Genomic DNA, 57,671 nt, shown 5'->3' on the forward strand with positions numbered 1-57,671 from the left:
TCGGTGTCCCGTATAGGAGTCACCACCATCGATACCGTAATTGGGTAACCATCTTTTCGAATATAGGTCCATTCTCTTTGTTCGGAGCCTTCGATGAAAGCTTTGTGAATAAAAGTTTTGAAGCCTCCAATGGGAGTGTGGTATTGTTGCGAAAGTTCGTCGGCCCTTTGAGACAATTCTACCACATTCGGCATGAGAATAGAAGTAGTTTTACCAATTAATTCGTCAGCAGAGTAGCCCAGCATTTGTTCGGCACCACTATTGAAAACCGTAATAATTCCGTGTGCATCGGTGGCGATGATAGCTACTTCCGATGCAGACTGTAATACGTCGTTTAGAAGTTTTCGGGAGCGTTCGGTTTCGAGTTGAGCTTTCTTTTCGGCATCAATATCTTGAAAAGTACCATAAAGCCTGCGGCATTTACCATTGATGAGTTGGGCATTACCAAGAGCTCTCACCCAGCGTTCGTTACCTTTGGCGGTTACGATTTGTAGTTCTATGCTCCAAGGTTCACCTGTCTCAATGCTTCTATTTACTGCTTCTTGTATGGCTTTACGGTTTTTGCCTTCTTTATAAAAATTAATTCCTTTCTCTAAATCAGGCTCGAAGTCGGCCGGTACTTCATGAATTTCTTTGGTAACCGCCGTCCAAATCACCTTATTGTTTATTAAATCTACTTCCCAGCCGCCTACACTCGCGATTTGGTTGGTTTGTTCGAGGAGTTCTTTTGTTTGTTTTAAATCGTTTTCTAACTGATGTCGAGTCGTAATATCTAGCGCATTTCCGATTACATAATCTTCTCCCTCTAGACTCTTTTCACGGATGTTGTTAAACATCCAGATACGCGGCGAGCCATCACGATGCAGCGTGTGCATGAGGCCACTTGATTTTCCTTTTTGTTTGATTTCGGACAAGTAGGCTCGGAGGCCTTCATGCAATGGTACTGGAACTATATCAAACAAGCTCATGTGGGTTACTTCTTCGGCTCTATATCCCAAAATACTTGCGCCTGCTTCGTTGACCGTAAGGAAGTTTCCCTGCATGTCATGCGTACACATCAAGCCCTGAGAATTTTCAAAAAAGGCTCTTAATCTATCTTCGCTGATTTTGAGTTTAAGCTCTTTTTCTTTTTCAGTAGAGATATCTCTCGCAATCGCAAATATGCTTCCTGTAGCAGGCTCGGGCGAAGCTGTCCATTGTAGGTATTTGTAGTGACCATCTTTGGTATTGAAGCGATGCGTGAAATTGATAGTATTGGCACCTGATGCTAGCTTAGAAATTTCTAGTTGGCTTTTTTCAACATCTTCAGAATAAATAAGGTCGAAAAAAGAGGTGTTTAAAAGCTTAGACTCATCCCATCCCAACACTGCTGTGAAAGCAGGGTTGACTCTCTTGAAGTAGCCGTCGGTGCCGGCCACACAAATCAAGTCGTTGGAAGAATCAAAGAGTTGTTCAAAATGTTTTTGTTCTTCTTTCTGCCGGCGTTCGACAATCAAAGAAATCGCTACCTCCCCAAGTAGCTTCAGAGCTCGTTGTTGAGAATCGGTGAGTTTACTAGGAGTATCATCCAAAACGCACAACGTCCCTAAAGCATATCCATTGGGGTCAATAAGCGGATAACCGGCATAAAATCGAATATTAGGATCGGAAGTAACAAGCGTGTTTTCTTTAAAACGAGGGTCTTGGGTAGCATCTTCGATTTGAAAAATGGAGCTATCCTCAATGGCATGATGGCAGAAGGCAAGGCTTCGAGAAGTTTCCGCCTGATTGAGTCCTACTTTAGACTTAAACCATTGTCTATCTTCATCAATCAACGAAACAAGTGACATGGAAGTACCGCATATCAAAGAAGCTAGCTCCGTAAGGCGGTCAAAATCTTCTTCGGGTAGCGTATCTAATATCTGATAGTATTTGAGAGCTTTAAGTCTATCCTTTTCGTTGTGTACTAAAGGGCGATTTTTCATTTATTTGGAAAATAATCTCAACAGTTAGGTGTAATCAACAGGCTATTAAAAAGGGTAATAATTAGATTCTAGGTGTTTTTAGGTATAGTTATATATACTATAAAGTTAATAACATTCTAAAAAAATGAAAAGTTGCGAAGCGAGGGTTTTCTTATGATTTGTGTTAGTGGTTGATAATCAAAGTGTAAAGTCCTTTTATGTGCAATAATAAGTGCACAAAAAAAGCACTTGATACTTCCAAGTGCCTTTGTTTGTCCTCACAAAAGGCCAAATTTAGCTTTGTATCTTGGCAAATTCTTTGGCCAAATTGCCCGCTACTATCTCAATGTCATACAATTCCCACACCATTTTTTTTGCGTTTTTTTTGAGTGTATCGCAGTAAGAAGGATTTTGAAGCATTTGTACTAATCCCTCCAAGACACCTTCTACAGTAAGAGGTACTTCATGGGCGGCATGGTACTGAGCAACGGTACCATCGAAGCCGATACGATTGGAAACAAGGGCAGGAACACCCGCAGTCATGGCTTCTAAAGCAGCAATCGAAAAACCTTCCGAATAAGAAGTTAAAGCAAAAATATCAGCATCGGCTAAGGCGGCTTTTTTGAGTTCGCCGGTGAGCATTCCTACCATTATCATTTTATGAGCAAGATGATGGTCGCTAATGAACCGCTCCGTAAGAGCTTGGTATCCATCATCTGGCCCCGCCAAAACAAGGAGCGTATCATCGTACTGTTGGGCATATTTTTGAAAAGCCGGCAGTAGCAAATCAAGTCCTTTTTTGATGTTGAGGCGTCCCATAAACAAAACGATTTTTTTGTCGGTAGGCAAGCCAAATTTTTGTCTAAAAGTGCCTTTGGGAGGGAGAGTAGCAAGCTCATCTAGCTGCATACCATTAGGAATAATAGCGACATTGGGATGCTGAAAACCCAGATATTGACGTAAGTCGTTTAGCTCATCATGGTTGTTTATTTGAATGAGGTTTGCTTTTTTGAGAAATCGTTTTTGGAATAAGACAGAGAATATTTTCTTTTTCCAATATCCATGATGAAGCGCCCAATGATCAAGCAAACCATGAATAGTGACGGCTTTGGGAGTATTATTTTTGAATAAAAACGGCGCCACACTCCCAAAATGCCAGATACCATGACAATGCACTACGTCGTATTCATGGATGTGTTTTTTTAGAAAATCCCACAACTCCAACGAAAATTCAGGAAAAAAACGACTGATAGGAGTCGTACGCTTACATACAATTACCCGTGCGCCGTCAGGGGCAGGGTATATTTTATCTTCAGGCGATGCAGGACTCAAAATGTCTACTTGATGACCTAGTTTCAAAACCACCGTAGTATGATCATAAATGATACGAGCTGGCCCACCAATCGCCCAAGTGTAGGCACAAATATTTAGGATTTTCATGCGGCAAAATAACCACATTGAAGCATACAACACAATAGATAAAGCGCCGCTAAATAATTTGGCACATTATTTGAAATACCCCTTTTGTATGTTTTTTTTCTTATTGGTTATATATGCGAAAGCTTCTATTAATCTCTTTTTTATTGATTTTTGGGCAGATACAAGCTCAAAATGTAAGTTTATTAGGGATATCTCCGAGCTACTCACAGGCTGGAAAGCTTGCTGGCAAATTGGGATATAACTTTAATGTCACTTCGGTGGTAAATGCAGTTAGTCAAACAGTCGAACAAAAGTTTTTCCCCTCGGGGCATACGCATTTTCTTTTGCATGGATTGCTAGTATATCAGCTAAATAAAAAATGGAGCGTAGCAGGCGGCTATGCTTTTGGGAGACATAATATTTTTGGACTTCGCGAAAATGAGCATCGGTTGGTGGGGCAAGCTATTTACCAACATAAACTGGGTAATTTTGTCATCACACACCGTGGTCGTTATGAATGGCGTCAACCTACCAACTTACAGACGAAAGTAGTATCTGATGCCAACATTGGGCGCTATCAAGTTTGGGCAACTTACCCTCTTTACGATACTGAGAAGCAAAAAAAAGGATTTTATTTGTCGGCTTCAAATGAAGCCTTTTTATATTTCAAAGGCGCGACCAATGGTCCCGTAAGCTCGCGAAATGGCTCTATATTGTCAGAAAATTGGATGCACATAGGAGGAGGCTATAATGCTGGAAAAGCACGTGTTGAATTGGGATATTGTTTTCAAGCATTGGTACGTAATAAAGCGCAGGATTATCGCTTTTTCAATCTCTTACAAATCAATATTTATCATACGATTCATTGGCATGACGTGCAGTATTGGTGGTATATGTAATTCTTATGGCATGAAAATTGTCTAAATTTTTAATGTAGAATTTTAAAGTTTTAAATACCTTTGGGTTAAAATTAAAATTTTTCTTGAAAAAATTAACTGCTATCGGCCTTTTTGTCTTGCTGCTCTACAATATGTTTGGGCTGACGGTGGCAGTTTTGTTTTTTGAAAATGACTTTCAAACGGCTTCTCCTATTGCTGAAAACGATAAATGGCAAACCGTAAAAATGCACTTGCCTAATCTTCCTTACAATGAGGTTTGGGAAAATGCCGACGGTCAAGAAGGATTGATTAGAAGCGGGGATGATTTTTATAATATTACCCATCAGCGTCACGAAAATGATACGCTATATGTGACTCTTAAAACCAACCAACACGCCCGTGATCGATTTTTTGAGCTTGCCAATATGATTCAAGAAATCACCGATCCCCACTCCGACCCTGCTGATACCCCCTTTGGAAGGGCAGTGAAGTTACTGAGTGATTTAACAAAAGTATATCTTCCCAATTCCGTTCTAGAATGGCCTCTTGGATTTGATGCTGGGGTTTTAACGCAACACTTGTTTGCAACCCCTAGCTATACGTTACTTCAAGCGTTTCAATTGTTACATTCTCCCCCTCCTGAGTTAGCATAATGATGCTTTAGGCTCATTCTTCCAGAATGATAATGTCATGTCTCAAGGCAGACAGAGCTTATTTCATTAATCGAAGCTAACAATGATGAAAACACTGTTAGGGGTATTGATGCTGTTTTTTGTGGTGGTGTTTATTTCCCGTGATACTCATGCCTTTAAAAAAACAAATCCCTTTCCCCCTTATAATTGCCAAGAAATGCACCATTGGTGCAGTATGAGTGCTAAAAATGGTAAAGACCTTGTCGTGGCGGTAAAAGAAATACCTCCCGTAGGATGTGCCATACCTATGCCTATACTAAGTGCTTATGCAAAATAGAATCTCCAAGTTTAAGGATTTAATCCATTTGTACTCAAAAAGTTAGAAACTTGGAAAGTCCTATTTGATTTTGCCCAATCACTTATCTCGGCCTAAAAAATAGCGTGTTTTTTTATGAAAAGCTTTGGTTGAATTTATTCTATTTTTCAACCCAGACTCGTAGGAATACCCTATATGAGTCCCCAAGCTATTATTAAATGAAACGTATTATCTACTCTTTGATAGGGCTATTATTAGCCAATGAAGGGTTTTCGCAAGGATGTGTGGCGGTTCGTCATATGAGCTGTACGGCTACCAATGCGCTTACCTCTTCCGAATATTTCAAACAAAAAAATGGACAGTGGCAGGTCAGTATGGGCTATCGCTATTTTCGGTCGTTTCGGCATTTTAGAGGTGATGTCGAAGAGCATGAGCGATTGGAACAAAACACTGAGGTGATCAATTTATCACATGCTTTAGATTTGGGGATTAGCTACCAACCCAATGCTCGCTTAGCTTTTGGTATCAACTTACCCATTCAATACAACGACCGCTCATCCTTGTATGAGCATTATGGAAATGCAGTCTCTGCTAATCCTGACCAAAAACGTTTTCATACTTATTCTAAAGGAATTGGAGATATGCGTTTGACGGCCACCTATTGGATGCTTAACCCCTACAAACTTCCTAAATTTAATTTTGCGTTGGGAGCAGGTGTGAAATTGCCTACTGGAAACCCAGGCGTAACGGATGATTTTCATAAGTTGAATAAAGAAAAACAAGATTATGTGGTCAACAAGCCCGTTGATCAATCTATCCAACTAGGCGATGGAGGCGTAGGCGTAAGTATAGAACTTCAAGGATATGGGCAAATTACCAAAACCTTGACGGCTTATTTTAATGGATATTACTTATTCAATCCCAAAGAAACCAACAATGTACTTCGCAACCCTGAAGCTACTACCATCGATTTAGTGACGGGATACTTCTCAGTAGCGGATCAATTTGCCGGGCGCTTAGGATTGAGTCAAAGTATTGGTAAAGGCTTAGCTATTATGCTAGGGGGGCGCGTAGAAGGTGTTCCGGCGATTGATGCGATTGGAGGGAGCAAAGGCTTCCGTCGGCCAGGGTACATCGTATCGGCAGAGCCAGGAATAGCTTATATGAAAGGGAAATTTTCGGCAGCAGTCAATGTGCCTTATGCTTTGTATCGTAATCGTATCAAGAGCTATTCTGACCGTCTCGACCCGCTTGGGGTTCGTCATGGCGATGCTGCGTTTGCCGACTATTCTGTATCAATAAATATCAGTCGATGGTTTTGACGTATATATGGAGCGTTATTTCGTTTCTCATACCTTCATCCTTAAAAAATACATTTCAAATAACCTATGAAAAATCTATATATATTGGTGCTGTCAGCACTTATATTGGGCTACACTACAGCCTATGCTCAGATGCCCAATGACGCCATTTATATGCCTAAAGGCGTAGTGTGCGTAGGCACGATGTACACGCACAGTAGTTGGAAAGAATACTGGGAAAATACCCTTAAGCGTGAAAACCTGAATATCGGGACTCATACGACCCAAAGCGTAATGGTAATGCCCGCAATAGGAATTACCAATCGATTCAATGTCATTTTGAGTTTGCCTTATGTATGGACTAAAACCAGCGCAGGGAATCTTATGGGTCAAAAAGGTTTTCAGGATTTGGGAGGCTGGCTCAAAGTAAAAGCGGTGGATTGGAAAGGCTTTTCACTCAATGGCTTAGTGGGCATTTCACTACCTGTTAGCAAGTATGTCCCAGATTTTTTACCAATGTCGATAGGGCTACAATGTCGCACGGCTTCAGGGCGGGTCTTGGCCAATTATACCCATCCCAAAACGGGTATCTATGTTACGGCGCACGGTACTTATATGTGGCGCAGTAATATCAGCGTGGATAGAGATGCGTATCAGGCTGATGATAAAGTATACAATACCAACGAAGTGCGAGTTCCGAACGCTTATGATATGGGTGCTAGAGTGGGAATTTTGAAAAAACAATGGCAAACCGAAATTTGGGCAGAGCGCAATTCGTGTGTTAATGGCGACAATATTCGCCGCAATGATATGCCTTTTCCCACCAATAATATGCAGGCTACTATGGTGGGTTGGTATGGTAAGTTTCAACCTAAAGCGCTTGGTGTCAATGCCCGTATAGGGTATGTAACAAATGGCCTCAATATGGGACAAAGTACTAGCTATACAGTAGGGGTACTTTATATGTTTGGTGTAAAAAAATAACTTTTAATTTGACTAACTGATGAAACCCTATTCAACTTTTATAAAATATAGCACAGCTTTACTCACGCTTGCAGTGATAGTAATAGCTTGTAATAAAGACCTTGAAGAGCCCCAAAGAGTGGGATATACACCTGTGGCGGTAGATGAAAAAGCAGGCACTTGGAAAACCTATGTTTTGGCTTCGAGTGATGAAATCGAAGTTGCAGCACCTCTGGCAGTGACCTCATCAGAATATACCGCTGAGCTATCTGCACTAAAGGGATTGGCTTCTAATCTAAGCCAAGAACAAAAAGAAGCAGTGGTATATTGGGGAGCGGGAGCGGCGTATCGGTGGAATGAAATCGCCCGTGAGCTTTGCGCTCGTTACAACATTCCTCCCGCTTCAAATGCCGAAGGAAAATATCCTTTGCCAGATGCCGCCAATCCGTTGGCCGATCCTAAGTTTCCTTTTGCTAATCCTCCCTATGCTTCACGCGCTTTGGCGTATTTGTCGGTGGCGCAGTATGATGCGTTAGTTTCGGCGTGGCATTATAAATATAAATACAAACGCTCTGCTCCTTCAAAAGTAGATACGAGTATTCCGGTGGCGTTACCAGTTTCAGCTTTGCCGGCTTATCCTTCAGAAGATGCCGTGGTTGCAGCGGCGTCGGTCACCATTTTAAAAGCCATGTTTCCTGGCGAAGTACCTTATTTGGATGCAAAAATGAAAGAACATTTGGCGAGCCGTCAGTGGGCTGGTATGAATGTCACGAGCGATTTGACGGCAGGAACCTCGTTGGGAAATGCCGTAGCAGCAAAGGTAATGGGTAAAGCCCGCAACGACGGCATGGGAGCTTCCAACAATCAAACATTGGTGGCAGCGATGATAGAATCAGCCAAAACGAGAGGTATCAAAGACCCTTGGATAAGCCAAGAGGCTCCTTTACGTCCGCCTATGTTGCCCAATTTTGGTGCTGTTCAGACTTGGAATTTTGACAAGGCGACTATGGTTAAAATTCGTCCTGCTATTCCGTATGTAGTAGGTTCGGCCGAATGGCAAAAGGATATGGATGAACTAAAACAAATCCAGAATAAACAAACCCGCGAACAAGCCCGTATTGCCAATTATTGGGCTGATGGGGCAGGTAGCTATACGCCACCAGGGCATTGGCACCGCGCGGCTGCCAATGCTGCTCACGAAGCACGTTTTAGTGAAGTACGTATGGCGCGTACATTAGCCCTTGTGGGTACTGCCGAAATGGATGCTGGAATTGCTTGCTGGGATGCCAAGTATTTTTATTATACGCCTCGTCCTCAGCAGTTTGGTTTGAAAACTTCCGTGGGCTTGCCCAATTTTCCTTCCTATACATCGGGGCATTCTACGTTTTCGGCAGCAGCGGCTACTGTGCTAGGGTATCTATTTCCTGAGCAAGCAGCTAAGTTTGATGCACAAGCTTTAGAGGCATCTGTGTCACGTATCTATGGTTTGATTCACTATCGGGTAGATTGTGAAATGGGGCTAAAACATGGAGAAGTCATTGGCGAATATGCCATTGCACGTGGCAAAGCAGATGGCTCTGGTTTGTAAGAAACTACCATCCTAAATCATTTGTAACTACTTATCCTTAGGCAGTAAGCTTTAAGCAGTAGGCATTTTTTGCGATGTTTTTAGGAAGAATCGTTGCGTATAAAAAAACATTTTTAACAATACGCTTTAGGCTGTAAGCTATAAGCGTATTGTTAAGTAGTCACAATAATTTTTAATAACATAAGTGTTTGTTTAGCTATGTTCAGAAGGTTGGGAAGGTATAACCTTCTCAACCCTGAACATAGGACAATCAAGCCATTAAAGGGGTTTTAGGTCAAATTCATTATTCATGAAATATATCTTTTCAACACTTCTATTATTCGGAAGTATACATTTTATTTTTGCTCAAGATGGCCCTAAGCAAGAAGTTGCTCAACAACTTACCAACTGGCATAATGGCCTAGTAAAAGGAGATTTAGAGGGTGTAATGGCTCAGTATGCGAGCGATGCCGTTTTTTTTCCAACTTTTATCAATCAAGCGCTGACAGCCGATGAGCGAAAAACCTTTTTACAAACGCTCATTGCCAAAAAACCAGTAGCGACCTTAAATAATGACCAACGAATTCGGATTTTTGGTGATGTGGCTACGTGTTCAGGCTCTTGGGTATTTGATGTCAATGGAGCTGATGGGCAACGCGAAAAAAAGCCTGTTCGTTATCTGTTTGTTTTTGAAAAACGCGCCGGTAAATGGCTTATTATTGAACAACATGTTTCGGCTTTTCCCGAAAAAAAATAAACCCTATACTTGAAGAGACTGGTTTCGATATTGCTATTTAGCTTGTTGCTCTACAACATGGTAGGCTATTCGATAGTCTATTGGTTGGGGGGAAATGTGGCTTTGCATAAGCAAGAAATTCAGTCTGATTCTACTTTGAATGAAGAGTACATCACGGTAAAAGTGCCGGTAGCATTGCCATATCAGACAAATTGGACGGCGCCTCAACCCGTACAAGGGAGTATTCAAGTAGGGGAGGAGTTTTTTGAGATGGTAGAGCAAATCATGCTTAATGATACCCTTTATATTACTTGTAAGTCTGACCACCATGCGCGCAAAAACTTTTTTGCATTAGCCCAACACATTGATAATCACATCAAAGATTACAATGGTAGTACTCATGATTCTTCTAAAAATAAAACTTTAAGTATTCTCAAAGAATATGTGTCGTTTGGGCGGCTGCATGTATTCTTTTGGGTAGAATGGCTTCCCGACACCACACCATCGATTAGCATCACTTATACGCTTCTTTTAAGGGCATTGCCTCTTTTTTCTCCTCCTCCCGAAGAGGTTGATTTTTAGGTTTTTATGGTAGTTGCTCTATTTGTGAGAGTAGCTAAGATTTTTATTAAAATACTTATAAATCAACCATTTGTTGTATGCCACACATACCACTACCTGAGCATTTGCCTGGTATTACGGGCTTGCTCGAATACCGTTTGGACACGGCTATGCCGATTCGTGATTTAACGCAGATTTTGTTGCGGGGCGAATCCTCTTTGACCGAAGGTGAAAGAGAGTTGATTGCGACGATTGTGTCTTCACGAAACTGCACCAACTTTTGTGAAGCTGCTCACACAAAGGCCGCTGATTTGCTTTTGGGTGAGTCCGAAACGGCTCGGCTTGTCAAGTTGGATTTTGAATCGGCTCCAGTGTCTGATAAAATGAAAGCCTTGCTCAATATCGCGGCACTCACTCAAAAAAGTGGCAAAGCGGTATCGGGAGAGGCTATCGAAAGAGCCAAAAAAGCGGGCGCCTCCGATCTCGAAATCCATGATACTGTGCTGATTGCGGCCTTGTTTTGTCTTTACAACAAATACGTGGATGGACTTGCTACCGTCGCACCTGCTGATCCGGCATTTTATCAGACTTTGGGGGAGAGAATCGTAGCTCGTGGCTATATGCGACCTCCGGGAGGTTATTCAAAGCCAGCGTAGATAATCAAAAATTCATACGGGAGTATGACTCATTGCTCTTGAGAGGGGCATTAAAGATTGGCATTTATTATGAAAAAACATATACTTTTTTGGGTATGTACCATAGCAATATGGGCGACAGATACCTTACATGCACAACAGGTGCAGTTGAGAGGGGCTATTATTGACTCTGATACTCAGCGCCCTTTGGTGGGCGTTTCGATTGCTGTCAAGGGGAAAGTGGCAGGTACTGTCACTGATTTAAAAGGCAATTTTGAACTAGCTAGCTCTTTACCTACTACTTTAATCATTTCAATGGTGGGATATGAACGACAAGAAATCAATGTACAAAAAAGTGAACCATTGACCATTTCTTTGAAAGAAAGTGCTTCAGACATCGACCAAGTCGTGGTTTCGGCTTCGCGGATTGAGGAAAACATCTTGCGTTCGGCCGTAACAGTCGAAAAAATGGACATTCGTTCTATTCAAAATAGCCCTTCTCCCAATTTTTATGATGCTATCAATAATCTGAAAGGAGTGGATATGGTAACAAGTAGCTTGACGTATAAACAAATCAATGCTCGCGGTTTTAATACAACGGGCAATAGCCGTTTTCTTCAGTTGGTTGATAATGTGGATAATCAATCGGCTGGTTTGGGTTTTGCAATGGGAAACTTGTTTGGGCCTCATGATTTAGATGTGGAAAGCGTGGAGTTGATTCCGGGTGCGGCCTCAGCTTTGTATGGTCCTATTGCTTTCAATGGGATGTTGAGCATGAAAACCAAAAACCCTTTTCAATATCAAGGCCTAAGTTTACAAACTAAAGTGGGTTTAAACCATATTGCTGACGGCCCAGGGCTTGGAGCAAAACCGATGGGAGATTTTGCGATTCGTTATGCCAAAGCGTTTAATAATAAATTTGCTTTTAAAGTAAATGCTTCGTATTTGACCGGAACCGACTGGTATGCCAATGATTATACGGATATCGACCCTAATACCCCCGCTGCCAGTCGAGGACCTAACAATCCTGGAAAAAATTCATTGAATATTTATGGCGATGAGGTAGCTCGGACTTTTGATAAAATAGGGCGCGTATCACGGACAGGCTATGAAGAAAAAGACCTCACCAATTACGGTGTGTATAGCTTTAAGCTTAATGGAGCCCTTCATTATCGTATCAAAGACAACTTGGAGGTTATTTATGCTATTAATCGTTTGCAAGGGACAGCCCAATATACCGGAAGCGGGCGCTTCGTAATCAATGATTTTGTGCTGACGCAGCATCGGGCAGAATTAAAAGGGAGCCATTTTTTTCTTAGAGCTTATTCCAATGCAGAAAACTCGCATAATTCTTACAATACCCGTTCGCTCGGTCAGCAAATCAACCGCACATGGGTACGCGATTTAAACGGAAACGTAGTAACCCCCGACAAAGCCGACGCTACTTGGTTTGAACGTTATGAGGCCGCTTACAACGGAAATATTAATGGCGTAACTGGTCAAAACCATTTGTCTGCCCGCACTTTTGCTGACCAAGGGCGCTTGCTTTCAGGCTCTGCTGAATTTGAGTCAGCGAAGGAAAAACTCATTAAAACCTACGGTATTCAAGGGGCGGGTGTGTTGAGTAGATGTGGGCTGCGACATATAGAAGGGATGTATGATTTTACGCCTCATTTTTCTATTTTCTCATTGCAAGTAGGGGCCAATTATCGTCAGTATAAGTTAGATACAGGGGGTAGCTTATTTGATGATAAAGACAAAAACCTGACCAATACCGAATATGGAGTCTATGCCCAAGCGTCTAAGTCGTTGTTGAAAAATCATCTTAAAATCACGCTTTCAGGAAGATACGACAAAAACGAAAATTTTGAGGGTCGTTTTACTCCGCGTGCTTCCGCTGTCTTTTCAGCAAACGACAATCATCATTTCAGAGCCTCTTACCAAACGGGCTTTCGTAATCCTACCATTGGAGATCAGTACATCAAACTGAATGTTGGGCCTATCATTATCTTAGGAGGTGTACCTGTGAATGCCGCAGGTATGAATGCCTACGAAAATTCATTTACGGCTGCTTCGGTGGGGGCATTTGCGGGAGCCGCAGGGGCTCAATTAGGTCAGGGGGTACCTTTTCCTACGGCAGTTGCCAATCACAAAGACAAGTTGGTGAAATCCAATGTACCTTACATAAAAGCTGAAAAAGTAAAAAGTGTGGAGGTTGGTTACAAGGGATTGCTTACTCCGCAATTGATGCTTGATGTGGGTTATTATTACAGCCAATACACTGATTTTATTATCAATACTGTTGTGATTCGGACTGAAAGTACAGTGACTCTACCCGATGGAAGTATCAACCCCGCAGCGGCAGGAGATATTTTGAGTGGAAAAACCCAAGCATTTCAGCTTTATACCAATGCCACTGATGAAGTTTCTATTCAAGGGGTAAGTGCTGGTTTAGGATATTCGCTGCCCAATAATTATCGTCTAGCTGCCAATACTACTTGGACTGCTTTTAACTTGGGCAATGCCAATCCGAGCAATATTCCCCCTTTCAATACTCCTTCTTGGAAGACCAACCTGACTTTTGGTAATGCTAAACTTACCAATAAGCTTGGTTTTAATGTAGCATGGCATTGGCAAAGTGCATTTGATTGGTACGGAACATTTACCGAAAATCGCCCTGGGCGAATCAATGCCTATAGCCTACTAGATGCTCAAGTCAGCTACAAGCTTCCCGCTTTGAAGACCGTTGTAAAACTCGGTGCTTCCAATCTCACCAATACCTACATCATGCAAGCCTATGGTTCGCCAGCGGTAGGAGGGTTGTATTATGTGAGTCTCAACTTTGATGAACTATTTCGATAAATCGACCGCCTTATGAAAGCTTTGGAAATCAACACAACTACCTCTCAAAGTATTTCCAGTAGAGGCCTAGTGTTTGGGCTTTGTATGCTGAGTTACTGGTTTGGAGGGTCAGTCGCCACGCTGATGTCGGTCTATTTGCCAGTGGCTATTCCTGAGCTGTTAGGAGAAAAGCACATCACAGAAGCAAGTATGGGTGAAATTGGAGCATATATAGGAGCTGCTTTTTTGTATGGTTGGGGAGTAGGAGGATTGATGTTTGGAGTGGTCAGTGACCGTATAGGGCGAGTCAAATCTTTGACGCTTGCTACAGGTTTGTACGGTATAGCTACCTTGCTTACGGTATTTGTTTCTCATTGGTACATGCTGATAGGATGCCGATTTGTAGCCGGAATGGGTATTGGGGGAGTATTGTTGATTTCGACGGTGTATCTATCGGAAATCTGGCCTGTACGTACCCGCCCCGTTATTTTGGGGATTTTGGCAGTGGCATTCCCGATAGGGATTGTCACTACTGGCGGTATTAATATACTCTTTGCGCACTGGAGAGATGCTTTTTGGGTGGGTCTCATTCCTGTCACGACGGCCTTGATTATGAGCAAATGGCTCCCTGAATCAGAAGCTTGGAAAACTGCTCAAGCGACAGATGTTACCCATAGAACGCATCTGTGGGAGGCGTCCAACCGTCCCAATCTCCTCACTGGTACTATTATTTTTGGGGCGGTATTGATTGGTCTGTGGGGGATATTTTCTTGGGTGCCCACGTGGGTGCAATCATTGCTTCCACAAGGCCACAGCGGACAACAGGAGCGGGGAATTACGATGATGTTGCTGGGATTGGGAGGTATTGGCGGAGGAGCTATATCTGGTTTTTTAATAAAAGCACTTGGGGTGCGGAAGTGTCTCATTTTTACCTTTTTGGGCTGCTCTTTAATCTCATTTTTGTTGTTTTTAACCAATACTACTTTTAGTCCTATCATCTACTTTGAAATGGGGCTTTTGGCTTTGTTTTTTGGGATAAGTCAAGGCACACTTTCGAGTTATATTCCTCAATTATTTCCAACGGTTATCAGAGCTACTGCTACGGGCTTTTGCTTCAACATTGGACGTTTCTTTACGGCGACCTCCGTGTTTTTTGTGGGGGCAATGGTTGCTTTCTTTGGAGGGCTAAGCCATGCTCTGTTGACTTTTTCGGTGGCCTTTTTGGTGGCTTTGGTAGCAGCATTTATCAGTAAAAAAAGCTGATAAATAGAGGTTTTAGGTATCGATTCATAACCCATACACATTCAAATTTTGTAAAAATATGCCACATATTACACTTCCTGAAGGTTTTCCGGGTATTAGAAGTTTAGCAGCTTATCGCCCTGATACGGGGGCGGCACTGTATGCTTTAGCAGAGGCTCTTTTGCGTGGTACCGAATCATCGTTTAGTCAAGCGGAAGCAGAATTGATTGCGGCTTTTATTTCTGCTCAAAACGAATGTACTTTTTGTACTTGTAGTCATGCCGCAGCAGCGAGGTATTTGTTTAATCAAGATAAATCAATTGTAGATGCGGTGATTGAAAATTATGAAACAGCTCCGATTTCGGAAAAAATGAAGGCGCTTTTGGGCATTGCCAAGTGTGTGCAGCAAGATGCCCGTACCGTAACGGACGAATTGGTGGCCAATGCACGCTTATTAGGTGCCACCGACCGCCAAATTCATGATACAGTCTTGATTGCCGCCACTTTTTGTATGTTCAATCGCTACGTGGATGGCTTGGCCACGGTTACACCTCTAGGACTTGAAGCCTATGAACCAATGGGCGAACGGATGGCTACGTTGGGGTATATTCCTCCCAAACCAATGGGTCAATAGTTGCTGAAAACTAATATTTAATTCAAAACCAATCAAATAATGAATATAATCGTCACAGAACCTATTGGGAGTATTCCTCGGCCTGCTTATTTACAGCAAGCCATGGCGGCTTTTGGAAAAGGTGAAATAGAAGGCAATGAGTTGACAAGACTCTTTGAGAAAGCTACTCAAGAAACCATCAAAGAATTGGAAGCAACAGGCTCACCAGTGATTTCTGATGGTGAACAGTCAAAACCCAGTTTTGCTACTTATCCTATTCATGGTTCTCAACAACTAGCGCCTGAAGGCGTAATCATCCCATTTGCGGATGGGCATACACGTCAGTTACCTAAGCTGGTTTCAGGACCTTTTCATTATCAAACTTACGCAGAGAGTTATCTGAAAACAGCCCAAAAATATACGAGTTTGCCCGTCAAACAAGCTGTTATTTCGGCTTCTGCTATGAGTTTGTTGTATCCTCAAGAAGGAATTGAGGGGTATTCGCAAGAGCAATTTATCAATGATTTGCTGGCAGAAGCAGAAGCAGATATCCGTCGTTGCCTCAACCAAGGAGCGTACAATGTCCAAATTGATTTTACAGAAGCACGGTTGGCGCTGAAACTTGATCCAAGTAAACAGCTATTACGAATGTTTATTGACCTAAACAACAAAGTACTGGAGCGGTTTACGGCAGCGGAGCGCAGTCGGATAGGTATCCATACGTGTCCGGGAGGAGATCATGATTCGACCCATAGTGCAGATATTCCTTATACTGATTTACTTCCGCTTTTCTTTCAATTGAATGTTGGTAATTTTTACTTGGAATACGCGGCAGAACAAGATAAAAAATCAGTTCTAACATCTATTCGTGACAATATACAGCCTAATCAACGAGTATTTCTGGGTGTCACCAATGTCCTAGATCCACGTGTTGAGACCCCCGAAGAAGTCAGTGAGTTGTTGCTGGAAGCTGCGGATTATATTTCGGTGGGTCAGTTGGGTTCTACTGATGATTGTGGATTTTCTCCTTTTGCGGATGATGTTTCGACCGCTCGTGAGATTGCTTTTGCCAAAATCCGAGCACGGGTCGAGGGGACGAAGCTAGCTGAGAAAAAAATTAATTAAGGTTTTTATTTTAGTTAAACGAGCTAATCAAATGCCACATATATCATTGCCCGAAGGGATGCCCGGCATACTAGGCCCTATGAATTTTAGTCCTCAAACTGCCGATCCCATGAATGCCTTGGCCAATGCGCTATTGCAAACCGACGACGGATTGAGCAGGGGAGAAAGAGAGCTAATCGCGACCTATGTTTCATCTGAAAATGACTGTTTTTTTTGCCAGACCATTCATGGGGCCGTGGCTAGTCATTATTTGGGAGATACAGATTGGTCTTTTGTGAAGGCGGTCAAATGTGATTTTGAGCAAACTACACTCTCTGATAAGATGAAGGCTTTGCTTTCAATTGCTGGGAGTGTCCAACAAGGAGGAAAAAATGTAACTACTGAACAAGTAGAGGCAGCGAAAAAACAGGGTGCTACCGACAAAGACATTCATGATACGGTCTTGATTGCGGCAGCATTTTGTATGTTTAATCGCTACGTGGATGGTCTAGCGACTATTGCTCCTACAGAAGAAAATGTGTACCGATTGCGCGCATTGCGGATTGCCGACAATGGATATTCGGCATCCGCACCCTACGTGCCTGTTACATCATAGGTTGAATGAATGGACAAAACCCCCAGCATATTGCTGGGGGTTTTCTAAAAATGATTTTAAATGTGCCTAAAAAACGATGAATTATGAGAGTAATTTTTTATATCGGTATTATAGGTTTGGTGCTGTTTGAAATAGCCAATGTTTATTTCATCATGCCCATGCCTGGTAGTCAACGTATAAATAGCATCGACATTGCTTATTTTTTGCACACTTGGCGTTGGGCTTTTCGGGCTATTTTTGGGATTATGATTTTGGCGGGGGCTTTGTCTTTGTTTCAGACTAAATCATCAAAAATCGCCAAATGGATAGCAGGTAGTGTGGTGGTAGGGGCTTTGGTATTGGCCTATGTGGCTAATTTCGTCATGGCTGCCGACTCCATGTTTTATCAACCTTCCACTTTAATTTTAAAGAATGCTGCCGAAAACAAAGTTGACCCAAAAAGATTGGTAATTGGTGTTGAAATCAATGGACAAGCACGGGCTTATCCGATTCAATACATTGGCTACCATCATCAAGTTAGGGATACTTTGGGGGGGAAGCCTATCATTGTGACTTACTGTACCGTCTGCCGTACAGGGAGGGTTTTTGAACCAATCGTCAATGGAAAAGTAGAACAGTTTCGATTGGTAGGAATGGATCATTTCAATGCTATGTTTGAAGATAATACTACAGGTAGCTGGTGGAGACAAGCCAATGGTGAGGCAATCGCTGGTAAACTTAAAGGTCAGACTTTACCCGAGTTAGATGTAGTTCAAGTGGCTCTTGCACAGTGGTTTACTTATCATCCTCGAAGTTTAGTGATGCAGCCTGATACAAAATTTCAGGAAAAGTATGATTCGATGAGTACTTACGAATCAGGTAAAAAGAAATCGGCTCTTACTCGTCGCGATACTGCCTCATGGAAAGAAAAATCTTGGATAGTAGGGATAGAAGTAAGCAGTGGCACCAAAGCCTATGACTGGAATGATTTGCAACAAGCCAAAGTAATCAACGACATGATTGGCTATTTGCCTATTACGCTCATTTTGGCTTCCGACAAGCAGAGTTTTGTAGCCTTACGCCGTGCTACACCTGGACAAAAACTTGTCCTTCAAAATGATACTCTCATTGATGGAGGAGGAATTAAATATAGCCTCCTTGGAGAATCTCTCCAACCGATGCACCCCGACTTATTAAGGGTGAACGCATATCAGGAATATTGGCACAGTTGGCGTACTTTTCACCCTGATACGCAGCAGTATAAATAATTTTGGCACGATAATTGTTAAACAATAAGTAATCTCCTGTTTTGCAGCAGGATAAGTATCTAACTCATGAAAAGAATCTACACTCTTATTGGGATGTTAATAGCATTCCATGGTACAAATGCTCAAACCGTGAAAAGTGATTCGGCACGTGTTCTCAAGGAAGTTGAAATCATTGGTGCTCGTCAACGAATTCAAATCGAACGCTTGCCAGATGTTCAGGGTACGTACCTCAACGCAGGTAAGAAAAACGAAGTGATACAATTTGGAGGTATTAATGCAAATATTGCTGAACGTACTCCCCGACAAATGTTTGCAAAAATACCCGGAGTATTTGTATATGATATGGATGGCTCAGGCAACCAAATCAATTTCTCTACGCGTGGCCTTGATCCGCACCGTAGTTGGGAATTTAATATGCGTTATAACGGAGTCATTGGAAATACCGATATGTATGGCTATCCCGCAAGTCACTACAATCCTCCCGCAGAGTCGTTTGAACGGGTAGAAATTGTACGTGGCACTGGCTCATTGCAGTACGGTGCTCAGTTTGGAGGAATGATTAATTATGTATCCAAGCAGGCCGATACTACCAAAAGATTTGGGTTTGAAAGTATTAATTCGGCGGGGTCATTTGGCCTATTTAGCTCTTATAATGCTATAGGTGGAAAAGTCGGAAAATTGACTTATTACGCTTATTATCATCGTCGAAACTCCAACGGGTATCGTAAAGATAGTCGGTCAGAAGCTCAGGCGCAGTTGGTGAGGTTGCAGTATGATTTTTCGTCGAAGCTTTCGCTTAAAGCAGAAGTAGGGCATACCGATTACGTATATCAAATTCCGGGTCCTCTCACCGATAGTATGTTTGCCGCCAATCCTCAGATGTCCACACGGTCGCGAAATTATTATCAGCCCGATATTTATTTGCCTTCGCTGACGCTTGATTGGCAGCTTAGCCCTCGTACACGTTTGTTGTGGACAAATTCTATGGTGTTAGGTTTCCGAAACAGTGTCATGATTGATGCCTTTGCAACAGTAAAAGACGCTATCGACCCTGCTACTGGTGATTATAAAAATCGTCAGGTAGATATTGATAAGTTCAATAGTTTCACTTCGGAGTTGCGGTTATCGCATCAATATCAGTTGGGAGCTATGAGTAGTACGGTGGTGGGAGGCATACAAATCATGAGCAACGACCTCAATCGCCGGCAAATAGGCAAAGGAACCACAGGGAGTGATTATGATTTGACCCTTGTCGTGCCTAATGATTGGGGTCGTGATATGCACTTCCGCACCAAAAACGTAGCTATTTTTGTTGAAAACTTGCTCTATATCACACCAAAATGGTCAATTTCACCGGGATTTCGGGTGGAAAGCGGTCAAACCGACTTCTCAGGATACATACGCTATCTAAAGCCTGAAGTGGTTCCTAATAGCATTCCGCACCGATTCCCGTTGTTTGGGATGAGTACTCAGTATCAATTAAATCCCCAAAATCGGATTTATGGCGGATTTTCACAGGCTTATCGTCCCGTGATTTTGAAAGATATTGTGCCGGCGTCAGTCTTGGAGCGTGCCGACAAAAACCTCAAAGACGCCAATGGGTATAATGCTGAAATTGGGTTAAGTGGGCGCATGGGGCGTTTGCATTATGATATAAGTGCGTTTTTGCTCCAATACAACAACCGACTCGGTAGCCTCATCCTAAATGACCCTGACGGGACGTCTTATATTTTCCGTACCAATATTGGCGATAGCCGTACCAAAGGCCTGGAAATGTATATTGAATATGAGTTTATTCATAATAACAAAACCCGCTTGTCTGCCTTTACTTCTACGGCGTTGATGGATGCCCGGTATATAAATGGAAAAATAAGTAATGGTAAAGAAAATCAGGATGTGAGTGGTAATTCGGTAGAATCTGTACCAAGATGGACGAGTCGTAACGGGATTGAATTCAACCATCGTTGGCTAAGTAGTACTTTGCTTGTGAGTTATGTGGATAAGACATTTGCAGATGCTTTCAACACTGTTCAGCCTACTGCCAATGGGGCTAGGGGCGTGGTACCGAGCTATACATTAGTAGACCTTAACACTACTTTTTATCTTACTAGTCGATATACCTTACGATTGGGAATCAATAATATGCTCAATAAAAGCTATTTTACAAAACGTCCTACATTCTATCCTGGGCCGGGTATTTGGCCTTCTGATGGGCGCAGTATCGTAGCTACAGTAGGTATCAAGATTTAGAAAGACCTTATTTTGAGTGTGTATTCTATCTTTTAGCTGTGGTATCCGAACAGCAGCATCGCTTTTAATTTGTTTGACAATGAGGCTGTTCGGGTGTTTTTTTTAACTTAGTTCCTTTATGAAAAATTTGCTATTTACTGTGCTGAGCGTTGTCATCATTATGGGTAGTTGTACCAATGGTGACGTAGTAACGCCCCAAAAAGCCAATCATGTTTCAGAATATTCGGCAGACTTCTTGCGTGAATGGTTTAAACTTGAATGCCGCGTGGTGAAAGAAACAGCGGGATTTTTGCCTCCTCAAGCTTCACGTGCTTTTGGATATGTAGGTATTACAGCCTACGAAGCTGTTTATAGTGGTATTCCAGATGCCAAACCTTTGGCTGGTCAAATCAATCGATTACTTAGAGCTGACATGCCTACTCCTCTAACGCTCAATGTGCGCTATCACTGGGGAATAGTAGTCAATGCCGCAGTAGCTGATATGATGCGCTATATGTTTGACAAAAACCTGAGCCCTGCCAATTTAGAAAAAATCGATGCCTTGGAAGCGCAGTATTACAATGAATTTAAGGGAACGACTTCACAAATCCTTGCTGATGAATCAGTAAAGCATGGTAAAGCAGTAGCCGCCGCTATTTATGAATATTCCAAATCAGACGGTGGACATGATTCTTACCTCAATCCTTTTTCAAGACCTTTTACGCCCGTTACGGGAATTGATAAGTGGATTCCTACGGATGCCAAAAACGCGACTCCGCTAAGTCCTTATTGGTACAAATGCCGTCCTATCATCGCCTCCAATATGCAATATGCCACTCCTGCAAAACCTATCTCTTTTTCGACAGATAAGCAATCGGCTTTTTATAAGGAAGCGATAGACGTCTACAACCAAGTCAAAAGCAATACCAAAGACCAAATAGAAATTGCTAAGTTTTGGGCTGATGACCCTTTTGCTACTTGTACACCTACAGGGCATACTTTCAATATCATGACGCAGCTTTTGGAAGAAACCAACGCCACTCTTGAAAAAGCAGTGGTAGGTTATGCCATGCTTGGCATCGGTGAAATTGACGCCTTTATTGCTTGTTGGAAAGCCAAATATGACTATTCATTGATTCGTCCGGTGTCTTATATTCAAAAATACATCGACCCTAACTTCAATACTGTTATTGGTACACCCGCTTTTCCCGCTTATACTTCTGGACATGCAACGGAGATTGGGGTGGGAGAAAAAATCTTCATCAAACTTTTTACGAATGGGGATGGAAATTATACGATTACAGATCGTTCGCAGATCCAACATGGTTTTCCACCGCGCTCATATCGTAATTTTAGTGAAATGGCTCTCGAATGCGCCAACTCTCGTCTGTATGGTGGAATTCATTATCAGATGGACAACCAAAAAGGTCTTGAAATGGGACGCGGTATTGGCGAAAATGTATATAAAGCCATTTCGTGGCCTCAAAATATTAAATAGTAACAACGGGGTGTGGCTTCTCACCCCCCCAAATTTATCTGTTGTCATGAAAAAAAATCTAATTATTGGAGTCATAATTCTCCTGATGGGCTGTCAAGAAAATGCCAAACAACAGCTCGAAAAAGATGCAAAACTCATGGCTACGCTCGAATGTGAAGCGCGGCAATTGAAAGAATATCGCTTCAAAGTAGCCAATGATATTCGGTTTATGGAAGATTCGCTCATGAAAACCGGAAAGGCGCTTACGGCGACTCAATCCAAAGAAATTGATTCCATACGAAATGAGCTAACCCTGCGAACGGGGGGCTTGGCCGATAAAATCACCAAAACGATGGATAGCTTATTTACGCTCCAATACAAAACCACCGAACAGCGACACGAGTTTGACGTAGCAACCGAAAAAATACTTCAAGAAGTTTGCGAATAGGGAGGAGAAATCCTCCCTATTTTTTTGTCATGATTTATCCTTTTTTAGTAAACAAAATAACACTGGGGTAGTATATCTTCCATAAGATAATCAACAAATTAGTCTCTGTGATACTCAGTGTAAAACTCCGAGCAACTCTGTGTCTAAAAATTTTTGGATTACCTTATTTTCTCTTAAAAAAGAAGCAGGATGTTGGACAGATTCGTTTACTTCAACAATTTTGCTTCATCACTGACGTTAATATCCTGTTTTTAAAAGCTGTTATTAAGATTTAATCATGAGAAAAATCAACTTATTGTTAGTGCTTTTGACCGTTGCGATGGTGTTTAATCGCTGCGCTGTTACCAAACAAATCTCTGAAGTAAAGACCCTAGGCGATTGTAAATATTCGATAGCTTCCGCCGAAAATATCACCGTGGCGGGGATTGATATTCGTCAATTCCAAAACCTCCAAGATTTTGATTTGTCGCGTTCGCCGCAGCTTGCTTTGGCATTGCTAAGCAAAGAAGTGCCTCTTAGACTTCGCCTCAATCTTGACGTAACCAACCCTACCAAACAACTTGCGGGTATTACGCAATTTGAGTATAAAGTTTTACTGTCTGAAAATGAGATTTTTACGGGTTTTTGGGATCAGCGCATCGAGGTACAACCCAATGGCGGCACTACACGCGTACCAATGCAGCTTTCGACCAATGCCTACCGCCTCATCACGGATGCCAAAACTCGGGATTCGTTTGTGAATATGGTAGAAAACTTGTCTGGAAAACAAAATACCCAACCGTCTAAATTGACGATTAAGCTTAAACCTACGCTTGGAATTGGCAACTCTCAAATCAATTATCCCGGCTATATTACTATCGAAAAAGAAGTAACCGCCAAAATGATTTCGGGCGAATAAGCCAAGGTCTACTAAGTTTTCAAAACTTGGTAGACCTTTAGCAGTTACTTTGGCACCTAAATATTTTCTTTACCAAATTCTCTTACGAGCGGGTATAACGCTGGCAACGTTCAAAACGTTGCCAGCGTTAAGATTACGTCGCCAGCGTTGGGGTTACAAATTCTTAGCTTTCAGTTGCTTCACGGCATAGTCAGCAGCACGTGCAGTGAGTGCCATGTAAGTAAGAGAGGGGTTTTGGGTAGCGGTCGAAGTCATGCTGCTCCCATCAGACACAAATACGTTTTTGCAGGCGTGCATTTGGTTCCATTTGTTGAGCATCGAAGTTTTTGGGTCTTTTCCCATTCTTACGCCGCCCATTTCGTGGTTTTCGTTGCCCGGAACACGTTTCGTATCAGAAGTTTTAATATTTCTAAAACCTGCTTTCGCAAACATCTCCGAAAACTGCTCATAAAAATCTTGCACCATTTTCATGTCGTTGTCGTCAAAATCTACCGACATCCGCAGCTGAGGGATTCCCCAGTCATCTTTCAACTGAGGGTCGAGACGTACAAAATTGCTTTCCTTCGTGAGTACTTCACCCATCATTTGCGCGCCCATTGTCCAGCCTTCAGTAGAGGGTTTAAAGAGCTGTTCTTTGAGGTCGGCTCCTAGGTAGTTGTCGGTAGGAGTACCTATTTTGGAAGAGCCAATCGAAGCTGCGTAGCCGCGCAAAAAGTCTGTTTCTTGTTTTCCTAAATTTCTAAAACGTGGCAAATAGCTTCCTGTGGGTCTTTTTCCCTCGGCCATTGTATCATGAAAACCATCATATTCTGCTGATACTCTTCCTCGATAATTGTGAAAACCAATAAATTTACCAAGCACCCCACTGTCGTTGCCAAAGCCGTTGGGGAATCGGTTAGAGGTAGAGTTTAGCAAAATCAAGTTGGTATTGAGCGCAGAGGCATTCAAGAAAATGATTTTGGCATAATATTCTGTCATTTCTTTGGTATGTGCATCAATGACACGTACGCCTGTAGCGCGTTTCTTTTGCTCATCATAGATCACCGAATGCACCACCGAGTGAGGCTTTAAGGTCATTTTGCCCGTTTTGGCGGCCCACGGAATCGTCGAAGAATTACTGCTAAAATAACCACCATAAGGGCAACCTCTTTCACAAAGCACCCGATTCTGACACTGCGAGCGGCCTTGTTGATGATGAATTTGCTGTGCTTGGGTGAGATTGGCGGTGCGACCGATGATAATTTGGCGGTCGTTGTAGTTTTTAGCTACTTGCTGACTAAAATGCTTTTCAACACAACTCATCTCGTGAGGGGGCAAAAACTCACCATCGGGCAAGTGTGGGAGACCATCTTTGTTGCCCGCTATTCCCACAAATTTTTCTACATAACTGTACCAAGGTGCTAGGTCGGCATATCGAATAGGCCAATCTACCGCAAAACCATCGCGGGCAGGGCCTTCAAAATCATAATCGGACCAGCGTTGCGCCTGACGCGCCCACAGCAGCGAACGGCCCCCTACTTGGTAGCCTCTCATCCACGAAAAAGGCTTGTCTTGTATAAAAGGGTGTTCGTAATCTTTGACCACAAAATGAATGGTCTCTTCTTTAAAAATGTAATGCCCACTCGAAGCAGGACTTTTTTGTTTGAGCTCTAAAGGTACTTGACCCAAATGCGGAAATTCCCAGGGGTTTTTCATAGCAGTTGGGTAATCTATGACGTGTTTTACATCGCGCCCACGTTCGAGTACCAAAGTACGCAATCCTTTTTGGGTCAGTTCTTTGGTGGCCCAGCCTCCACTAATACCCGTACCTACCACTATTGCATCGAATGTCCGTTCGTTGATTGAATCAATATTAAAGTACGCCATGAATAAATTTCTGAATTGTCGATGTATGGATTTTTCTTACTTTTAAAAACAACAGCCCTAAGTGAATTACTTGCCATTAGGCAAAATTATTCGTTCGACACAAATCTGTGTTATCTTTGTTTTTATATCAAATATAAAACACAAGGCGATATTCTTTGGCGAAGGTTAGGAAGTATTTGTGCCATTAAAACCTCAAATTTAAGCATGATTACCAAATTTGAAGATTTAGATTTGACCAAACAATATAGCTATGCCGATTATTTGACGTGGCAGTTTCAAGAGCGTTTAGAGCTTATCAAAGGTCATATTTACAAAATGACACCTGCCCCAGCTCGTCGGCATCAGCAGATTGTTTGGAATATAACTGGACTTTTTTGGGAAAAATTCAAAAAAGGACCTTGTAAAGTATATCAAGCTCCCTTCGATGTGAGGTTGCCTAAAAAAGGGCAAGTGTCAGATAAACAAACTTTTACGGTGGTTCAGCCTGACTTGTGCGTGATTTGTGATCTCAACAAACTCGATGACCGTGGCTGTGTGGGGGCACCTGACTTGGTAGTTGAAATCTTATCGCCAGGCAATACTAAAAAAGAAATGAAACAGAAGTTTGATGTATATCAAGAAGCAGGGGTAAAGGAATATTGGCTTGTCCAGCCCGACGACCGTAATGTATTTCAGTACGTACTCAATGAAGACGGTATTTATATTGGTCTTCACCCACTTACCGACGAAGATATCCTTGTTTCGCGTGCTTTTCCTGATTTCGAAATAGAATTAGCCCAGCTTTTTGATTAACCCCTAATTATTCCTAAACCTTAAAAAAACAAGTTGATATGACCACAAAATTTCTATTCTTTCTGTGCTTTATTCTTTGTTGTAGCGTAGTGTATGCACAAGAAACTAGCCTTTTCAATGGGAAAGACCTTACAGGATGGCACATCGACGTACCTGCGAGGGACAAAGACCCCAAACTCCGAAATCCTTTTATTGTCAGAAACGGGATGCTTGTAAGCCTGGGTGAACCGCAAGGGCATTTGATTACGGATAAAATATACCAAAACTACCGAGTCGAAGTGCAGTATCGTTTTGCAGCTGCGCCGGGCAATTGTGGTTTGTTGTTGCATGCTTCTACGCCTCGTTCGTTGTATGAGATGTTTCCAAAATCTATCGAATCACAGATGATGCACCAAAATGCGGGTGATTTTTGGTGTATCGTAGAAAATATCGAAGTGCCTGAAATGGAAAAACGCCGTGGCCCTAAAGAAAATTGGGGAATTACGGAAGGCAAAGAACGTCGAGTAAGAAACCTAACCGACAATTCCGAAAAGCCTTTGGGAGAATGGAATACGATGATTGTAGAATGCCTTAATGACCAAATCAAAGTGTGGGTCAACGGCGATATGGTCAATCATGGGTTCAATTGTACGGCTCAAAAAGGGCAGATTGCCTTACAAGCCGAAGGTGCCGAAGTGGAATTTAGGAAGGTAGTGTTGACACCTATCACCAAAATTTCGGAATAAGCCTCAATAATAAACAATAAAATGCAAGAACAACCAAATCCTTCCGACGCGCACAAATATGGGCTTCAGGAATATTTATCGTTGGGTTATATCTATTTGATTCTATTAGGAATCGTTGGAGATGTGATTTATTACAAATTTTTTGACATCAACATCTTAGACTATGTGACGCTCTCAGACGTATTGATGGCACCAATAAATACCCTTGTCAGTGATTTGCGGATATTGGCTATTGTGGTATTGGCTATTGTAGTAGTATATCTGCTTTATTTTAAGGGATTACCGTGGCTTCATTTCAAAACCAAAGAGAAAGGATGGTATCAAAAGGTGGTCAAAGATGTAGATAAACTAGATGCAAAAATACATGAGCTTAAAAACAGCAACGTTGTTTGGGCGATTGCGTATTTCTTATTTTGTATGTTTGTAGGAGTAAATGTGGGGAGTGGGGGCAAAATTAAAAAACGTATCGACCAAGGAGATTTTAAAGCAAGCCACCAACTTACTTTTAGCGATAATACTGTCAAACAAGTAAAAGTAATAGGGCAAAATACGGTATATCTCTTTTATGTACTCGAAAAGCAAAAAGATGTACACATTTTGCTTATAAGTGGTAATGTAAAGGAAATCAGAGTGTTACCTAAAGAAGTAAAATAAACGCAGGCAACGTTTTGAACGTTGCCTGCGTTAAGATCGGTCTCTTTTATGTACTCGAAACCCAAAAAGATGTACACATTTTGCTTATAAGTGGTAATGTAAAGGAAATCAGAGTGTTACCTAAAGAAGTAAAATAAACGCAGGCAACGTTCAGAACGTTGCCTGCGTTAGGGTATATCTCTTTTATGTACTCGAAAAGCAAAAAGATGTACACATTTTGCTTATAAGTGGTAATGTAAAGGAAATCAGAGTGTTGCCTAAAGAAGTAAAATGAACGCTTAAAATAAACGCAGGCAACGTTCTGAACGTTGCCTGCGTTAAGGTTCATGCATGTATTTATGTCTTTGAAAACCAACAAGATGTACACATTTTGCTTATAAGTGGTAATGTAAATCAGATTGTTACCTAAAGAAGTAAAATAAACGCAGGCAACGTTCAAAACGTTGCCTGCGTTAAGATCCATATGTTCTGAACGTTGCCGGGGTCGGGTTATAAATTCTTAGCTTTCAACTGCTTTACGGCATAGTCAGCTGCGCGAGCAGTGAGAGCCATATAAGTTAGCGACGGGTTTTGAGTGGCGGTCGAAGTCATGCAAGCACCGTCGGTCACAAACACATTTTTGCAGGCGTGAAGTTGGTTCCACTTATTGAGTAAAGACGTTTTAGGGTCTTTTCCCATGCGGCAGCCGCCCATTTCGTGAATGTCGAGGCCGGGTGCTTTGTTGGGTACATCATGGGTTTTGATGTTTGTAAACCCTGCCTTCGTAAACATCTCCGTCAACTGTTCATGATAATCTTTTATCATTTTCTCGTCGTTGTCGTCGTAGCTTACTGAAATTTTCAATTGCGGAATCCCCCAAGGATCTTTCAGATTAGCATCAAGAGCCACGTAGTTCGTTTCTTTGGGAATGGTTTCACCCATCATGTGTGAACCTACGCGCCAGTTGCCGTATTTCTTTTCGGCAAGATTGTTTTTAAGTTCTTCGCCGAAGCCTGAGCGGTCGTTGTAAGTAATACGACTTCCACCAAAACCCGCTGCATATCCGCGAATAAAATCCGTTTCTTGCTTTAATAAATTCCTAAAACGAGGAATGTAGCCACTATTGGGGCGAATGCCTTCGGTGGTGGTGTCCAAAAACCCTTCGTATTCACCTGAGATACTCGTGCGGTAGTTGTGAAAAGCGATGTATTTGCCAAGCAAGCCATTGTCGTTGCCCAATCCATTTTGAAAACGATTGGAAGTTGAGTTCAACAAAATCAAGTTGGTATTTAAAGCCGCCGCATTCACAAAGATGATTTTAGCGTAATATTCGGTTGTTTCTTTAGTTTTGGCATCAATAACCCGCACGCCTGAGGCTTTACCGAGTTTTTCGTCGTAGATAATCGAATGCACTACCGAATCAGGTTTGAGGGTCATTTTGCCCGATTTAGCAGCCCACGGAATCGTGGAGGCATTGCTACTAAAATAGCCTCCATACGGGCATCCTCTCTGACAAAGGGCGCGGTTTTGACATTGAGCTCGACCTTGGTCATAATGAATCTGATTGGGTTTGGTCAAGTGAGCGCACCGCCCGATGATGATAGGGCGACTACCTCCGTAGTGTTTGGCCATTTGTTGGCTAAAATACTTCTCCACGCAGTTCAGCTCGTGAGGCGGCAAAAACTCTCCGTCAGGAAGCTGAGGCAAGCCGTCTTTATTGCCCGAAATACCCGCAAATTTTTCTACGTAACTATACCAAGGCGCGATGTCGTTGTAATTGATAGGCCATTCGACGGCAAAGCCATCGCGGGCGGGACCGTCAAAATCATATTGCGACCACCGCTGGGTTTGGCGCGCCCAAAGGAGCGATTTTCCGCCTACTTGATAGCCGCGTATCCAGTCGAAAGGTTTTTCTTGAACGTAAGGATGCTCGGCATCTTTCACAAAAAAATGCGCAGCATCTTCGTTGAAAGCATAACACCGACTTACCACGGGGTTGGCATCCTTGATGGCTTTGGGGATTTGATTGAGGTGTTCAAACTCCCAAGGGTTTTTGAAAGTAGTCGGATAATCCGTCACATGCTGGACATTGCGCCCTCGCTCTAAAACCAGGGTTTTGAGTCCTTTGCCCGTGAGTTCTTTTGCGGCCCAGCCACCACTAATTCCCGACCCGATAACGATGGCATCAAAAGTACGGTCTTTTACAGAATCTATATTGAAATATGACATTTTGATTTATTTTTTGACAGGCACACAGCCATGATAAAAACCAGGGGCCATGTTGTATTTTTGGATATTTACCATCACATACTCGGAGTTCATGTATCCCTGAATCGTCAAGTTTTTGATGGTATTCACAAACTGTTTGGCAGGAGTGTCAGAGGAAGCCGACAATTGTTTCAGCAGCTCAAGACGCTGCTGCGGGGTACATTCTACAAACCCTTTGTTATAGGCTTTTTGAGCCGCATCGTCGGTAGTTTTGAGACCTTGTTTGAAACTTTGCTGCGCAGCTTCAGCATAGCAATCATTCACCATTCGCATCGCAAATTGATGTACTTTAAGCGATTTTGCGCCAGGGGTGTTGGTTTCGGGAATGAGGGTTTCTACAATTTCGGCCAAGGTATTTTCTTCGTTGAAAGAGAGCATAGAAACAGACCCAATGGATTCGGGAGTCCATCCAGAAGCCCAAGAAGGAAGACTTAACAAGCCTCCCATAGCCATGGTTAGATTTTTAATGGCGGAACGTCGTTGCATAATCATTTATCAGTTGGGTATTCAATTCAGTTTAAATTATTAAAGTCGTAGGGTAGGTTTTTATTACCCATTCAAAATAAAACAAAAAAAAGATAGCTTACGCAAATTTTTTAGAAGAGAGCATCGACGATTCTCGTACCATAAGCTGAGTAGAAAGGGTAATGGTCTCGGGTGTATTGTGTTCGGATTCCAATTGCTTGAGAAGGAGCCTTACTACTTGGGCTCCCATTTCCTGAATGGGCTGATTGACACTTGTCAGCGAGGGTGAAAGATAAATGCAGGTAGGTTCGTTGTTGAAACTTACCACCGCTACATCTTCCGGGATTTTAATCCCTTTTTGTTTAAAAGCATACATCGTCGAAAACGCAATGCGGTCGCTCATTGTCAGGATACCGTCAGGGGGCTGAGGGAGACTCATCATATTGAGTGCTTGCATGATGGTGTTTTCGGGCGTAAAATCGCTATGAAATATATAACGGTCTGTATAAGGTAAATTGTACTTTTGAAGGGCTTCTCTAAAACCATCCAGTCGCTGATTACTAATCAAAAGGCTAGGAGGGCCAGCCAAGCAGCCCAAGCGTTGGCAGCCATTTTCGATAAGATGCTCGGTGGCTTTAAAAGCGGCAAGTTTGTTGTCGACAATTACTTTGGAGGTTTCGAGGCTTTCGTCATAGCGGTCAAATATCACCACCGGAATTTGCTTTCTTAGTAATCGATTGATATGGTCAAAGTGTTGAGTATCACGAGCCAATGAAATAATAAACCCTTCTACTTGACTATTGAGTAAATTTTGGATTTGGGCTACCTCTCGCAAATAAGATTCGTTGGTCTGACACACTACTACGCTATAACCTGCTTGCATAGCAGCCTCTTCGATGCTGTTGAGTACTGACGAAAAAAAGTAGTAACTCAGCGTTGGCAAAATCACGCCAATCGTTTTGGTACGACTCTTAACGAGGCTTTTTGCAAGTTGGTTGGGTTGATAATCTAATTGTTGGGCCAACTGGAGTACCGCTTGGCGAGTTTCGGGGTGGATTTCGGGCATTCCACGCAACGCCCGCGACACGGTAGATGCCGAAATATTGAGCGCTTGGGCAATGTCTTTAATGGTTACAGGTGCGTTTTTGGTCATCGATTTAGGAAATATAACTTTTGCAATATTATATACTAGAAGAACAAGGGAAAATTGAATAAAATGTAATTTTAGCAAAAAAATATATAACAAAAATAGTTTAATTTTTTTTAGGTATGAAAAACATGAAATAAAAAACCGCAAACGTTTGCGGTTACGTTTGCAAACAACCACACGCTATTTTGCGAAAATGTTTTGCGTTTTTTCTTCTTTAAATATCAATTTACTTATACTTTTAAAGTAGAAAAAGAATTTTTATTGGTTTTAGTGATAATGCTCTTGTTTAACTAAATAAATACCTTGAACAAGTAAAAATTGGATTTTTTTGTGATTTTGATTTTCGCTTAATTTAATTAACCCCTCATTTTTGATGAAAAAGATTTATACCCTTTTTTTTAGTATTTGGGCGTTTTCGGCTTGGAGTCAGCCCAAAATCGACGTGAAAAAAGAATTTGAGTTTGCTGCTAAGCAGTATGAAGGAATGCTGGCATCTCACCCCGACATTACAAAGTTTCCCCAATCTACTAATCCTGATGGGTCTCCACGTGATATGAAGTCTAGCTGGTGGTGTAGCGGCTTCTTTGGCGGGTCTCTTTGGTATATTTATGAATACACTAAGCAAGATAAATGGAAGGAAGCGGCTGACAAATGGACCATGGCCGTGGAGAAAGAACAGTACAATACGGGTACTCACGATTTGGGTTTTATGATTTACTGTCCTTTCGGAAATGGTTATCGTCTTACCAAAAACGAAGCTTATAAACCCATCATGCTCACGGGGGCCAAATCATTGGCAACGCGCTTTGATCCCAAAGTAGGGCTTATCAAGTCTTGGAATAGCTTCAAAGGCGGATATAACTATCCGGTGATTATTGATAATATGATGAATTTGGAGTTTTTGTTTTGGGCAGCTCGTGAGTCTGGCAACAAAGAACTTTATAACCTAAGTGTCACTCACGCTGACAATACGCTCAAGAATCATTATCGTGCCGACAACAGTGCTTACCACGTTATATGCTACGGGCCAAACGGCGAAGTGCTTGCCAAAAAGAATCACCAAGGTGCCGAAGACGAATCTCCGTGGGCGCGTGGACAATCTTGGGGATTGTATGGATACACCGTCATGTATCGCGAAACCAAAGATCCTAAGTATCTTGATTTTGCGCGTAAAATTGCGACCTTTTTGCTTAATCATCCCAATCTTCCTGCCGACAAAATCCCCTATTGGGATTATAGCAAGCCCGGTGAAGAACGTGATGCCTCGGCAGGGGCGATTATGGCATCGGCTTTGTTGGAGTTGAGTACCTATGGAGGAAAAGATGCCAAGCTCTATTATGATTCGGCAGTAAAAATGCTCGAAAGCCTTTCAAAACCTCCTTACAAAGCAGAGTTGGGTAAAAACAATCACTTTATATTACAACATAGCGTGGGGCACAAACTCGGCAATTCGGAGATTGATGTGCCACTTGTATATGCAGATTATTATTATTTAGAAGGATTGTTGCGCTATGATGCTTTGCGAAAAAAGAAGAAATAATACCTTAGTAAAAAGTGAAGGTCTATTTTCAACTCTTTCTTATTTGATATTTTCTGTCTTATGAAAATTCCTGATAACCAGTCTATTAATTCTGATACTCAGCTCTGGATTCAGTTGAAAAGTGGAAGTGAATTAGCCTTGGGAAAGCTCGTCAAAAAATATTTCAATCCTTTACAAAACTACGGCTATAAGTTTGTTAGAGACGAGGCTTTTGTAAAGGATTGTGTTCAAGAAGTTTTTATTGAGGTATGGCAGCGCCGCGATCGTCTTACTACGCCCGACAGTGTTCGGGCGTATTTGCTAAGTTCGGTGCGCAAAAAGGTAATGCGTGAAGGAGTGCGTCAGCAAATCGTAAGAGATGATGCCCCACTCAACCTCGAAAACGATGGGCATTTTGTAGAGTTTTCTCACGAATCTTCCTTAATTGAAGAAGAGGATATGGCTTATCTTACCCAAAGAGTAGGTCGTTTGCTTGCGCAGCTACCTAAAAGGCAAAAAGAAGCGATTTATTTGCAATTTTATCAAAATTTGGAACGCGAAGAAATCGCCCAAATTATGGATATTCATCCTCAATCAGTTTCGAATTTATTGCAGATGGCATTTAAGCTTTTTAGGGACAATTGGCAGGTTATTTATGCATTGGTGGGTGTTTTAAAAATATTTGTTTTTTGAAAATTCTAAAAAAATGAGTATTTCGTAATCGTTTCTGCTATCTACCTAAAAAGGCTCTTCAAGAACCCTGCCTTTTCTAAACACGAAATAGGAAGTAATGAATACTCCGTATCGACAATACCGATTCGAAGATTTTGCCCGTGATGAGCGTTTTCGCAGATGGGTAATAGAAAATGACCCCGAAAGCGCTCATTTCTGGGAAGAATGGCTAGCACAAAATCCTGATTGTAAGGAAAATATACAGCTTGCTAAGGCATTTTTGTGGGCATTGGAGGAGGAAGATACGGGAATTTCGCTTAATGAGGCTGAACTGGGTTATATTACGGAGGAGATATTGGCAGCGCCTCCTCGTACTCCGTTTTCTTTTTGGAATTCTAAACATTTTCGATTAGTAGCTTCGGTGCTGTTGGTATTGGCAGCAGGGCTTGGGATATATACTTATTTCTATCATCAAGACACGATTTCGGGGGCGGTATCGCTCGTAAGTACGCCACTTAATGATAATTACCTCGAACATACCAATCGCACTACCCAAAGTCAGCAATTTACATTAGAGGACGGAAGTATCGTTACGCTTTATCCTCAGAGCCGAATCCGCTACCCTAAGCCTTTTCAAGAATCACTCAGGGAAGTGTTTTTGGATGGACAGGCTTTCTTTGAAATTACCAAAAACCCTCAAAAGCCTTTTTGGGTACATACGCAGTACATTTCGACTCAGGTGCTCGGAACAAGCTTTATGGTCAATGCTTTTGAAAACGCCAAAGATGTACAGGTAAGAGTCAAAACAGGAAAGGTGTCGGTCTATACCCGAAAAGACTTAGAAAAAGTAAGAGAAACCAGCAATAACATAAGAGCCGGAGTGGTACTGACTCCTAATCAGCAAGTAGCTTATTCAAAAACCGATCAGCGGCTGCTGAAATCAATCGTTGAAAGCCCTGAAGTGATTGTGGAAGCCCCCAAAAAAGAGTTTGTTTTTGAGGAAACGCCCATTGCTCAGGTATTTGAGTTTTTGGAAAAAATATATGGCATTTCGGTTATTTATGACGCCAAAAATATGGAAGATTGTTACCTTACCGCCAATCTTACCGAAGAATCACTGTTTAGCAAACTAGACTTGATTTGTAAAATTACTCATTCGACCTACGAAATGGTTGATGCTCAGGTGATTATTCATAGTAAAGGTTGTAAATAGACTTTTTTTTAAAAAAAAATAAAAAAAAACAGTATCTTCATCTGTCTTCTGCCATCCATGAGAAAACCAATATTTCATCATGGATAAATTCTACAAGAAAACCAATTTTTGCTGGACACTCATGAAAATCTCCTTTACACAGCTGCTCATTGCAATACTGTGTATGAGTATGTCTTATGCACGCGATGCGGTAGGTCAGGAGATGCTTGACCAGAAAGTCACACTGCGACTTTCAAATGAAGATCTCAAGACTACTTTGGGTACTATCGAACGCACCACGAAAGTACGCTTTGTGTACAATCCCAAAGAAATTCAATCCAATCAAAAAGTAAGTCTGAATGCCAAAAATGAAAGCCTCAAAGAAGTATTGACGCAGGTTTTTGACCCTTTGAAAATTGGCTATGAAGTAAAAGGAAAGCAGATTTTGCTCTTCAAAAAAACGGTAAGCTCTCTGGAAATTTTACAACCTACTACAACGCCAACGACGGTATTGTCCACTCAAAACATTGACCAAAACGTAACTGGAAAAGTAACCGACGAAAAAGGCGAACCGCTCGTAGGCGTAACCGTGCAGGTAAGAGGAACGACTCGCGGTGCTACCACCGACCCTCAAGGGGTATTTCGGATTTCGGTACCCGACGCTAAGTCGGTTTTGGTGTTTTCTTACATTGGTTACGCCAAACAAGAAATAGTAATAGGAAATCGTACAGCGCTCAATGTGAGCCTTGAAGTCGATGATAAAAGCCTCGAAGAAGTAGTGGTAGTGGGCTACGGTGTGCAGAAAAAAGTAAACATGACAGGGGCGGTGTCAACTATTGACTCCAAAGTGATTCAAAACCGCCCAAGCAGCAACCTCGCCAATGCACTACAAGGAACTACGCCGGGTTTGATTATCACACGGGTGACAGGTCAGCCTGGAAGCGAAAGTCTTAACCTACAAATCAGAGGTGCTACTACTGCCAACGGCGACGTGCCTCCCTTGGTGATATTGGATGGCGTAACTGTACCTAGCAGTACTTTGTTGAACATGAACCCCAACGATGTCGAAAGCATGAGCGTATTGAAAGATGCGGCTGCGGCGGCTATTTATGGTGCCCAAGCTGCGGGTGGGGTGATTTTGGTGACTACCAAAAAAGGCAGTGCTGGCAAAGTAAAATTTGAATACTTAGGACAATATGGAACCGATTGGGCTATCAATGTGCCCAAACGTATGAGTTTGCTCGAAGAAGCCGAACTGGTGAACCTCGGTCAGAGAAATGCGGGCGCAGGCCCTGAATACAACGATTTTGATTTGGAGCAAATTCGTAACAATGTGCCTTATGTTATCAACCCTGCTGATACCAACACCTATTTGTTTTATAACCAACAACCTCTTACCGATCAGCTGCTTCGTAAATATACCTCTATGCGTACCCACAACTTCACGGCGCGTGGGGGGACCGAAAAGGTTAATTTTATGATTTCGGCCGGATATTACGAAAAACAAGGGGTTTTTAAAGTAGGTCCTGACAACAACAAACGTTTCAACTTACGCTTTAACTTAGGAACGCAGCTTACCAAGCACTTGTCGTTGGATACTCGTTTGGCGTATACTTTAGAAAAGACGCGCTCGGCATCTACTACTATCAACGAAGGTGGAATCCTGTATCAGATTTATCGTTTGCGGACTCGTACTCCTTTCTTTACACCTGAGGGCCGTTACAGTGGTGCAGGGTCGGCGGCTACGGCTTATGCAGAGTTGGAGTCTGGCGGATACAACAACCTAGACAAAAACTATTTTGACGGAACGTTTACGTTGAAAGCGGCTGATATTGTAAAAGGTCTAACACTACGTGCGGTAGTAGGTACGCAAATCAGACCTGAAAACAGAAATGCTTTTTTACGTACTGTACCCTTGTGGGGAAGAACTAGTATTTTGCGGTATATCAACCAAGTCAACTCTTATCGTGTGACGCGGGATTTGACCAAAAACCTAAACTTGCAGTTTTTGGCAGATTATAATTTCAAGATTGGCGACAAACATAGCTTCAGTGTGTTAGGGGGCTATCAGTGGGAAGATTCCCGCTTTGAAAGTGTATATACTCAAGCCAACAACCTCGTAAGCAACGATTTGCCTACTTTGAGCTTGGGTGATGATGCTACCAAAAGCAACAGCGAAACTATCAGAACGTATGCTTTCCAGTCGGTTTTTGGACGTTTCAACTACAACTATGCCGACAAATATCTCTTTGAAGCTACCGTACGTCAAGACGAAAGCTCTAAGCTAGCGCCAGGTTTGCGTAAGCAAGTGTTTCCTTCGGCTTCAGTAGGTTGGAATGTACATCGTGAAGCTTGGTTTGGCAATTCCCTCGGCTTTATTTCTGAACTCAAACTTCGTGGTTCGTGGGGCCGCTTGGGTGGTGCTTTGGGAAGTACCCTTGGTTTCTATGATTATCTTAACCAACTTTCTCGTAGCTCAAACTTAGTCTTGGGCGATGTGCGGACTTCTTATATTGGTCAGACGTTCATCCCGTCGGCGGCATTGTCTTGGGAAACCATCGAAACTACCAACGGAGGAATTGACTTAGGGTTTTTCCAAAATCATTTGCAGGCCAATTTTGACTATTATGTGAAATATAACCGCAATATGCTTACACCTCAGCAGCTACCTGCAACGATTGGGATTTCGACTCCTCGTAAAAACAACGGTGAGCTAAAATCTTGGGGTTGGGAGCTTGATGTGCGCTATCGCGACCGTATTGGCAAAGATTTCAACTATAACATTTCGTTTAACCTTTCTGACAACCAAAACAAACTTATCAACTTCTCTGGTCGTCGGGTAATCAATGCGGGCTTCAACAACCTCATCGAAGGCTATCCTATCAATACGCTATGGGGATATCAGACGGCGGGTTATTTTACTTCCGCTGATGAAGTAAAAGCTTGGGCTTTCCAAGACAACCGCACGGGCGCAGGAGATGTGAAGTACATCGACCGCAATGGCGATGGCCGTTTGACGGTAGGTAAAGGAAACGTAGATGATTATGGTGACTTGGTATATTTGGGTACAACTCAGCCCCGCTATTTGTTTGGTGCTACTTTAGGTTTTGATTGGAAAGGTTTTGATTTCTTGGCTTTCTTCCAAGGGGTAGGTCAGCGGAGCTTCCGTCCAAATCCAGAGTCTATTGCTCCTCGTTTGGTGACTTGGAAGCAGCCTTTGGCGATTCATAGCGATTACTGGACTCCCGAAAATCCCAATGCACTTTATCCACGGCCTTTCACCGGTGCAACGCACAACTACCTCGCCTCTGACAAATGGACACTTGATGCCAAATATATGCGTTTGAAAAACCTTCAAGTAGGATATACAATCCCGTCAAAACTAACGCAGAAAGTAAAAGTAGATCGTGCTCGGGTATTCTTTTCAGGACAAGATTTGTTTACGATTTCGGGCTTGGGGGCTTTCCAAGGCTACTACGATCCTGAGACTCGCAATGGTGTTGAAAATGACTATCCATTTTTTGCCACTGCTTCGGTGGGTCTAAATGTATCGTTCTAAGGTTTTACTTTTTACATATTCAGAAAATGAGAAAAACATTCAAATATATTTCATACTCGTTTGCATTGCTGCTGGGTTTATCGGCTTGTGATGTGACTCGCTTGCCCGAAACTGCCATCAGTGACGATACTTTTTGGCGGTCAGAATCTGACCTTAAGCAAGCCGCCAACTATCTTTATACTTGGATGCCCGCTTTCAATACCGACGACAACTGGTCGGATGATGCCATCGGGTTGTCGGCCAATGGTATCAGTGATGGCTCGCGATTGGCACCCTCTACCGATGGGAGTTATAATACGCCTTATCAGCTGATTAGAGCGGCCAACAATATCATCGAAAAAGCCCCCCGAGCTACGGGTGTAGCCACCGACATCGTAGATAGATACATTGCCGAAGCGCGTTTCTTTAGAGCAATGGGCTATTTCTCTTTGGTACAACGCTATGGAGGAGTACCCTTGATTCTCAAAACCTTGACCGACGAATCGCCTGAGTTACGTGAACCCGCCGCTACACGTGCCCAAGTCATGGAGCAGATGTATCAAGATTTGGATTTTGCAGCTTCTAAATTGCAAAACCCTACTCAACTTGGTACCGCCAACTATGGTCGTATTTCTAACACGGCAGCTTTGGCCTTCAAAGCCCGCGTGGCTTTGTTTGAAGGAACCCGTGCCAAATTTCATAACGACGGAGATCCTACTCCTCATTTGACTGCTGCTTACAACGCCGCTAAAGCGGTCATTGATAGCAAACAACATGACCTGTTTGGTAATTATTTCAATCTTTTTCAATACGAAGGAGAAGGCCGCCAAAATCGCGAAAATATCATCGTTCGTCAATACGGCGTTTCGGTAACTGACCGCGTATCGACCCACAATTACTATCGTGGTTCGATTGAAAACGGCAACACAAGCCCTACCAAAGCACTTTCTGATTCGTATGTAATGGTAGACGGTTTGCCTATTACCAAATCACCTTTGTACAAAGCCCCAACCACTACGCTGGAAGTATTTGCCAATCGTGACGGACGCATGAGCGCTACTTTCATGAAGCGTGGCGACCCAATGATGACCACCAAACCTATTTTTGATGTTGCCAATTTGTCTTTTAACAAAACAGGCTATATGTTCCGTAAGTTTGCTAATATCGACGACTGGAATACTCAAGCCTCGCTTATCGACCGTCCTGTATTGCGCTATGCCGAGGTACTACTGATTTATGCCGAAGCTCGTTTTGAACTCGACGGCAAAATCAGTGACGCAGATTTGGATTTGACTATCAATCGATTGCGGGCAAGAGCTGGCGTAGCCAAATTGACCAATGATTTGGTGAGTACCAATGGCCTTACAATGCGTGAAGAAATCCGTCGCGAGCGTCGCTCCGAATTGGCACAAGAAGGTTTCCGTTACTGGGATTTGATTCGTTGGAAAACCGCCGAAATCGAGCTTCCCAAGCCTATTTTGGGAATCTATTTCTTTAAGTCGGAATTCCCGCCTGCTACTGTCAATCTTACCCCTGACAATTTTATTTTGGTGCAAGCTGCTAGCTTCCGCAAATTTGACGCTGCTCGGGACTATTTGTGGCCTTTGCCTATCAACGAGATTTCGCTCAATCCTGCGTTGAAACAAAATCCAGGTTGGTAATTAAAAGTTTATAAAGACATAGGCCGCCAATGCCTCAGGGTGAGAATTTGGCGGCCTATTTGTTTTTTTATAAATACAAATTATTGAAAAAAATAGGTATATCCTGAAGAGAAGCGGCTTGAAGTATTGGACATCCATAAAACTATATTTTAGAACACTGATGAAACCTTTCTTGAGCTCCTCAAAGCTAATCGCCTATCTATTGTTAGTGCTGGTTTTTGCCCAATTTTCGTTTACCTCTTCTTCCTCTAAAGAAAAAGAGGATTGGATTTCGCTCTTCAATGGCAAAGACATTAAAAACTGGACTGTCAAAATACACCACCACGAAGTAGGTGATAATTATGGAGAGACTTTTAGGGTAGAAGATGGCTTGATTAAAGTAAGATACGACAAATACGAGCAATTCAATGAGCGATATGGGCATTTGTATTTCAATACGCCTTATTCTTATTACCACTTGAGTTTGGAGTATCGTTTTACGGGTCAATGGCGCAAAGACGCTCCAAGTTATACGATTCTCAATAGTGGCGTGATGTTTCATTCACAAGACCCTCGTACTATGCCCAAAGAGCAAGATTGGCCGATTTCGGTCGAGATGCAGTTTTTGGCGGGTTTGGGCGATGGCAAGCCACGCCCTACTGGAAATATGTGCTCTCCCGGTACGGATGTGATTTTTGAAGGAAAAAAAGACCCTCGCCACTGTATCAATTCTACTTCCAAAACCTACGAAAAAGAAGAGTGGGTCAAAGCGGATTTGATTGTATTGGGAGACTCGCTCATTACTCACCAAATCAACGGTGAAACGGTATTGCAGTATGCCAAGCCACAGATAGGAGGGGGCGTTGCCAATCGCTTCGATCCTGCAATTAAAGTAGACGGCAAACTGCTCAAAGAAGGCTTTATCGCACTTCAGAGCGAAGGCCAAGAGATTGATTTTAGGAATATCAAACTCCTTAACTTGGAGGGATGTATGAACCCAAAATCAAAAGCATTTCGCAGCTATTTTGTCAAATCTAATCCTGCAAAATGCAAATAAAACCGAACACTTAGGACAATTGTAAATAGATTCAAACTCTTCAGGTTTGTTTTCCGACTTACCTCCAGCCCATTTCTTGAAAACCACGAAAGGCTCCACAAACAATTCTCATCTTTGTTTTGTGGAGCCTTTCAATCTTATCTTTGTGGCATGACTTCTTCTAATGATTTCAATACCAATTGGCGCAAAGTAGCTTCTACTATTTATGACAAACCTACTGATTCAAAGATTTTTGGCTCGGTCGAAATCGACATCACAGATTTAGAATCTTACATTAAAACCCAAAGGAAGGCAGGGATAAAAGTAACATTGACGCACTTTTTTTTGTTGGCAACGGCGCGTGCTATCAAAGAAGAAATCCCCGAATTTAATACTTATTGGAAGCGAGGGAACATTTATCCTTATCCTCATATCGACGCTACGGTGAGTGTATTGATGAACAACGGCGAAATGGGGTCGGTGAAAGTAGAAAAAATAGATACCTATACTTTGCCTCAGCTCGTAGAGGTACTGCGTACTCAAATCCAAATCGCCCAAAAAGGCGATGACAAAGCTAAATCTTCTAAAGACTTGCTAGCCAAGATTCCGTGGCCGTTTCGCAAGTGGGTGTATGGTATGATCAGATACCTGACTGTTCATTGGGGTATCTCTATTCCTAGCTTAGGGCTTTCGGCTAGCAATTTTGGGGCGTTTTTTTTGTCCAATATTGGTAGTATCGGGCTTGACATTGGCTATCCCGCTTTGTTTCCTTCTGCCAATGTTTCTTTTGTACTCATCATGGGTGGGGTTTCTCAAAAACCTTGGGTAGTAGAAGGACAAGTCGTGCCGCGTACGATCATGACCTTAGGGGCGGCCCTTGACCATCGTATTATTGATGCTTCTCATGGAGGAAAGCTATTTCGATTTTTGAAAAAAATGGTGGCTCAACCTACGCTTTTAGAAAAAAATAAAGCATGAAATACCCCTAGGTTTTAGAAATTGACTTGTACTATGTGTGTTTCAAAATATAAAATTTAGGAGACAATCCATTTTTTCACAAACGCAGGGAAGGTAAAAGAATTTTATATTGAAAAATTAATTTGATTTTTTTTAGAAGTGCTTCCCTTCTGAATCTCGCCCGCAAACGTTTGCGGTTACGTTTGCAAATCATAATTTATATTCTGTCTTTGTAGTTTTGTCTTATTTTATTGAATAATGGTAATTTATTTATATTTTTAGAGTAAAAGTCTTTCAAAAGACACTTTAATTGCCAAATTGTATCTTACCAAGCTCGCTTGACGTTTCCATACCATTATTGTACTTTTTTGATATATATCGTTGGTGATTGTTAATTATTAACTATGTACTTTAATGGAAAAACAACCTTTATTTCTCCTTGTTTTTTGGCTCAAACAGCTCCCTTTTATGGGGGTATTATGAATGCGCTATTGCGTTTTGAAGACTCATTATGAGTACGCTATCTTACTTCCTGATTTTTAAAAACTCTTAGCGTTTTTGGGAAGAAAGGTAGGTCTCCTCTCAAAGACTTTATTTCTTGAATTAGCTTTTATCTTCTCACTTAATTTTAAACTTAATTATGAAAAAACAAGTACAAACTTGCTGGCAAACGGCCCGTAATTCCCTTTGGGGAGGTATCATCGCTCTGCTTTGTTTAGCTACGGTGGCTAAAGCCCAAAATGTGTCGGGGCGTATTACGGCTGCCGAAAATGGAGAATCTCTTCCAGGGGTGAGTATTTTGGTGAAGGGAACGAATCAGGGAACTACTACCGACAACGACGGAAAGTACACCCTCAAATTACCGAACAACAACGCTACTTTGGTGGTGAGTTTTATTGGCTATCTAAAACAAGAAATAGCCGTAGGAGGGCGTTCGGTGGTTGATTTGGCACTCGAAGTAGATACTAAAGCCCTCGAAGAGGTAGTAGTTGTGGGATATGGTACCCAAGAAAAAGTAAACTTAACGGGAGCTGTTGGGGTAGCAGATAGCAAGCGCCTCATGAATCGCCCCATTGCCAATGCCGGAGAAGGGTTGCAAGGGGTGATTCCTAACCTAAACGTCAACGTGCGAAATGGTGACCCTGCGCAGGCGGTGGTGTTCAACATCCGTGGCTATGAATCTATCAATGGGGGAGCACCGCTGGTATTGGTTGACAACGTACCGATGGATTTGAACCGTATCAATCCCAACGATATCGAAAGCATCAGTGTATTGAAAGATGCCTCTGCGGCGGCAGTTTATGGTGCTAGAGCAGCTTTTGGGGTGGTATTGGTGACTACCAAGAGCGGCAAAAGCGGCAAAGTAACTGTCAATTTTGGGACACAAACCTCTTTGGCAAAGCCTATTTTCAACATGGATGTGGTAACTGACCCGTATGAGTTTGTACAAGCTCGTAATGCTGCCAATATCCGTACAAGTGGCGTGCCTTCGTATGATGCTGACATGGTAGCAGGTACAAAGGCCTATTCCGAAAATCCTGCTACGGCACCTCAGTGGAAAGTAGTCAACGGAACACTCCGATTCTATGGCTTCAACAACTACCAAGAGCAAATCATGACCCAATTTGCGCCGACTTCTCAGCATGATTTGTCGGTATCAGGAGGAAATGAAAAATCCAAGTTTTTTGTGTCGTTGGGCTATTTTAGCAAAGATGGCTACTTGCGCGAAAAGTCTAAAAATGAGAAGTTTAAGCGTTACAATATCTTGATGAAAGCCGATTTTAAAATCAATGATTGGCTAAGCATGGATTCAAAAGTGGTGTTTAACTCCCAAAATAGCGACAAACCTCACTTCTACAATTGGGACGTAAACATTAACTCGCTGGCGCGTGTACCACCCATCATGCCAATTCAATTCCCTGATTTGGAATACTATGTAACTCCTGGCGACCGCGATAAGTATGCTCCTTACATTGGCAAATATTTTGGAGGTACCAATTTCTTCCCTTACCTATTGGACGGTGGTCGTACTACTTACACCAACAACGACATCTGGCTTACCCAAGGGGTGACTCTCACACCTTTGAAAGGATTGAAGATTCGGTCTGATTTCTCTTACAATATTTTCAATCGGATGTACCAAGATGTACAAAGCAAAGTAGATATTGTAGATGCCAACTTGCTGGCAGCCAATCTGATTAGCAATGGTTTTAGTGGTGATGATTGGATTCGTAACGAAAACAACTACAACCAGTATTATGTATTCAATGCTTTTGCTGAGTATAAACTGCCTTTGCCAGTCAATCATAATATGACTGCGATGGTGGGTTTCAATCAAGAATTAGGACAAAATAGATACTCAGGTGCGCAAGCACGTGCGTTGATTACGCCTTTGGTGACTGACCTCAACGCCACAACAGGAGTACAACAAACCTTTGGTGCAAAATCGCACGTAGCTCTACGGGGTGCTTTCTATCGCTTAAATTACAACTACAAAGAGCGTTATTTGATAGAATTAAATGGCCGCTACGACGGTTCGTCGCGCTTCCCTCAAGCTAGTCGATTTGGATTCTTCCCTTCATTTTCGGCAGGATGGCGGATTAGCAATGAGAGCTTTATGGCAGGTACAAGCCGCTGGCTCGACAACCTCAAACTTAGAGCATCTTATGGTACGCTTGGTAATCAACTTTTGGGCAACAATTTCTATCCCTACGTGGCTACTATGGGCTCAGGGCAGTCGCCTTACATGTTTGCAGGAGGTACTATTCCTATCGTGACGGCGGCTGGATTGGTGAGTCCTTCGTTGACATGGGAAACGGTAGTCTCCAAAAACCTTGGGATAGATGTGACGGCGTTCAAAGGGCGTTTGGATGCGTCGCTTGATATTTTCACGCGTGATACCAAAGATATGTTGATGGATGTGACCTATCCTGCGATTTTGGGAACGGCTGCACCTAAAGAAAATGCGGCAGATTTGAGAACCAAAGGCTGGGAATTGTCATTGACTTGGCGCGACAAAATCAAACGGGATTGGAACTACGACGTCACCTTGGCATTGTCGGATTGGACGGCCGAAATCACCAAATTCAACAACCCCACTGGTAACCTTAACACCTACTATGTAGGCCAAAAATTGGGTGAAATCTGGGGGTTTGAAACCGTGGGTATTTTCCAAACGGCCGACGATGTAGCTAAAGCCCCCAAACAAACCAATATCGGAGCCAACTGGCGTCCAGGAGATATTCACTATGCCGACCTCAACGGCGATGGCAACATTACCCTTGGCAACAATACCCTCGCTAACCCTGGAGACCGTAAAATCATTGGAAACTCTACCCCACGTTATACCTTTGGTATTAATGGAGGTATTAGTTACAAAAACTTCCGCTTGGGAGTCTTCTTCCAAGGAATCGGCAAAAAAGATCACTGGCCTACTTCCGACAACTGGACTTGGTTTTTCCCCTTCAATGCGGGTCACGTAGAGCGCTATTATATCACCGATACATGGCGTGAAGACAACCGCGATGCTTATTTCCCAGCAGCACACATTTCTACAAACGACAAGAAAAACGTACAAGTACAATCGCGGTATTTGCAAAGTGCGGCCTATATCCGTCTCAAAAACATCACCTTTAGCTATGATTTGCCCACGGACTTGCTCAAAAAAATCGGTATGAGCAGAGCACAAATCTTCACGACAGGGATGAACCTATGGGAATTTACGAAGATGCGTAAACCGCTTGATCCCGAGACCATTCAGTCGGCAGCTATCGAATATCCCATGCAGCGTATTGTTACGCTGGGAGCTAATGTGAGCTTCTAGTTTTGAAATTTATAAAGCAACATTAGAAATTGATTCATTCTTAAAAGCGATTTATATGAAAAAACATATCATCACCCTCGGCATTTTTGCAACTACCCTTTTGTTTAGTGGTTGCAATGACGAATTTTTGGAGCGTTATCCGCTCGACCGCATCACCAACGAAACCTTCTGGAATACTGAAAACGACTTAAGAGTGTACAACAACAGCTTGTACGACTTAGCTCGTAACGACGACAATGTGCCTATTTTGCACGGGCATTATCAAGGTTTTGATAGTCACTGGGGAAGTGTTTGGTTTCAGGACGAATTTGCCGACAACATGGCCCCTCGTCATGCCCGTCATGCTTTTTTCCAACAAGTACGTTCAGGAAAACACACGACTCCCGCTGCTCCTCAGCAGTTTGGATACAAAGGTTGGAATTTCGTAAGGGCTTGTAACGTAGGCTTGGCCAACTATAATAAAGCCAACATTGCTCAAGACATCAAAGACCGCTATATCGGTGAAGCTCGCTTGTTTAGAGGCTGGTTTTATGCCGAAAAAGTATCGAAATTTGGGGATGTACCCTGGGTCGATAAAGAACTCAATACCGAATCAGAAGAGCTATTTGCGGCGCGTACGCCTCGGGAGCAAGCGATGGAAAAAGTACTAGAAGATCTCAATTTTGCGGCAACTAAACTCCCCGATAGTTGGGGTGATGGCAATGCCCCTGGTCGGCTTAATCGCTGGTGTGCGCTTTTGGTAAAGTCTCGTATTTGCTTATTTGAAGGTACTTGGCGTAAATACCACGGTGGAACAGACCCCAACAAATGGCTCCAAGCCGCTGCTGACGCCGCCAAAGAATTGATTGACAAAGGCCCTTATCGCCTTTATAATACAGGCAATCCTGACACTGATTACAACGCCTATCATCGCGTCTTAAATCTTGCCGGAAATCCTGAAGTGATGTATTGGCGCAAATATCAGTTGGGGGTGTTTACCAACCACGTGCAATCATACTTTGAGTACGCGGGTGGTGCTACCAAAAGCTTAGTAGAAGACTATTTGTGTACCGACGGCTTACCGATTTCTTTATCACCGCTTTACAAAGGGGATGACAAAATCGAAGATGTATTCGAAAACCGTGACCCTCGTCTCCGCCAGACTATCTTACACCCTGCCGATGCTGCAAAGTACAAATATCACTTAGCTGATGGCCGCAGTTACCCAAGGGTATTGGGAATGGCAGGGGGATATATTTCCGAAACAGGCTATCATATCATTAAGCATTATAATGCCGATGATATGATTGGTAAGGCTTTTGATACAGCGGAGTCTCCTGCGATTATTTTACGTTTTGCGGAAGCGCTGCTCAACTACGCCGAAGCCCAAGCTGAACTAGGAAAAATGACCCAAGGTGACCTCGATATTAGTATCAACAAACTCCGCGACCGTGTTAAGATGCCTCATTTGTCATTGACCAATGTGCCCGTTGATCCTCGATATACAGCCGACGGAATATCACCTTTGATTGCAGAGATTCGTCGTGAGCGCCGTATTGAGTTGTTTATGGAAGGTTTCCGTTATGGTGATTTGAGACGTTGGAAACAAGGTAAAAAATTCTTGATTCCAACCATGGGAATGCGTTGGGATGATGCCGCCAAAGCGCGTTATCCAGGAGCCGTAGTCAAAACGGCCGTTGACCCTGTTTCCAAGAAAACCTACATTGATGTTTATCAAGGTACAGATTATGCCAATCCTGTGTTTGATGAAGCCAAACATTATTTTTGGCCTATTCCGTTGAATTCATTGGCCGAAAACCCCGCCATAAAACAAAATCCAGGCTGGCAATAAACGGCAGATTCATTAAAAGACAAGCGCTGTTTGGGCGCTTGTCTTTTAAAAATATCTATATTCAAGTAGTCTAAAACAACCCTAGCATCCGTATAACAATAACAGGATAGCTAAATAAGCAAAGTACACAGCCCCAAATAAAGAGTGTTTTGGGTAAAGTGCCAGGTACTTCGTCAGCCAAAGTGGCTTCTCGATTTGATTTGTTGAATCTGTACCAAATCCTCACTTTTTGCCCTACCTTGTAAGGAGAAGGTGAAGCGTAAGTAACAGAATAATGCCGATGCGAGCCATTGGGAAAACTAAAATCCACCACAGGCGCTTGCCCTTGAGTAGGACGGTCGGGGTGAGGACGGAGTTCGACCACAATTCCCTCAGTTTCGATACCTTTTTGTAAAAGCCGCTGAATATAGTTTTGCTTTTCATAGGCTAAAATAAAACAGTAAGTTCCTACCAAAGCCATCACTCCAAATACTTGCGGTGGAATGAGCGACAAAAGATGATTCATTGTGTTGAAAAATAGAAAAGTAAAGGTTTTATAAATCAAAATATATCCTAAAAGTCTATGAAAATAGTAATCAGTAAAAATGAAAAAAATTGAACCCCACTAAAAGATAATTAAACAGTAGGAAAGATAAAATAAAGCGTTTTTAATACTTTTGCCTCCTTCACAAATCTGCCTTGAAGAGTAGAATATCTGTTTTGATGAGTTTCAAAAGAGGTAGTTATTCGCCCATTATCAATGTTGTTTTCTATGAAATATTTATTTGTTTTTTTATTGGCATCGACCACGGCTATTGCCCAACTCAAGCATCTCCAAAATGGAAGGTCTCTCCCCAGTCATCCTCGTATTATGCTATTGAAAGGGGAAGAAAAAGGAATTCAAAAAAATATTCAGAACGACCCAAGTTGGGCCAAAATTCACGGGGTTATCATTCAAGAATGCGAAAAAATGCTGACGCTTCCTCCTTTGGAGCGTATCCAAATTGGCCGCCGCTTGCTCGACAAATCACGCGAGGCACTACGCCGTATTTTTTATCTTTCATACGCTTACCGCGTTACCCAAAATCCTAAATATTTAGAACGCGCCGAGCTAGAACTATTGACCGTTTCCAAGTTTTCGGATTGGAATCCTTCTCATTTTTTGGACGTGGGCGAAATGACCATGGCCGTTGCCATTGGCTACGATTGGTTGTATCACAATTTACAAAAAAGCTCCCTGCCTATCATCCGCGAAGCCATTCTTAAAAAAGGAATCGAACCTTCTCAAGACTCTAAATATAACAGTTGGCTCAAAGCCTCTCACAACTGGAATCAGGTGTGCAATGCGGGCATGACCTACGGGGCGTTGGCCATTTATGAAGACCAGCCCGAACTAGCCCGCCAAATCATCGACCGTGCCATCGAATCTATCAAGCTCCCTATGGAAGACTACAAGCCCGACGGTGCTTATCCTGAAGGGTATGGGTATTGGGGATATGGTACGAGTTTCAATGTATTGTTTTTGAGTGCGATTCATCGCGCACTAGGTAGCGAATTTGGATTGTCTAATGAGCGTGGGTTTCTCAATACCGCTACTTATTTTCAAAATATGGTAGGAACCTCTGGCAAAACCTTCAACTACTCTGATGCAGGTAGCGGAACAGGCGGTGTTAGTCCTGCTACTTTTTGGTTTGCCAATCGTACCAAAGCCTCTTCTTTACTTTTTCTTCAAAAGAAAGCCATCGAAAATATTTCTGCTTCCGCTGGTAGAGACCGGATTTTGCCAGCGGCATTGATTTGGGGAAATGGACTACGATTTGATAAAGTAGAAGTTCCTCAGCAACTTATTTGGGTGGGTCAGGGTAAAAACCCCGTAGCGATGATGCGCTCTTCATGGACCGACCCCAATGCTGTGTATGTGGGGTTGAAAGCGGGTTCGCCTTCTGTCAATCACGGGCATATGGATATAGGTTCTTTTGTGATGGATGCCAACGGCGAGCGATGGTCGATGGATTTTGGAATGCAAGAGTACGAATCACTGGAATCTAAAGGGGTCAAACTTTGGGGTAAAGAACAAGAGGCCGAGCGGTGGCACGTTTATCGTTACAACAATCTCGCTCATAGTACTCTTACTTTCGATAATTCATATCAGCGTGTAGATGGTTATGCCAAAATCACCAGTCGTATCAATAAGCCCGCTTTTTTGGGGGCAATTACTGATATGTCGGCTGTTTACAACAACGCCGTTGCTTCAGCCAAAAGAGGAGTGGGGATTGTGGATAGTAAGTATGTGGTAGTAAAAGATGAAATCTTGTCTAATGCCAAATCGACCACAGTACGTTGGGCGATGGTCACACCCGCTCAAGTGACGCCTTCGGGCAATGGCTCGGCGATGCTTACTCAAAATGGCAAAAGCCTGCAATTGAAAGTATTAGAGCCGGCTAATGTGGTAGTCAAAACATGGTCAACGCAGCCTTCGCATGATTATGATGCCCCCAATCCTGGTACCACTTTGGTTGGTTTTGAAGTGACATTGCCCGCCAATTCGTCCCAAATTATCAATGTATTGTTGATTCCAGAAGGCATCAATGTCAATAAAGAAACCAAAATTCCTTCTCTCAAAGACTGGGAAAAATAAGATAAATTGGACTTTCCAAGTTTTCGTTTTAAATCGATAGCAAACTTGGAAAGTCTTTTGGAGTAAGCTCGTATGCTTTAGCATTCATACCCTCAACCGATTCTATTACATGAAAAAACACTTCTTTGCCTCTCTGATAAGCGCATTTAGCTTGTCTGGAATTGGTATTACAAATGCCCAAACCCTCAATCAGACCGACGATGGTTTTCGAGGGATTTGGTATTATATTGGCAAACTCAACAATGAATACGTTCATAAATACAGCGGTGGCTTAGGTACTTATCCTTCCAATCACAATCCCTTTGCGGTTTATAGTCCTACAGCCAAGAAAACTTTTTTTTGTTTTGGAGGGGCTTCTAAAGACGCAAAGCCTAGTCTCCTTCACGAAATATCCTATTTTGACCATGCTACGGGTGAAGTAGCAAGACCCACTATCGTTTTGGATAAAGCCACCGACGATGCTCACGACAACCCCGTCTTAAACATCGATGCCCAAGGCTATATTTGGGTGTTTTCGACCTCGCATGGCGTGGAGCGTCCTTCTTATCTGCATCGTAGCCGTAGCCCTTATAGCATCGAAGCTTTCGACAAAATTGACGCTACTTACCTGAAAGATGGCAAAGAAGTGCCGTTCAACAATTTTTCTTATTTGCAGAGTTATTACCAAAAAGGCAAAGGCTTTTTCCACTTAATGACCCACTATGAAAGAGGTGTCTTGAAGTACGGCGCCAAAAAACCTCGCCGGACGATTGGCTATATTACTAGTAAAGACGGTATTCATTGGTCGGCGATTCAAGATATTGGTGTCATTGAAGAAGGGCATTATCAAACGAGTGCGCAATGGAAAAACAAAATCGGCACTTCTTTCAATATGCACCCCGATACCGAAAAAGGTGCCGGGCTGGATTACCGTACCAATCTCTATTATGTAGAAACCACGGATTTTGGCAAAACTTGGCACAATGCCCAAGGTGAAAAAATAAATCTACCTTTAAGTACGCCTCAAAATGGTGGTTTAGTTAAAGAATATCGTTCTCAAAACCTCAATGTGTATATCAACGATGTGTCTTATACGGCCAAAGGAAACCCGATTATATTGTACGTAACTAGCAAAGGCCCCGACCCTGGCCCCGAACAAGGCCCGCATACATGGCATGTCGCCTATTGGAATGGAAAGGCGTGGGATATTAGCTCGGTTACAACTTCTGACCACAACTACGATATGGGGTCTTTGTATATTGAAAACCAAAATACTTGGAAAATCATTGGTCCTACCGAAGCAGGTCCTCAGCCTTATGGTACAGGCGGAAATATCGCCGTTTGGGTGAGCAAAAACCAAGGAAAATCTTGGGAAAAAGAGCGTATCCTGACGCTCAATAGTGCCTACAATCATTCCTATGTGCGTCGGCCTCAGGCGGTTCATCCCGATTTTTATGCTTTTTGGGCTGATGGCCACGCCCGCCAAGCTTCCGAATCATCCCTTTATTTTGCCAATCAAAAAGGGGACGTGTTTCGTTTGCCGAGGCAGATGAGTGAAAATAAAGCAAAACCACAAAAAATAAATCCATGATGCAAAAGGGCTTCCAAATCTTTGTTTGTAGACAAATGCTACTGATAATTGGAATCGTTGGCGTAATAAACGCTCAGGTTTATACGCAAACCCCCACTTCTGCCGAAACGCATTTTGAGCAAGCCCTAGCCAATGGACAACTTGCCAATGAGTCCTTTCGGCGGTGTCATCGGTATTTGGTGGGTTGGCTTGGCAAAGCCGATAGCACTACGGGACTTATCCCACGAAATTTGACGCAAAGCAAATGTTTTTGGAACGCCTACGATGCGGCTGCCGACAATTACCCTTTTATGGTAATGACCGCTTCCATGCTTGATAAACCTCTTTTTGAAGGTAAAATGCGAGAAATGCTGGCCACCGAAATTCGCCTCACCTCGCGCATCGACCGTCTGCCCGATACGTATTCATTTTGTAAAAAAGGATTTCTCAACGACCATATTGACAGCAGTCAGGTGATTTTTGGTAGTGCCGAATACATGAAAGATGGTCTTATTCCGCTTACGGAGTGGCTCGGCCAAAGCCCTTGGTCGGAGCGAATGCTGGGAATACTCACCGACCTCGACAAGCAAGTAGATGTGCCTACGCAAATCAAAGGAGATTTTTATGGTAAAAGTGCCGTGGTAGAAGTAGGAGGCGATTTGTTGCAGGTATTGGCACGTATGTACTGGATGACCCGCAATCCGCAATGGTTGCGTTGGGGCATCCAAATCGGCGATTATTACTTAAGCGATGCCTACTTGCCGACTCGCTCCACCGAACGACTTCGCCTGCGCGACCACGGCTGCGAAATCGTGTCGGGTTTGGTGGAAATGTATGCGGTAGTAGCGGTAGTAAATCCCGCCAAAAAACAACAATGGCAGCCTTATATTCATGAGATGCTGAATACTATTTTAGACAAAGGTCGCAACGAACACGGGCTTTTTTATGATGAAATCAACCCTGTGACGGGTCAAGTGATAGAAGCCCGTTTGGCGGATAACTTTGGTTACACCCTCAATGCTTTTTACACGGTTTATATGATTGATAAAATAAGTGCTTTTCGCGAAGCTACCTTGAAGACCCTCAATGCTTTGTATCCTTATTATCGTAATCACAATTGGGAATCGGGCAGTGCCGACGGCTACGCCGATGCGATTGAGGGAGCTTTGAATTTGTATTTGCGAGAGCCTGTAGCTTCGGTAAAAGACTGGATAGATTCGGAAATCAAAGTTTTATGGAATTATCAAAAGCCCGATGGTATCATTGAAGGCTGGCACGGAGATGGCAATTTTGCCCGAACTTCCCTCATGTATGCCCTCTGGAAAACTGCCGGTGTACGAGTTTCTGATTGGCAGTCTGACGTCCATTTGGGCGCTTCTATCGCCAAAAATGCGCTTTATGTGACCGTTTATTCCGAAAAAGGCTGGAAGGGAAAGCTTCTTTTTGGTGAACAATACCACGTCAATCACCTTCATATGCCCGTTGATTATCCGCGTATCAATCAGTTTCAAGAATGGTTTGCGATTGAGCCGCAGAAAACTTACCGCATTTCTATTGGTAAAAACACCCAAACCGTCAAAGGAAAAACCTTACTTGAAGGTTGGGACGTAGTCCTTAAGCCCAACGAAACCCTACGTTTGATTTGCCAGAAGTAAAGGAATGGTAAAGGTATTTACATTAGTCTGTGGCTAAATATTGTCAGTAAATTCTTTAATGAGTAACGATTTTTTTTGACGGCGTGTGACTTTATTGTACTTTCTGCAACTAATACTTTAGAATCTATTAGTCAACTTTAGCAGTGGGCAAAATTACGCTACAAGAAGAGTTTGTGAAGTTAATGGCCAATCATCAAAAACTGGTTCACAGTCTTTGTAGTCTTTATTTTGCCCAATACGAAGATCGAAAAGATATGTTTCAGGAAATTGTGCTTCAACTCTGGAAAGCTTATCCTGCCTTCAACCATCAGTCTAAAGTCTCTACTTGGATTTATCGTATTTCGCTCAATACCGTATTTACCAAGCTAAGAAAAGAAAAATCGCGCCCCAAAAATGAACCTTATTCGGACGATGCCTATCAGGTTTCGGCTGCTGAGCATTCTCTTGAACTTACGCAAGCTACCGAGGAGTTGTATCACGCCATCGCACAGCTTGGCGACCTTGACAAAGCAATCATTATGCTTTATTTGGAAGAACACAGCTATGAAGAAATAGCTGGTATTTTGAATTTGAGTCGCACCAACATCAGCACCCGAATCAATCGGATTAAAACCAAACTTGAGAAGCTTTTAAAAAATCAATTGCCATGAATTTAGATGAATTAAAACCTTTGTGGGACTCCTATAAAACGCAGGTAAACGAGCAATCTGAATGGAGTGAAGATGCCATTAGTCAGATTGTTAAAAGTCGCCCCGCTTCTATCCTTTGGTACCAAAAAGCGCAACGCCCTTTTCTTCACTTTTGTGTGAGTTTTTTGTTGATAAGTATTACTTCTGGTTGTTAAACTTCTAAAAAATCTCCTTTCATGTGGGCTTACATTATTTGGGACATTTCTCCCAGTGTCATTTCTTTTGACTTTTTTGGAGCTTCTTTACCCATTCATTGGTACAGTATTCTGTTTGCCTGTAGCTTTTTGGTTGGCGAGCGGTTGGTTTCTTTCTTATTTCGAGCAGACCACATAGGGAGGGAGAAAGTGGAGTCATTGCTGCTTTATATGGCGATTGCTACCGTTGTAGGAGCTAGAGTAGGCCATTATTTATTTTACGAATGGGAACTTCTATTGGCTCATCCTTCCGAATGGTTGCTGTCGATGGTCAGTTTACCTTTTCATGGATTGGCGAGCCACGGTGCTACGATTGCCATTTTAGCGGCTCTATTTTTGTACAGTCGCCGCCCCACCAATCCATCGTTTTTTTGGGTGGCCGACCGGGTAGTCATTGCGGGGGCTTTGGGAGGGGCGTTGATAAGATTGGGTAATTTGTTTAATTCCGAAATCTATGGAAAACCAACTGATTTGCCGTGGGGGTTTGTTTTTGTCCGTGAAACCGACTCCACTTTATTACCTCTCGTACCTCGCCATCCTACGCAATTGTACGAGGCTTTTTTCTGCTTGTTTTTGTTTGGGTTCACTTTTTATTTGTGGAAATATAAGCGACACCAACTTGCCGATGGCACCATTATGGGGCTATTTATCATATTGCTTTTTAGTTTTCGATTCATGATTGAATTTCTCAAAAATGCTCAGGAAAATTTTGAAGAAAAAATGCCCCTAAACATGGGGCAATGGCTAAGTCTGCCGATTATTTTGACGGGCGTTGTTATTCTTTTGTATGCTCAAAAACAAAAACATACATTCTCCCCAATGGAGGAGGTCGAAAGCTAGAATGCATTTGAAGCTGTCTCAAAAATATTGACGACCAAAGAGTATTTGGCAACGCAATACTTTGGAAACAGCCTCGTAGTATGACATTTTAGGCTCAAAAAAACTAGAAAATAAATTGACTTCTGAGGGTAAATACGCCGTCTTTGAGGTCTTGTTCGTAGCCTTTAAGAGCTGTTTTTTCGTTGACGATATGGTCATACCAAAACACCAACTTTAGGTATTGGTTGATATGATGAATGTAGCCGCCGCCAAAAGTGTCAAACCGAATATCGGCAGCCGAGAACCCATTTACACTATTGATGTTTTTACCTTTTACTTTGGTATTAGGATTGTACCAATCATATTTCAAAACAAGCTGATGTTTGGTACTACCGAGGTGTTGTAAAAAATAAAAATAAGCTCCATCAAACGAACGCGTATAAAGAGGCTGAGGAGTACCGCTTACTGTTAGAGGTAAGCTTCCTGGCGTCACGCTTGTAGTGGCAGTGGCTGTTTGTAAACCACGGATGTACTCAGCTCTCAACTCAGTTTGTCCTTTACGATTGGGGAAAATAAGTTGAAAATCAGCACCTATGTATCTTCTTGCGGCGTTTTTGCCAACATTTGATTGGGCGGAGTCGGCTCTCATAAAAGGCGAGCCGTTACGAACCTCCGTGGTATATAATACAGGATTTCGGCTTGTGATGCCACCTAAGTACCCACTAATTCCGCCTGAAACATAGGCATGCCATGATTTGATATGAACCCTTTTGGCACTTATCCGACCCACTATATCCTTTCTGCTATCGTATTCAGCTGGCCCTGTGAGTCCTTGTCCATCATAGACACCAAGGTCCACGTTAAACCATTTGAATTTAGAATTTTTGCGGCGAGGGTTAAGGCTTACCATAACTCCTAAATCGCGTTCGACTTGCATCAAAATCTGCGACATTCTGCCGCGTTCGGGAGTTTCACGGAAGGCCGATGGCAACAACAATTCATACCCAAACGGACGAGGCATAATACCCGCTGAGAAATGGAAAAGGTTCCATTTGTTTTCATAATATCGACCCCAAAAATCGCGCGTAAAGAAACCGCGTTCGGTGCCGTCAAATTGGAAAATAAAATAAATAGAAGGTTGCCCGTCTTCGTTGAGGTGGGTGTAATCTACCCGAAAACGTCCGCGTCTCATCCTAAACCTGGTGTTGACATAAGGTCCAAAATCACCTCCATTGTAGACATTGCCGTCAGCGCCTTTGCTTTCGGCCCATTGGAATTGAGGTTGCATATAGCCGCTGAAACCGATTTTGCCTAGTCGATTGTTGATAGAAAGCATACTTTTGCCGATACTCGTGGTCGTATCTATCATATCGGTTAGGAGGTTCCCTAAATTGTCGTATGGATTGGTTTTTTGGGCTACAGACTGAAAACTAAAAAGCGTAATTAACAGAAGAAAATAGATTTTAATGGAATATTTCACGGGGATATGTTTGTTAAGTCCACAAAAATACCTCACGCGACGAAAAACCATAAGAAAAATAACATAAAAATAATAATTGGGTAATGTCAGTCTTTCCCAAAGATTAATTGTTGTTGTTTGTTTGTTCCTTTTTATCGTTGACAAACCACGAGGCTACATAAGCTGTAAAAGTCCCAAAGAGTCCTACATCGCCGGTCATCAAAATCACAGCGATGATTCTGCCTTCGGTAGTGACGGGGTATTTGTCACCATAGCCCACGGTAGTAATAGTAACATAGGCCCACCAAAGCGCATCTTCGGCGGTTTTGATGTTGCTGTTGGGGTCTTTTTCAACTTGTAAAATGCCAATGGCCGAAAAGATAATCAACAAAATAGCAATAATAGAAACGGAAGTAAAAGCGCCTTGAGCGCGGTTTCGGAAAATATAACTAACGAGCTGATGAATGGAACGAAAAGCTCTAATAAGCCGTAGCAAACGGATAAGCCGCAACAAGCGCCCTGCTCTTAAAAAATCGACCATCGGAATGCTCGAAATCAAATCAACCCATCCCCATCGCATGAATTGTGCTTTGTTTTCGGCCTGATAAAACCGTACGCAAAATTCCAGAAAGAAAAACACACATATAGCGTTGTCGATATAGTTCAGAAGGGTGGATGTCTCGGGGGGTAATTTATAAACAGTGTCTATCGTGAGCGCACCCAGCACGTAGATTGACAATACAATCACAATCAAGTTGAGTAGCCCTAACTTGGGCTTTGAAGAGGGAGAAGAAAGCATACGCTAGAACTAGTAAAACTGGATGCTACTAGAATACTATTTTAAAAAGCTAAAATAGAGAATTTTCTACCTGATTAAATTTATCCAATGGTAAGTTCTATTTTAAAGCCCTGGTCG

General features: G+C 42.5%; 47 protein-coding genes (2 of these 47 running past the window's edge). 37 read left to right on the top strand and 10 right to left on the bottom strand.

The features are described from left to right. Together P1X15_RS12285 and P1X15_RS12290 are read right to left on the bottom strand one after the other, a co-directional pair. Positions 1-1,964, bottom strand: the 5' end (the start) of a protein-coding gene (locus P1X15_RS12285) for a PAS domain S-box protein (protein ID WP_277338417.1). Its footprint begins 2,392 nt before the window's first position; only the first 1,964 of its 4,356 coding nucleotides appear in the window; its start codon is at positions 1,962-1,964; its stop codon lies off the left edge, out of view. Positions 1,965-2,237: 273 nt separating this feature from the next. Further along, positions 2,238-3,383: a glycosyltransferase gene (locus P1X15_RS12290; protein ID WP_277338418.1), complete on the bottom strand. Its 1,146-nt coding sequence runs from the start codon at positions 3,381-3,383 to the stop codon at positions 2,238-2,240. A gap of 113 nt (positions 3,384-3,496) precedes the next feature. Here P1X15_RS12290 and P1X15_RS12295 point away from each other — a divergent pair, with 113 nt between their 5' ends. From P1X15_RS12295 to P1X15_RS12385, 19 genes are all read left to right on the top strand, one after another. After that, positions 3,497-4,261, top strand: a complete 765-nt coding sequence (locus tag P1X15_RS12295; protein WP_277338419.1) for a DUF2490 domain-containing protein — start codon at positions 3,497-3,499, stop codon at positions 4,259-4,261. Positions 4,262-4,344: 83 nt separating this feature from the next. Beyond that, positions 4,345-4,893, top strand: a complete 549-nt coding sequence (locus P1X15_RS12300) for a hypothetical protein (RefSeq protein WP_277338420.1) — start codon at positions 4,345-4,347, stop codon at positions 4,891-4,893. An 82-nt stretch (positions 4,894-4,975) separates the two neighbouring features. After that, positions 4,976-5,209 (top strand): hypothetical protein, encoded by a 234-nt coding sequence (locus P1X15_RS12305; RefSeq protein WP_277338421.1) that lies wholly within the window; start codon positions 4,976-4,978, stop codon positions 5,207-5,209. 197 nt (positions 5,210-5,406) lie between these two features. After that, positions 5,407-6,510 (top strand): hypothetical protein, encoded by a 1,104-nt coding sequence (locus tag P1X15_RS12310; protein ID WP_277338422.1) that lies wholly within the window; start codon positions 5,407-5,409, stop codon positions 6,508-6,510. Between the two features lie 66 nt (positions 6,511-6,576). After that, positions 6,577-7,473, top strand: a complete 897-nt coding sequence (locus P1X15_RS12315; RefSeq protein WP_277338423.1) for a hypothetical protein — start codon at positions 6,577-6,579, stop codon at positions 7,471-7,473. Between the two features lie 19 nt (positions 7,474-7,492). Then, complete coding sequence (locus P1X15_RS12320; protein ID WP_277338424.1) at positions 7,493-9,040, top strand: phosphatase PAP2 family protein; 1,548 nt, start codon at positions 7,493-7,495, stop codon at positions 9,038-9,040. 289 nt (positions 9,041-9,329) lie between these two features. Next, positions 9,330-9,776, top strand: coding sequence for a DUF4440 domain-containing protein (locus P1X15_RS12325; RefSeq protein ID WP_277338425.1), 447 nt, complete (start codon positions 9,330-9,332; stop codon positions 9,774-9,776). A 9-nt stretch (positions 9,777-9,785) separates the two neighbouring features. Next, positions 9,786-10,337, top strand: a complete 552-nt coding sequence (locus tag P1X15_RS12330) for a hypothetical protein (RefSeq protein WP_277338426.1) — start codon at positions 9,786-9,788, stop codon at positions 10,335-10,337. 77 nt (positions 10,338-10,414) lie between these two features. Continuing rightward, positions 10,415-10,972 carry a carboxymuconolactone decarboxylase family protein gene (locus P1X15_RS12335; RefSeq protein WP_277338427.1) on the top strand — a complete coding sequence of 186 codons (558 nt, stop codon included), beginning with the start codon at positions 10,415-10,417 and terminating at the stop codon, positions 10,970-10,972. A 69-nt stretch (positions 10,973-11,041) separates the two neighbouring features. Beyond that, entirely contained in the window at positions 11,042-13,813 is a 2,772-nt protein-coding gene (locus P1X15_RS12340) for a TonB-dependent receptor (RefSeq protein ID WP_277338428.1), read from the top strand. 12 nt (positions 13,814-13,825) lie between these two features. After that, positions 13,826-15,055, top strand: a complete 1,230-nt coding sequence (locus P1X15_RS12345) for an MFS transporter (RefSeq protein WP_277338429.1) — start codon at positions 13,826-13,828, stop codon at positions 15,053-15,055. Between the two features lie 58 nt (positions 15,056-15,113). Further along, positions 15,114-15,668 (top strand): carboxymuconolactone decarboxylase family protein, encoded by a 555-nt coding sequence (locus P1X15_RS12350; RefSeq protein WP_277338430.1) that lies wholly within the window; start codon positions 15,114-15,116, stop codon positions 15,666-15,668. Positions 15,669-15,707: 39 nt separating this feature from the next. Then, on the top strand, positions 15,708-16,772 hold the full coding sequence (locus tag P1X15_RS12355; protein WP_277338431.1) for a cobalamin-independent methionine synthase II family protein: 1,065 nt from the start codon (positions 15,708-15,710) through the stop codon (positions 16,770-16,772). Between the two features lie 31 nt (positions 16,773-16,803). Continuing rightward, positions 16,804-17,367 carry a carboxymuconolactone decarboxylase family protein gene (locus tag P1X15_RS12360; RefSeq protein ID WP_277338432.1) on the top strand — a complete coding sequence of 188 codons (564 nt, stop codon included), beginning with the start codon at positions 16,804-16,806 and terminating at the stop codon, positions 17,365-17,367. 83 nt (positions 17,368-17,450) lie between these two features. Next, positions 17,451-18,614, top strand: a complete 1,164-nt coding sequence (locus P1X15_RS12365) for a DUF3179 domain-containing (seleno)protein (protein WP_277338433.1) — start codon at positions 17,451-17,453, stop codon at positions 18,612-18,614. A 66-nt stretch (positions 18,615-18,680) separates the two neighbouring features. Further along, positions 18,681-20,864 carry a TonB-dependent receptor domain-containing protein gene (locus tag P1X15_RS12370; RefSeq protein WP_277338434.1) on the top strand — a complete coding sequence of 728 codons (2,184 nt, stop codon included), beginning with the start codon at positions 18,681-18,683 and terminating at the stop codon, positions 20,862-20,864. A gap of 118 nt (positions 20,865-20,982) precedes the next feature. Continuing rightward, the gene (locus P1X15_RS12375; RefSeq protein WP_277338435.1) at positions 20,983-22,341 is read left to right on the top strand and encodes a vanadium-dependent haloperoxidase; all 1,359 of its coding nucleotides are present in this window, start codon (positions 20,983-20,985) and stop codon (positions 22,339-22,341) included. 46 nt (positions 22,342-22,387) lie between these two features. Next, a complete protein-coding gene (locus tag P1X15_RS12380; RefSeq protein ID WP_277338436.1) occupies positions 22,388-22,768 on the top strand; it encodes a hypothetical protein in 381 nt (126 codons plus the stop codon). Between the two features lie 277 nt (positions 22,769-23,045). Beyond that, positions 23,046-23,666, top strand: coding sequence for a hypothetical protein (locus P1X15_RS12385; RefSeq protein ID WP_277338437.1), 621 nt, complete (start codon positions 23,046-23,048; stop codon positions 23,664-23,666). Between the two features lie 153 nt (positions 23,667-23,819). Here the strand turns inward: P1X15_RS12385 and P1X15_RS12390 are convergent, their stop codons facing one another. Further along, a complete protein-coding gene (locus P1X15_RS12390; RefSeq protein WP_277338438.1) occupies positions 23,820-25,532 on the bottom strand; it encodes a GMC oxidoreductase in 1,713 nt (570 codons plus the stop codon). 204 nt (positions 25,533-25,736) lie between these two features. On the opposite strand from P1X15_RS12390, the gene P1X15_RS12395 reads away from it, so the two are divergent. Genes P1X15_RS12395 through P1X15_RS12405 form a run of 3 tightly spaced genes read left to right on the top strand, consistent with a single transcriptional unit; the run spans position 25,737 to position 27,703 of the window. Continuing rightward, entirely contained in the window at positions 25,737-26,324 is a 588-nt protein-coding gene (locus P1X15_RS12395) for a Uma2 family endonuclease (RefSeq protein ID WP_277338439.1), read from the top strand. Between the two features lie 38 nt (positions 26,325-26,362). Then, the gene (locus P1X15_RS12400; RefSeq protein WP_277338440.1) at positions 26,363-27,049 is read left to right on the top strand and encodes a DUF1080 domain-containing protein; all 687 of its coding nucleotides are present in this window, start codon (positions 26,363-26,365) and stop codon (positions 27,047-27,049) included. 21 nt (positions 27,050-27,070) lie between these two features. Then, positions 27,071-27,703 (top strand): hypothetical protein, encoded by a 633-nt coding sequence (locus P1X15_RS12405; protein WP_277338441.1) that lies wholly within the window; start codon positions 27,071-27,073, stop codon positions 27,701-27,703. Between the two features lie 489 nt (positions 27,704-28,192). Here P1X15_RS12405 and P1X15_RS12410 read toward each other — a convergent pair whose 3' ends face one another. From P1X15_RS12410 to P1X15_RS12420, 3 genes are all read right to left on the bottom strand, one after another. Continuing rightward, positions 28,193-29,911: a GMC oxidoreductase gene (locus P1X15_RS12410; RefSeq protein WP_277338442.1), complete on the bottom strand. Its 1,719-nt coding sequence runs from the start codon at positions 29,909-29,911 to the stop codon at positions 28,193-28,195. Positions 29,912-29,917: 6 nt separating this feature from the next. After that, a complete protein-coding gene (locus P1X15_RS12415; protein ID WP_277338443.1) occupies positions 29,918-30,436 on the bottom strand; it encodes a gluconate 2-dehydrogenase subunit 3 family protein in 519 nt (172 codons plus the stop codon). Positions 30,437-30,533: 97 nt separating this feature from the next. Then, on the bottom strand, positions 30,534-31,568 hold the full coding sequence (locus tag P1X15_RS12420) for a LacI family DNA-binding transcriptional regulator (RefSeq protein ID WP_277338444.1): 1,035 nt from the start codon (positions 31,566-31,568) through the stop codon (positions 30,534-30,536). 370 nt (positions 31,569-31,938) lie between these two features. On the opposite strand from P1X15_RS12420, the gene P1X15_RS12425 reads away from it, so the two are divergent. From P1X15_RS12425 to P1X15_RS12465, 9 genes are all read left to right on the top strand, one after another. Continuing rightward, positions 31,939-33,105 (top strand): glycoside hydrolase family 88 protein, encoded by a 1,167-nt coding sequence (locus tag P1X15_RS12425; RefSeq protein ID WP_277338445.1) that lies wholly within the window; start codon positions 31,939-31,941, stop codon positions 33,103-33,105. 60 nt (positions 33,106-33,165) lie between these two features. Further along, positions 33,166-33,777 carry an RNA polymerase sigma factor gene (locus P1X15_RS12430; protein ID WP_277338446.1) on the top strand — a complete coding sequence of 204 codons (612 nt, stop codon included), beginning with the start codon at positions 33,166-33,168 and terminating at the stop codon, positions 33,775-33,777. A 97-nt stretch (positions 33,778-33,874) separates the two neighbouring features. Then, complete coding sequence (locus tag P1X15_RS12435; RefSeq protein ID WP_277338447.1) at positions 33,875-34,969, top strand: FecR family protein; 1,095 nt, start codon at positions 33,875-33,877, stop codon at positions 34,967-34,969. A gap of 79 nt (positions 34,970-35,048) precedes the next feature. Next, positions 35,049-38,507, top strand: coding sequence for a TonB-dependent receptor (locus P1X15_RS12440; protein ID WP_277338448.1), 3,459 nt, complete (start codon positions 35,049-35,051; stop codon positions 38,505-38,507). Between the two features lie 26 nt (positions 38,508-38,533). Beyond that, positions 38,534-40,147 (top strand): RagB/SusD family nutrient uptake outer membrane protein, encoded by a 1,614-nt coding sequence (locus tag P1X15_RS12445; RefSeq protein WP_277338449.1) that lies wholly within the window; start codon positions 38,534-38,536, stop codon positions 40,145-40,147. 160 nt (positions 40,148-40,307) lie between these two features. Further along, positions 40,308-41,183, top strand: coding sequence for a DUF1080 domain-containing protein (locus P1X15_RS12450; RefSeq protein WP_277338450.1), 876 nt, complete (start codon positions 40,308-40,310; stop codon positions 41,181-41,183). Between the two features lie 150 nt (positions 41,184-41,333). Next, positions 41,334-42,140: a 2-oxo acid dehydrogenase subunit E2 gene (locus tag P1X15_RS12455; RefSeq protein ID WP_277338452.1), complete on the top strand. Its 807-nt coding sequence runs from the start codon at positions 41,334-41,336 to the stop codon at positions 42,138-42,140. A gap of 619 nt (positions 42,141-42,759) precedes the next feature. Continuing rightward, entirely contained in the window at positions 42,760-45,942 is a 3,183-nt protein-coding gene (locus P1X15_RS12460; protein ID WP_277338453.1) for a TonB-dependent receptor, read from the top strand. 55 nt (positions 45,943-45,997) lie between these two features. Next, positions 45,998-47,773 carry a RagB/SusD family nutrient uptake outer membrane protein gene (locus P1X15_RS12465; RefSeq protein ID WP_277338454.1) on the top strand — a complete coding sequence of 592 codons (1,776 nt, stop codon included), beginning with the start codon at positions 45,998-46,000 and terminating at the stop codon, positions 47,771-47,773. A gap of 70 nt (positions 47,774-47,843) precedes the next feature. Here the strand turns inward: P1X15_RS12465 and P1X15_RS12470 are convergent, their stop codons facing one another. Next, positions 47,844-48,278, bottom strand: a complete 435-nt coding sequence (locus P1X15_RS12470; RefSeq protein WP_277338455.1) for a DUF3592 domain-containing protein — start codon at positions 48,276-48,278, stop codon at positions 47,844-47,846. Between the two features lie 246 nt (positions 48,279-48,524). Here P1X15_RS12470 and P1X15_RS12475 point away from each other — a divergent pair, with 246 nt between their 5' ends. The 6 genes from P1X15_RS12475 (at position 48,525) to lgt (ending at position 55,317) form a co-directional block, all read left to right on the top strand. Then, the gene (locus tag P1X15_RS12475; protein WP_277338456.1) at positions 48,525-50,390 is read left to right on the top strand and encodes a heparinase II/III family protein; all 1,866 of its coding nucleotides are present in this window, start codon (positions 48,525-48,527) and stop codon (positions 50,388-50,390) included. Positions 50,391-50,499: 109 nt separating this feature from the next. Beyond that, a complete protein-coding gene (locus tag P1X15_RS12480) occupies positions 50,500-51,960 on the top strand; it encodes a BNR-4 repeat-containing protein (protein WP_277338457.1) in 1,461 nt (486 codons plus the stop codon). Positions 51,961-51,995: 35 nt separating this feature from the next. Further along, complete coding sequence (locus P1X15_RS12485) at positions 51,996-53,594, top strand: hypothetical protein (protein WP_277338458.1); 1,599 nt, start codon at positions 51,996-51,998, stop codon at positions 53,592-53,594. 143 nt (positions 53,595-53,737) lie between these two features. Next, a complete protein-coding gene (locus P1X15_RS12490) occupies positions 53,738-54,244 on the top strand; it encodes an RNA polymerase sigma factor (RefSeq protein WP_277338459.1) in 507 nt (168 codons plus the stop codon). Further along, entirely contained in the window at positions 54,241-54,438 is a 198-nt protein-coding gene (locus P1X15_RS12495; protein WP_277338460.1) for a hypothetical protein, read from the top strand. The genes P1X15_RS12490 and P1X15_RS12495 overlap by 4 nt, the downstream gene beginning before the upstream one ends. A 21-nt stretch (positions 54,439-54,459) precedes the next feature. Next, complete coding sequence (lgt, locus tag P1X15_RS12500) at positions 54,460-55,317, top strand: prolipoprotein diacylglyceryl transferase (RefSeq protein WP_277338461.1); 858 nt, start codon at positions 54,460-54,462, stop codon at positions 55,315-55,317. A gap of 103 nt (positions 55,318-55,420) precedes the next feature. Here the strand turns inward: lgt and P1X15_RS12505 are convergent, their stop codons facing one another. From P1X15_RS12505 to P1X15_RS12515, 3 genes are all read right to left on the bottom strand, one after another. Beyond that, positions 55,421-56,776 carry a porin gene (locus tag P1X15_RS12505; protein ID WP_277338462.1) on the bottom strand — a complete coding sequence of 452 codons (1,356 nt, stop codon included), beginning with the start codon at positions 56,774-56,776 and terminating at the stop codon, positions 55,421-55,423. A 103-nt stretch (positions 56,777-56,879) separates the two neighbouring features. Continuing rightward, positions 56,880-57,554, bottom strand: a complete 675-nt coding sequence (locus tag P1X15_RS12510; RefSeq protein WP_277338463.1) for a potassium channel family protein — start codon at positions 57,552-57,554, stop codon at positions 56,880-56,882. Between the two features lie 80 nt (positions 57,555-57,634). Beyond that, positions 57,635-57,671, bottom strand: the 3' end of a protein-coding gene (locus tag P1X15_RS12515) for a sensor histidine kinase (protein ID WP_277338464.1). 3,296 nt of this gene lie beyond the right edge of the window; 37 of the gene's 3,333 nt are visible here — the last part of the coding sequence; its start codon lies beyond the right edge, outside the window; it ends in the stop codon at positions 57,635-57,637.

This window comes from Runella sp. MFBS21, from assembly GCF_029433105.1.
In the GTDB taxonomy this organism is placed as follows: domain Bacteria; phylum Bacteroidota; class Bacteroidia; order Cytophagales; family Spirosomataceae; genus Runella.

What these genes read in the sequence shown, in the direction of transcription:
- P1X15_RS12340 (WP_277338428.1), top strand. Translation starts at nt 11,042, where the DNA reads ATGAAAAAACATATACTTTTTTGGGTATGTACCATAGCAATATGGGCG.
- P1X15_RS12395 (WP_277338439.1), top strand. Translation starts at nt 25,737, where the DNA reads ATGATTACCAAATTTGAAGATTTAGATTTGACCAAACAATATAGCTAT.
- P1X15_RS12345 (WP_277338429.1), top strand. Translation starts at nt 13,826, where the DNA reads ATGAAAGCTTTGGAAATCAACACAACTACCTCTCAAAGTATTTCCAGT.
- P1X15_RS12450 (WP_277338450.1), top strand. Translation starts at nt 40,308, where the DNA reads ATGAAACCTTTCTTGAGCTCCTCAAAGCTAATCGCCTATCTATTGTTA.
- P1X15_RS12430 (WP_277338446.1), top strand. Translation starts at nt 33,166, where the DNA reads ATGAAAATTCCTGATAACCAGTCTATTAATTCTGATACTCAGCTCTGG.
- P1X15_RS12290 (WP_277338418.1), bottom strand. Translation starts at nt 3,383, where the DNA reads ATGAAAATCCTAAATATTTGTGCCTACACTTGGGCGATTGGTGGGCCA.
- P1X15_RS12380 (WP_277338436.1), top strand. Translation starts at nt 22,388, where the DNA reads ATGAAAAAAAATCTAATTATTGGAGTCATAATTCTCCTGATGGGCTGT.
- P1X15_RS12420 (WP_277338444.1), bottom strand. Translation starts at nt 31,568, where the DNA reads ATGACCAAAAACGCACCTGTAACCATTAAAGACATTGCCCAAGCGCTC.
- P1X15_RS12425 (WP_277338445.1), top strand. Translation starts at nt 31,939, where the DNA reads ATGAAAAAGATTTATACCCTTTTTTTTAGTATTTGGGCGTTTTCGGCT.
- P1X15_RS12375 (WP_277338435.1), top strand. Translation starts at nt 20,983, where the DNA reads ATGAAAAATTTGCTATTTACTGTGCTGAGCGTTGTCATCATTATGGGT.
- P1X15_RS12360 (WP_277338432.1), top strand. Translation starts at nt 16,804, where the DNA reads ATGCCACATATATCATTGCCCGAAGGGATGCCCGGCATACTAGGCCCT.
- P1X15_RS12350 (WP_277338430.1), top strand. Translation starts at nt 15,114, where the DNA reads ATGCCACATATTACACTTCCTGAAGGTTTTCCGGGTATTAGAAGTTTA.
- P1X15_RS12390 (WP_277338438.1), bottom strand. Translation starts at nt 25,532, where the DNA reads ATGGCGTACTTTAATATTGATTCAATCAACGAACGGACATTCGATGCA.
- P1X15_RS12325 (WP_277338425.1), top strand. Translation starts at nt 9,330, where the DNA reads ATGAAATATATCTTTTCAACACTTCTATTATTCGGAAGTATACATTTT.
- P1X15_RS12355 (WP_277338431.1), top strand. Translation starts at nt 15,708, where the DNA reads ATGAATATAATCGTCACAGAACCTATTGGGAGTATTCCTCGGCCTGCT.
- P1X15_RS12305 (WP_277338421.1), top strand. Translation starts at nt 4,976, where the DNA reads ATGATGAAAACACTGTTAGGGGTATTGATGCTGTTTTTTGTGGTGGTG.
- P1X15_RS12495 (WP_277338460.1), top strand. Translation starts at nt 54,241, where the DNA reads ATGAATTTAGATGAATTAAAACCTTTGTGGGACTCCTATAAAACGCAG.
- P1X15_RS12365 (WP_277338433.1), top strand. Translation starts at nt 17,451, where the DNA reads ATGAGAGTAATTTTTTATATCGGTATTATAGGTTTGGTGCTGTTTGAA.
- P1X15_RS12315 (WP_277338423.1), top strand. Translation starts at nt 6,577, where the DNA reads ATGAAAAATCTATATATATTGGTGCTGTCAGCACTTATATTGGGCTAC.
- P1X15_RS12335 (WP_277338427.1), top strand. Translation starts at nt 10,415, where the DNA reads ATGCCACACATACCACTACCTGAGCATTTGCCTGGTATTACGGGCTTG.
- P1X15_RS12440 (WP_277338448.1), top strand. Translation starts at nt 35,049, where the DNA reads ATGGATAAATTCTACAAGAAAACCAATTTTTGCTGGACACTCATGAAA.
- P1X15_RS12485 (WP_277338458.1), top strand. Translation starts at nt 51,996, where the DNA reads ATGCTACTGATAATTGGAATCGTTGGCGTAATAAACGCTCAGGTTTAT.
- P1X15_RS12295 (WP_277338419.1), top strand. Translation starts at nt 3,497, where the DNA reads ATGCGAAAGCTTCTATTAATCTCTTTTTTATTGATTTTTGGGCAGATA.
- P1X15_RS12455 (WP_277338452.1), top strand. Translation starts at nt 41,334, where the DNA reads ATGACTTCTTCTAATGATTTCAATACCAATTGGCGCAAAGTAGCTTCT.
- P1X15_RS12460 (WP_277338453.1), top strand. Translation starts at nt 42,760, where the DNA reads ATGAAAAAACAAGTACAAACTTGCTGGCAAACGGCCCGTAATTCCCTT.
- P1X15_RS12410 (WP_277338442.1), bottom strand. Translation starts at nt 29,911, where the DNA reads ATGTCATATTTCAATATAGATTCTGTAAAAGACCGTACTTTTGATGCC.
- P1X15_RS12480 (WP_277338457.1), top strand. Translation starts at nt 50,500, where the DNA reads ATGAAAAAACACTTCTTTGCCTCTCTGATAAGCGCATTTAGCTTGTCT.
- P1X15_RS12370 (WP_277338434.1), top strand. Translation starts at nt 18,681, where the DNA reads ATGAAAAGAATCTACACTCTTATTGGGATGTTAATAGCATTCCATGGT.
- P1X15_RS12465 (WP_277338454.1), top strand. Translation starts at nt 45,998, where the DNA reads ATGAAAAAACATATCATCACCCTCGGCATTTTTGCAACTACCCTTTTG.
- P1X15_RS12385 (WP_277338437.1), top strand. Translation starts at nt 23,046, where the DNA reads ATGAGAAAAATCAACTTATTGTTAGTGCTTTTGACCGTTGCGATGGTG.
- P1X15_RS12320 (WP_277338424.1), top strand. Translation starts at nt 7,493, where the DNA reads ATGAAACCCTATTCAACTTTTATAAAATATAGCACAGCTTTACTCACG.
- lgt (WP_277338461.1), top strand. Translation starts at nt 54,460, where the DNA reads ATGTGGGCTTACATTATTTGGGACATTTCTCCCAGTGTCATTTCTTTT.
- P1X15_RS12310 (WP_277338422.1), top strand. Translation starts at nt 5,407, where the DNA reads ATGAAACGTATTATCTACTCTTTGATAGGGCTATTATTAGCCAATGAA.
- P1X15_RS12475 (WP_277338456.1), top strand. Translation starts at nt 48,525, where the DNA reads ATGAAATATTTATTTGTTTTTTTATTGGCATCGACCACGGCTATTGCC.
- P1X15_RS12415 (WP_277338443.1), bottom strand. Translation starts at nt 30,436, where the DNA reads ATGCAACGACGTTCCGCCATTAAAAATCTAACCATGGCTATGGGAGGC.
- P1X15_RS12445 (WP_277338449.1), top strand. Translation starts at nt 38,534, where the DNA reads ATGAGAAAAACATTCAAATATATTTCATACTCGTTTGCATTGCTGCTG.
- P1X15_RS12400 (WP_277338440.1), top strand. Translation starts at nt 26,363, where the DNA reads ATGACCACAAAATTTCTATTCTTTCTGTGCTTTATTCTTTGTTGTAGC.
- P1X15_RS12470 (WP_277338455.1), bottom strand. Translation starts at nt 48,278, where the DNA reads ATGAATCATCTTTTGTCGCTCATTCCACCGCAAGTATTTGGAGTGATG.
- P1X15_RS12510 (WP_277338463.1), bottom strand. Translation starts at nt 57,554, where the DNA reads ATGCTTTCTTCTCCCTCTTCAAAGCCCAAGTTAGGGCTACTCAACTTG.
- P1X15_RS12405 (WP_277338441.1), top strand. Translation starts at nt 27,071, where the DNA reads ATGCAAGAACAACCAAATCCTTCCGACGCGCACAAATATGGGCTTCAG.
- P1X15_RS12435 (WP_277338447.1), top strand. Translation starts at nt 33,875, where the DNA reads ATGAATACTCCGTATCGACAATACCGATTCGAAGATTTTGCCCGTGAT.